Raw genomic sequence first — 57671 nt, 5'->3', positions numbered from 1 at the left:
GAAGGTGAGTTGTTTGTTCTAGAAGTAAATACACTTCCAGGTATGACAAGTAATAGCTTATTCCCAAAAAGTGCAGCACATATTGGAATTTCATATAGTGATTTAATTGAGATATTTATAGAAAAATCACTTAATTTAAGAGGAAATATAAACTAATAATTAAAGAGGCTTCGGCCTCTTTTCTTTATTATAAAGTGTTTTCATTGAGAAGTTTAGGTAAGTAACATATAATAGTGTATTAGAGTAAATACTAAGATATTATACTGTGAAAATTATTTTTAAGGAGGGATAGGTATGAATATAGAAAACAAATCACTTGCAGCGGATATATCTTTATTAGTTGTGGCTTTTCTCTGGGGTGGAGGATTTATAGCAACCAAATATGCACTAGAATCTATAACTCCAAATTATATTAACTTTATTAGGTTCCTTATGGCTTTTGTAGCAATAGCACTTATATTTCATAAGAAAATAGGATCAATTGATAAAAGTAGTTTAAAAGCTGGAGCAATTATTGGACTTTTTTTATATGTGGGATTTATACTACAAACAATTGGACTGCAATATACAACAGCAGGAAAACAGGCTTTTTTAACTGGGACTAACGTTGTTATTGTTCCATTTTTATATTGGATTGTAAGAGGAAAAAAACCTGATAGATATAATATATTTGCTGCTATAATTGCAGTCGTTGGAATTGGGTTTTTAAGTCTTAATGAGAACTTCTCAATTAATTTCGGTGATACACTAACTATTATATGTGCATTATTTTTTGCAGGACATATTGTTTCTATCGCATGCTTTGCAACTAAATATGACCCTATAGTGTTGACGATTGTTCAGTTTGGGACAGTTACTATATTATCATTAATTTCATCATTAATGTTTGAACCCGCACCTAAGTTTACATCTACTAGTACACTTGGAATATTATATCTTGGTATATTTAGTACCCTTATATGCTTTGCAATACAAAATGTCGCTCAAAAGTATACATTACCTGATCATGCAGCAATTATTTTATGTTTAGAGTCTGTATTTGGGAGCTTGTTATCTACACTAGTGTTAGGCGAAGAGTTTACATTTAAAATGATTATAGGATCTGCAGCAATATTTTTAGCTATTACTACTGCTGAAACAAAGTGGGGATTTTTGAAGAAAAAGTCATCTAAATTAATTAGAAGCAATTAAATACATATAATTAAGTATAAAAACAAGTGCTAGACTTGATCCTAGCACTTGTTTTCATTTTCTGGCTTTTCAATTTCAATTAAAAGTATACATAATAAAACAATAAAGATTCCTACACATTGAATTAATGAAATTTTTTCATTAAGGAATATAAATGATAGTATTGCTACTGCTGGAATTTCAATTGTAGTAATAATTGAGCTTAAAACAGGTCCAATTAATTTTATAGCTATATATAACAAGAACATTGGAATTATTTGACCAAGTATAGAAACTAGGGCAGAGCTAAAAAACACATGAGGACTAATATCTTTTATATTGAAAAGTATTTTATTATTTATAATTATTAAGGCTATAAAAGTAATTAAACAATTATAAAACAGGATAGTTACAGGTTCTAACTTATACTTAAGAAGCTTATCTCCATATAAATTTAAAAATGCATAGGCAAAAGCAGAAAATATTCCAATACAAAGTCCTAAGCTAGAAAACTTTTTTGCATTAAAAATATCTAAAACAAGAATGCACCCAATTAAGGTACCAAAAACAGATATAATCTTTGTAATTGAAAACCTTTTCTTAAGAACTAATATAGAATATAAGGCTATAATAATAGGGTATGTATAGATCAGCATAGTTGCAATAGATACATCTAGATATTTTAGTGAATACGAGAATGAAACTGTAACTGCTAACATACCAAATGTAGAATGAATAATCACATGTTTTAAACTTTCCTTAGGTAGTATAATAGCCTTCTTACCTTTAAATAAAGATATGTATATCGATAGAACCAAGCTTCCAACTGCATATGCAATAGTAAGTACATCTAATGGATTTACATTATCCAAATACAATGGTTTTTGTATAATACCTGTTGTGCCAAATATTATAGAAGAAATAATTGCGAATAATATACCTTTTAGTTTCATATTTAAAACCTCCCAGAAAATTATAACACAAATTATAAAAAATAAAGGGATATTTATATTTTATAATAATATGTTAAAATATAAATAAAAAAATTCACAAAATTAATTTAAGTAGGTGATTAGTTGATAATATATGCTGTATCTGATTCAATTGGTGAAACTGCTGAACAGGTTGCTAAGGCAACTGCATCACAGTTTGATAATGATGTAAAAATAAAAAGAGCGTCATATATTAATAGTAAAGTTGATGCTATTAATTTTATTAATTCTATAGAAAACAAGGATAAGTGTCTTATTCTTTCTACAATAGTAGTAGAGGAAACTAGAGAATTTCTTGTAAAGCTTGCAATAGAACGTGATATAGAAATAATAAATGTATTAGGTCCTTGTATTAATGCTGTATCTGAGATAATAAATGAAACTCCAATATATAAGCCTGGAGCTGTTAGAAGACTTGATGAAGACTATTTTAGAAAGATAGAGGCTATGGAGTTTGCTTTAAGTTTTGATGATGGAAAAAGTGAAAGAGGTCTTTTAAATGCTGACCTTGTAATAATTGGTGTTTCAAGAACATCAAAAACTCCACTTTCTATTTATATAGCTAATAAGGGGATAAAAGTTGCTAATGTTCCTCTTGTTCCGGAAACTCCAGTTCCTGAGGCATTATTTGAAATAAACAGAAGAAAAATTATAGGACTAACAATAGACCCAAGGGAACTTATGGCTATAAGACATAATAGAATCACTAGAATGGGAACAAGTCTTCACAAAATAGAATATGCAAATGCTGAAAGAATACTTGCAGAACTTGAGTATGCAGAGAAGATAATGAGAAGAATTAGATGTAAGGTTTTTGATGTAACAAGAAAAGCAATAGAAGAAACCGCATCACAGATTTTAGAATATGTAGGTTATAACGAAGATATAAAGTACTAGACTATTCGTCTAGTACTTCTATTTCTAATTTATCAAATTCAATTTCTTCAATAAAGTTATCCTGGGTAAATGATGTCTTTTTATATTTATTATATTCTTTAAGGTTACTATTTAACCAATAAGGCTTTTGAATATCCAGTTCCTTGCAAATAACTTCTATACAGTACTTTAGCTGATCTTGATACTCTAAATCATCATATGCATAATTACTTTCATGCTGAAATATTATCTTATTATTTTTAATAATTTTTCCCCAAAGCCTCATCATGTTTAATTACCTACCTTTAGTTTTTAAAACAGTATATCAAAAGTTTTAAAAAAATAAAATACTACATTGAATAAATTAGGTTAAAAAGATATACTATAAATATTAAATAACCTTATAGGAGGCAAAACAATGGAAATAAAACTGTCACAATTAGCAACAGAAAAGATAAATGAAGTAGTTAAGTCTAATGATGAAACTCCAACGCTTAGAATATATGTTACATCAGTAGGATGTAGTGGAGCAAAATTTGGTCTTGCTTTTGATGATGCAAAGGAAACAGACACTTTAACAGAGGTTAATGGAATAACTTTCATTACAGATACAGAATATGTACCAGAGTATTCAAATGGGCTTGATATAGATTTTACTGAAGGGGAAAATGAAGGATTTGTAATTAAGTCACTTATTCCTATTAAAAAGAGCTGTGGCGGAGGATGTAACTGTAACCACTAAGCCCTTGACAAATATATTATTTTTGATAATATATTTTCGTATAAAAATATATTCACTTTGAGAGGAAAGAGTAGCTGATAATATAAATTTTAGCGAGCTGATTATGGTGGGAGTTCAGTATTGTTTGTTAGTGAAGGGAGTCCTTGAGTGTATACTTTAAGTGGATTCTAATCTATTTAGAATCAAAAAGGGTGGAACCGCGGAAGATAACCTTTCGTCCCTTAGTTGGGATGAAGGGTTTTTTTGTTATTTTAAGAATTAATAGGAGGTTTTAGTATGGCAAATGACGTTACAATGGATAAGATTGTTGCCCTATGTAAGGGTAGAGGGTTCATATTTCCAGGGTCAGAGATATATGGAGGTCTTGCAAACTCATGGGATTATGGTCCACTTGGAATAGAATTTAAAAATAATGTGAAAAAAGCATGGTGGAAGAAATTTATTCAGGAGAATCCACATAATGTAGGAATTGACTGTGCTATACTAATGAATCCACAGGTTTGGGTGGCTTCAGGACATGTAGGTGGTTTTAGCGACCCTTTAATGGACTGTAAGGAATGTAAGTCAAGATTTAGAGCTGATAAAATAATTGAGGATTTCGCATTAGCTAAGGGAGAAGAGCTTGTTGGAGTTGATGGATGGTCTAAGGAAGAAATGGCGAAGTATATTAGTGACAACAATATAGTTTGTCCAGATTGTGGTAAGCATAATTATACTGATATAAGACAATTTAACCTTATGTTTAAAACATTCCAAGGTGTTACTGAGGATGCTAAAAACGAGGTTTACCTAAGACCTGAAACAGCACAGGGTATATTTGTAAACTTTAAATCTGTACAAAGATCAAGTAGAAAGAAGCTACCATTTGGAATTGGTCAAATAGGTAAATCATTTAGAAATGAAATAACACCTGGAAACTTTACATTTAGAACAAGAGAATTCGAGCAAATGGAACTAGAATTCTTCTGTAGACCAGGAGAGGACATAGAGTGGTTTAACTACTGGAAAAACTTCTGCAAAGACTTCTTATTATCACTTGGAATGAAGGAAGATAATATGAGACTTCGTGACCATAGAGAAGAAGAACTTGCACATTATAGTAATGCTACATCAGATATTGAATATAGTTTCCCATTTGGATGGGGAGAGCTTTGGGGTATATCTGATAGAACAGATTATGACCTTAAGAAGCATATGGAGCATTCAGGAGAGGACCTTGTTTACATAGACCAACAAACTAATGAAAAGATTGTTCCTTACTGTATAGAGCCATCTGTTGGGGCTGATAGAGTAGCACTTGCATTTTTAGTTGATTCATATGAAGAAGAAGAAGTTGGAGAGGGAGATACAAGAGTTGTTCTTAAAATGCATCCAGCACTTGCTCCATTTAAAGCTGCAATTCTTCCTCTTTCTAAAAAGCTTTCAGAGGAGGCTACAGAGCTTTTTACAGGTCTTTCTAAGAAGTTTAATGTTGATTTCGATGAAACAGGAAGTATAGGGAAAAGATATAGAAGACAGGATGAAATTGGGACACCTTTCTGTATAACATATGATTTTGATTCAAAGGAAGATAATTGTGTTACTGTAAGAGATAGAGATACAATGGAACAAGTTAGACTACCAATTAATGAAGTAGCTGAATATATTGAATCAAAACTTGAATTTTAAAGGAGTTGTTAAAGAATAAAATGGACGCGTCGAGTATAGTAATTATGGAAAAAGAAGATGGGATACTCTCAAAAGAGGTAGCAAGTTTTAAACTTGAAAAGGGCCTAAATCTTGTATTTAAAGTTTTTATGGAAGATGAAATTCTAAACTTATTTCTTACTATTGATAAAGAGGAAGTAAGTGATGAGGAGTTTGAGCATATTTATGAAGAATATGACTTTAAATATTTTCATGATAAAGGATATGAAATTGAAGAAGTAGATGGATATTACAATCCTATTTGGGTTATAAAAATACCTTTTTCAAATGAACATACTCTTATGGAATCCATAGTTAATGAGGTGCTAGATTACCATATTAATGAGCTTGAAAGAGTATATAATGAATTCTAAAAAAAACTACACTAGAATTATATTCTAGTGTAGTTTTTTTAATGATAACGAATAACTACCTTAAAAAGGTTTTTTGATTCAACATTATAATATCTTACCTTAAGATTTTTATTTATTAAGTCTTTAGCACGAATGTTTTTATTAAAAAATCTTCTTTTACTATCTAAAGAAAGAAGCTTTAGATATAACCACATATTTCTCTTAAGATAAGATTCAGCTGTATCCTTATATTTTTTATATCCAGGGTTAATAATTTCTATACAATTGTCTTTTATATAGACTTCTATACAATTATTAATAGCAAAATAATCTCTATGAAGAACTGAATTGCCAAGTAAGTCTTCAATTATTTCAATAGGTATTTGTTTATTTTTATACTTTTCAATTATGCTACATGATTTATTAAGCATATCTAAAATATTGCCATCACATACCATTGTGCGCTCTTTTGAGGTATTAGTAGTATTATGAATTTGTATTATACTGTATGGAAGATATTTTTGAGGGTTGTCTGAAAAAAGTAATATTCCTCCATATGTAGGAACATAATTTGATGAATCAAGATCTCTAGATACTATTCCAAGACCCTCAAGTATACTATAGTCAATATTGTCTATTACATTAAAGTTTCTTAAGTAGCTTCTAATATGCTCATTATTAAAGTCTGAAAGTGATGCTGAATATATAGGAATTGTTTCATATGGTAGTAGTCCATACTCATGTATCATCGAAGCTATTTCATCTTTTCTCATTATATCAGTAGTGCTTCCACGTCTAATGTAAAAAGCACCATTTTCCCTCATTTGATGAGGTCTTTGATTAGTATTATATATTGTAATCACTGCGACCTTCTTATCCTTATCTACATCAACTATTTCCAGTTTTATAGGAACCGGTGGGTCAATTCTTGATGCTATTATCTGTTGTAACTTTTCCTCTTTAAAGTCCTCAGGATTAATCCCAATAATTTCTCTTCTTTTATCTTCTACACCAAAAATAAGGTATCCTCTTCCTGCTCTTGTATTAGCAATGGCAACTATATCCTTTGAAAACTCTTTTTTATTACTTTCTGTATCTATGGAAAGTTTAAGTTTAAAGTCTACTTTTGAATTCTCACCTTTAGAAACAAGGTAAAGTAGTTTCTGTTTATTCATCATATTCACCTATTTTTAAAATTTTAGCCTATACTATATAATTATACAAAATCACAATAATATTTACCAATAAACTTAAATAAATTAAAATTAATTTTATAAAAGGTTCAAAAGGTTAAATAATGGTTACTTTGATTGTAAATAGGCATAAATTTTGATACAATTATTTGTAAAGATGGTTAGTGAGCATAGAAAATTTATCATAAGCCCACGAAAGAGGTAATGAGAATGTATATAAAGGATAATATCATGGTGTGTGTAACGCAACAAAAAACATGTGAAAGATTAATAAGCAATGGATCAAGACTAAAAGAAAGCTTTGGATCAGAGCTTTATGTTATACACGTTGTAAAAGATGGTGACAATTTCTTGTATGATGATAAAGAACCTGATGCCCTGCAGTATCTTTTTAATATATCAAAGGAAGCAGGAGCAGAGTTAACTGTTCTAAGGTCCGATGATGTTGTAGAAACTTTAAAGACATTTGCTAAAGAAAAGTCAATAGGGCATATAGTTTTAGGTGAACCTCCTAAGACTAGAAAAGCTTGTGTTATTGATGATTTAATAGTGAGTCTACCACAATCAAAATTTCACGTTATACCAGCAAATTAATATATTAGCATATATAAAGAGAGTCTTTGACTCTCTTTTTTATTTAAATTTTAGGCATATTATTACCATTGATGTAGTAGTATTATACAATGATTTTTATATTAGGGAGTGATTATAATGGTGAAAAGTAATTCAAACTTAGATTTTGGAAAAACAAAAAAAGTTATCGACCTAGCAAATGAGCTTTTAAAGTCTTCAAAGGGAGATATTATATATATAAGTAATTCTTTAGAGCCAAAAGAATATTTAAAAGATGCAATAAAGTTTTTAGATTTATCAGAAATTGAAATAATAAATTCAAGCATTTTAAAAGCAATAATAGAACAGCTTGTAATTGAAAATAAGGCGGTAGAGATAATATTAATAGATAATATATCTAACATAATTGGAGAAGATGAAATTAGTGATTTTCTAAAAGAAGTAGATGTTTTATCATCTAAAAATAGTGTGAAAATTTTATTTGGATTAGATAGGGAAAATAAAGATTATGTAGATAGTTTAGATATTGAAAAAATAGATTAATAGAAAAATGATGAAGCTAAAAACGGCTTCATCATTTTTTATTAGATTATATGATCAACACAAACTCTACTTTCTCTAATTTGGGCAACAAACTTACCTACTTCAACATGTTTAGGATGGTTTTGATATGTATTTAAGTCATCTAATGTTTCAAATTCAGAATAAAGAACAACATCATAGTTATCATCATTATCTGTAGAATCAATTCCAACTTCAATAGAAACAATTTCTTTAATGTCATGCTTTAAATTCTCAAGCATATTTTTAAGTTTAGTTGCATTTTCAATTTTAGATGCATCAAGTGCACTGTCCTTAAGTTTCCACATAACCGTATGTCTAATCATAATATTACCTCACTTTATTATAAGTTTTAATATTATTTTACATTAAAAAGGTAAACTTTTAAATTATTTTATACAAGGTATTTGAATAATGATTCTTTTAAATATATAATGTTTTGGTAAGTTGTTTCATATTGAAGGGAGTTTTTATTTTGAATAAAGGAATTTGCGATAAGTTAAAGTTAGTTCTTTGGGGACTTTCAGGAAGAATAGAAGAAAATATAGATTATATTAGACAGGTAAAGTTTACATTTGTAACTGGCCTTAAGAAGATAGAAGGAGAGTATCTTTTAGACAAAAAAGCAGTAATATTTAATGGCAAGGAAGAAGATATTACAATAGGAAATTTACCAGATTATATATCTAAGGAAGCATTAAACTATGATTCTTTAGAGTTCGTTTTAGAAGAGAGAGGAAGTGCAGTTGTAGTTACTGCGGATGCAAAGGAAGTAAAAACTAAAAAACTTGATAAATTAGAAAAGAAAGAAGATAAAAGTGTGTTTAATACATCTCAAGTTTTAAAAAGAAATTATCTTATAAAAATAGGAGAAGCAGATGATCTATTAAGAGAAATTGGTGTACTTACCAAAGAGGGAAAAGTAAAAAATGATATGATTAGAAAGTATAATCAGATAGATCATTTTGTTGAGCTTATTGATTCAATGATAGATGAGGTTTCAAAGGGTACAGAAACTGTTACAATACTTGATTGTGGTTGTGGAAAATCTTATCTAACATTTGTTCTTAATTATTATATTAAAGAAAAGAAAAAGAAAAATTGTTATTTTATTGGGGTTGATAGATCCGAAGAAGTCATAGAATCATCTAAGAAAATAGCAAAGAAATTAGGATATAAGAATATGGAATTTATAGCAGACGATATTAACTTTTATGAACCAAGTAGAAGAGTTGATATAGTACTTAGCCTACATGCTTGTGATACTGCAACTGATATGGCCTTAGGTTTAGGTGTAAGATTAAAGTCGAAGGCTATTATGTGTGTACCATGTTGTCATAAAGAACTTTTATCTCAATATAGATTTAAAGAATTTGATAGCATACTAAAGCACGGTATATTTAAGACTAAATTTGCAGATATATTAACAGATGGGGTTAGATCTTTATTACTTGAAAGTCAGGGGTATAAGGTTTCGGTAGTAGAGTACATATCACCACTTGAAACACCAAAAAACATTTTAATTAGAGCATATAAGGTTTCAGATAAAAATGAAAAAGCCTTAGATGAGTATATGAAGCTTAGAGAAATGTTTAGCATATATCCATCCCTTGAGACATATATAGATGTTTATGAAGATTAAATTTAAAGAACCTATAGAATTAAAATCTATAGGTTCTTTATTATAAAAGCATCTTTTAATCAAGTTGTTCAATGTCTTCACTTGTTATTAACTGTCTTTGTTCACGGGCTATTTCTTTTATTCGCGATGGAGTACTAGGATTCGTAATAAGTTTTCCAAATAGCTTCAGTGCTTCATCAGTTCTATTTGTTTTTCTTGCAAGCTCTGCTACAAGGTACACAATAGTGTTGTAATCCATACCAAGTATAGGAGCATCTTCCTTACTGAAGGCTTCACTAAAACCGTTATAAGCATTTTCAATAAAGATATCTTCGTGCTCTTTGTCCCCAAGAAGTCTATAAAGCCATGCTATTTTTATGCAAGTATATGCCTTCTCACTTGCTTTAGCCCCTTTAACCATTGAGCTTACAAGTGATAGCTTTAGTCTTTCTATCCCGGTATTCACATCATAAATATTAGGATATTCTCTTGGCTTAAATGAAGGGGTAATCTTAGTTATAATCGCCTTGACTTCATCTTTATAAAGTTTTTTTTCAAATACCTTGGCCATTGAAGCATAGCCACATTTATTACACAAAACCACATCATATAGTATTGGGTTAATTGGTTCGCAATGTTGAAAAAGGTCACTATCCTTTGATACTATACGTATTTTTCCTGTTTTTACTGTTTTACTTTTAAATGTAGTATTACAACAAGGACAAGTATAGGTTTTATCATATAAGAAATCTTCATATTTAAAATCTGTATTTAATTGCATAGTCATTTTTAAGTCACCTTCCTACAGAAATATTAATTACAATTATTTTTTATCAAGACTATATACATAGGCTATTATTTCAGCAACTATTTCATATAATTCCTTAGGAATATTGTCTCCAACTGAAACTGATGATAGGCTTGAAACAAGGTCTTCATTCTCAATAATAGGAACATCAGAATCAATTGCAGCGTTGATTATTTTCTCAGCAACATGTCCAAATCCTAAAGCTGTAACAACCGGTGCTGAAAGTCCTTTTTCATACTTAATTGCAGCTGCACTTTTTCTTTTCATACTCTCACATCCAAATCAGAATAAACTCCCTCACTAAAAAAGTCTGAAAGACCTACAAGTGTTGCAGGTGCGGAAGAAGGCTCGATAGATATGTTTACTACATTGTATCCCATATTAATAATTTTTGTTTCAAGTTTCTTTATATTTTGTTTTATTTGAGTAATATAATCCTTATTTACTTTCAAGTTCAAAATAATATCATTAAATTTTTTAGAAACATATCCTTCAATAAGACCCATGTTTTTAGTTTCAACTGAAATATATAGTTTTACATCATTTATGTCTATATACTTTGAAGAGTATTTATTTTTTATTATTATATTGTTTTTATATAGATTTTCATTTGTATAGAAATTAAAATTAAACATAGTATAATTATTGTTTAAATATTTATTAACATCAAGATTATCTCCTAAAAGATTTAATAACTGAGGAGATAGTTTTGATATAACTTCTGGACTATCCTTTATTGTTGAAAGACTAAGATTCATAGAAGATAATCTTCCACTTAATATATCCTTTGAGGAAGCTGTATCTAAGGTAAAGGATTTTAACAATAAGGATTCGAACTTATCAGCTTTTGAGTATTTTATATTTAATATTTCATCTAAACTTCCCTTTGAAAATTCTTTTAAAATTAATACCTCGGGAGAATTTTCTTTGAGTGATGGATTTTTAGTAATGTTTTGACATAATCTTAAAAAGTCCGATGATTCAGGTAGTGATGATTTTATTGAAGCCGAAAATGAAGGGTTCTCTCTAATTGCTAGAGAAACGTCCTTAATAACACTTTTATCAATATCTATGCCAATGGAATTTTTTATAGATTTTGATATGTTTTCACTTAATGAATCATCCTTTAAAGAAAGTTCGTTTAAAAGTATTAAATTTTTTAATGAATTAATAAATGGTTCAAAGGATTTAGAAAAACTTGAGTTTTCCTTTGGTATTAAGGTCTGTATATTTAATAGATCCTGTTTAGTAATATTATTTATATCTATACTATTATCCTTTAAGAACTTCAAAATATCACCTAAGTTTTCCTTAGTTACTTTTAGTTGATCACAAAGATTTTCTACTGTTGAGTCATCTAAGAAATTTATATCTAAATTACAAGTTAATTTATTAATATCTAGACTTTGAACATTTTCTATGAAATCATTTAGTAACATAGGATTTTTAAAAAAGTCATTAACTTTTAAGATGTTTTCAAGTGTTGCAGGTATTTTGTTTTGCTCTAAAAAAGTTAAGAAATCTAAATCAACATTATCTAAAAGATTTATAGCATTTTTAAGTGCTAAAAATTCTTTGCTGTTTTCATCTATGACCTTGCCAGTTAGACCATTGATCAAATTAATTAAATCAGCATTACTAAGACCACGTAATTCCTTTAAAAAGTTAAAGTTATTATGAAGGTTTAGTATATTTTCATTAGTAGCTGGAATATTATACTTAATTAGTTTAGATATGATTTCTTGACCTTCACTTTTTGAAATATTTAGTTTTTCAAGTATAATACCTATATCACTTTTTTTAGCGTTATTACTACCTTCTTTATTTAATATTTCTAGAATAATTTTATCATTAGTATATTCTTTGACTTTAAATCTATAGCTTTTATTTTCCTCAACACTGTCATCTATTAAAAAGATTGAAGGTAATATTACTCCATTTTGAAGCTGAACTACCCCTTTACCCTCTGATAATGAGAGAACTTTTGCGGATATTAAACTTCCCTTTGATAGGTTTTGTTTATCTTCACCTTTTAAATTTAAAATTTGACTAATATTTTTTATATACATAATATATCACCTATTAAATTATCGCCTAAAATATTATAAAATAAATAGAGTACATAATAGAATTAGGAAGTGATTAACTTGAAAATATATGGAATATCAGATCTACATCTTTCCTTTGATAGTAATAAACCAATGGGAGTATTTGGGGAACTATGGGAAGATCATTACATTAAAATTGAAAAAAATTGGAGGGATAAAATTACAGATAATGATTTAGTATTAATTGCAGGAGACATTTCTTGGGGAATGAAAATAGATGAAGCATTAAAGGACCTTGAATTTATTCATAGACTACCTGGCAAAAAAACAATAATAAAAGGTAATCATGATTACTGGTGGGCTTCAATTTCAAAATTAAACTCATTATATGAGGATATTTACTTTATTCAAAATACACATTATAAGTGGCAAGATTATGCTATTTGTGGAACAAGGGGGTGGATTTCACTTGATGGTGAAGAACATAATGAGGCAGTATATAAAAGGGAATTACTACGACTTGAAATGTCTCTTGAAAGTGCAGTTAAAGAAGGTATAAATAAAAAGATTGTTATGATGCATTATCCCCCTATTACTAAATATAATAAGTGTAAAGAATTCTTAGATATACTTGAAAAATATAAAGTTGAGAAGGTTATCTATGGACATATTCATAGTTCCTCTAAAAATATTTGTTTTAATGGGATTTATAATGAAATAGAGTATAAATGCACCTCTGCTGACATTATAAATTTCGATCCTATAAGGATACTATAATTAAATATGCAAAGACTATTCACTAAAGGAGTGATTAGAATGATGCAGTGTTTCTTTAATATACCATCAATGCATAGCTTATCCTCTGCTCGCAGAGTTTCTAATATTATTGAAGGTGTTAATGGTGTTAAAAATGTTAATACGGATTATGAAAAGAGTATAGTTGGAGTGTTTTGTGAAAATAAAGATAGTGTTGTAGAAAGTATTTCAAATGAAGTTAAAAAATCAGGATATGAAATTAGTTTGTTATAATATTAATTTTAAAATGTTGTTAGTTTATATTAACAGCATTTTTTTTATAATAAATTATTAGGATACTTAAGATATTTAAAGAGCTTATAAATAAAAATATAATTTTAAGCTCTTTAAATTAAAAATTAATTGACTATAGCCCCATTTCTTTCTTTATTTGAAGTAGTCCCTTTGATGTAACTTTATCTGTTGGTATGTTAAGAAGAGATACTATATTATTAAGTTCTTCTTCATCTTCAGATTCTATTTCAGCATATGGATATGGGAAAACTTCATCATCCCACTTATCAAATTCGATAAGTGAGTTATTTAGTTTATAGCTTTCCCTAGATTTATTTTCCTTAGACAAAAACTCTATGTTAAGTGCTGATAAAAAGCCGAATGCTTCATCAAAATTGTCTACTTCAAATTCTCTCTCATCCATTTTTCTCACCTTTTCTTGAGAAATAACCTTTTTTATACACAAAAGAGTTTTGTTATTGTTATGTAAGTAATCTTTAGTTACACGTATTCTAATGTATCCAGTTGAATTTAATTCACTTGGAAGTGAAAAAATATAATTTTCCTGGAATTCTTTTTTTACTAAAGTACCACCTAAAGACTTAACTTTATCCTTTAAATCATTACAATCAATTCCTATAACTTTAACTTCAATTTCACTCATAAAATTATCCTTCCTTTATTCGTAAATTAACTTAGTATAAAAGTTTCACTTTATATTATAGCCTAATATGTTAAAATATCTATATGGTTGGAAGGGAAGATAAAGATGTTTGGATATGTAGTACCATTAAAAGATGAGTTAAGAATAAGAGAGTTTGAAGTATTTAGATCATATTATTGTGGATTATGTAATGAGATTGGGAAGAAATCCTACATATCAAAGGTAACATTAACCTATGATATGACCTTTTTATCCCTTTTATTATCTTCAATATACTTAGATACTGATATTACATATAAAAAGTTTTGTCCATATAAATTTAATAGGGTTAACATTGTTAATACTAATAAGTACATTGAATATGCAGCGCATATGAATATAATACTAAGTAATAGAAAGCTTATAGATAATTTTAAAGATGATAAGAGCTATGTTTCTCTGATATTTTCTAAAATTATAAGTTCAAAAAACATAACTAGTGATATAGAGAGTAAAATAAAAACTATAGATAATTACTTACTAAATACACATAAACTAGAAAGAGAAAAATGTTCTAGCTTAGATGAAATTTCCCATGACTTTGCTAAAATTTGTGAGGAGATTTTCGATATTCATGGCAATTCGGCTCCACTTAGGGTTTTAGGATATAACATTGGTAAATGGATTTATATTTTAGACGCATTTGATGATATTGAAAAGGACGTTAAAAAAGGAAATTATAATCCACTTTTGTATAGGTTTAATTACAAAACAAGTGAGGATGTAAAATCTTTTAAAAGTAGAATAATTGATAATATTGAATTTACACTTATAAGATGTTTAAGTGAGGCGTCTAGTGCCTTTGACCTTATTGATATTAAGAAAAATAAAGATATACTTGATAACATAATTTACCTTGGACTCGACAGACAAACTACCAAGGTTTTAAGAGGAGGATGTTGTAGTGAAAAATCCGTACGAAGTATTAGGGCTTAAACAAGGTGCAAGTCAAGAAGAAATAAAAAAAGCATATAGAGATCTTGTAAAGAAATATCACCCAGATAGACATACAAATAATGAGTTAAAGGATTTAGCACAGGAAAAAATGAGAGAAATAAATGAAGCCTATGATGTGCTTACAAAGAATTCATCAAATAGCTCAGAAAGTTCCTATTCAGGATATTCTAGTTCACATAGTTCTACCTCTGAGGGGACATATGTATTTCAAAGAGTAAGACAATATATTAATACTAATAATTTATCAGCGGCTGAAAGGGAACTTGCAGGGATATCTATAAAAAATGCAGAATGGTTTTATCTGCGAGGGGTAATTAACATGAAAAAAGGTTGGTATTCACAGGCATATGAAGATATTAGTACAGCCTCAAATATGGAACCATCAAGTGCAGAATATAGGGCAGCACTTAATAACTTAAAGTATGCAAATAATCGCTATGCAAACAATCATTATAAGAGAACATCAGCATCAGGAATGGGTTGCTGTGACACATGCACGTGTTTATGCTGTGCGGATAGTTGTTGTGAATGTTGCGGAGGAGATATAATTTCCTGCTGCTAAGGAGGAAAAAAATGAGGGTAAAGTCACAAGACATAGTCTTAGGTGGGATATCTGTAGCTTTGATAGTTATATTTCTTTACTTAGGTACAATTATCATAACTAATAAAATGTTTTTTATGGCACTATCTATAATTTTAGGGTCAATTCCATATATTAAAGGAGGCATAAGGCCTGGTGTAATAGTATATCTAGCCTCAGCTACTTTGGGATTTTTAATTGTACCAAATAAATTATATATTGGAGTATATATTATCTTTGGAATTTATCCATTTGTAAAGTTAGTAGCAGAAAGGTTTAAACCTCTTATAGAGTATATAATTAAATATACAGTTTTTAATATTTTATTAATATTTGCATACTTTATCTATGCAGGTTTAGTAAATCTTGGACCACTATTTAAAAGTAGTTATTTAGCAATAGGATTATTTATATCTTTTCAGGTAATTTTATATATTTTTGACTTTGCTTTTACTAAGTTTATAATTTTTATTGAAGATAGGATACTAAAAAGATTAAAATATTAATCATTATATTTAGAGAAGTATAATTATACTTCTCTAAATTTTATACAATTTTAGGTGACAAAAGAAAATATATGTAAAATAATTCTAAATTTGTAAAATGTATTGAATGATGAAAAAATTAATTTTATAATCAATACTATAGGTTGTTTTACAATTTGATAAGGGGAAGAAATATATGAGAAACATTAGGAATATTACTGTTAATAGAGCGATAATTCATATTATAGATAATTCTATGGAGGAACCTATATTAAATCAAAGAGATTTATATCTTACTGATGAAACTTTAGATTTTATTGGAAAACATATCGCTAAGGCATCCTCAGATGAAGAAGCTAAGTATGCTAAGTTTAATGGAAGTAATAATATTGAAAATATATGTAGAAGTGCAATATATGATGAAGATAAATTTATAGAATCTTCTAATGAAATTGCGAAGGCTTTTTTTAATTTATCTAAATCCTGTGGATTAATTCCATCAGGGGATCTTCTAATTGTAAAGTTTGAAAGTGAGTACGGTAAGATGCTTGCTATAATGAAAATGATATATAACAAAACTTTTATTCACTCAATTGACTATGAAAATGAGAAGATGGTAATAGATATAAAAACCCAATATATAGGACTGCCTGATACAATGCAAAGATTACAAAAATGTGCACTTATTAACTTTGAAGATGATAATGGGGAACTCCTTGTAGTAAATAGACCTACCAAACAAGAAAAGGATGCTAAAAATCTTAATACATTTACTGATGAGATGCTAAAATGTACTTTAATTGATGATAAAAGGGACTTTACAAAGAACTTTGTTAAATCTTCTGAAAAGTGGGTTAGAGAAAATCTTAAAGAAGATGCAGGAAAAGCTGAAGAAGTTAGACGAGAAATAGGAGAAGCTCTTAGAAATGAAGATTTTATAGATATAAAAGAAATTGCAACTGGTATACTTGGTAATGATGAGATGGCAGAAAACTATATTGATACACTTAAAGAAGAAGGACTAAAAGCAGAAAAAATAGAAATTGACAAGGAATGGGTAGATAAAAAATTAAAGAGAAAGAAGCTGAAAATAGATAAGGACATGGAAATATACATTAATTCTGATGCATATAATGACATTAACAGATTTCAAATAAAAAGAAATGGTGATGGGACTATAGACATAATAATTAGGCAAATTAGAAATTATTTTGAAAAACAATAGTGCTTTAGGGTCTTGGGGGAATTTGTATGAAAGGTGCGAGGGTAATTTTAGTTGAGGATTGCAAATTACAGGGTAGAATTACTAGAGATTTACTAGTGAAAAATGGGTATGTTACAAAGTGGGTAAAAACTGCAGAGGAAGCTTTAGAAAATGAAGTTTATAAAAAATACGATATTGTTATATTGGATGTAATTTTATCAGGAATAGATGGATATGAATGCTGCAGAAAAATCAAGGAATCTACAAATACCATACCTGTAATAATGTTAACATCAATGGAGGATGAAGAGAGTGTAATAAAGGCACTTAATTCAGGGGCAGATGATTATATAAAAAAGCCACATAGCTCGCTAGAATTTATTGCAAGGTTAAATGTACAGCTTCGCAGCGCTAGGCTTCAAAAAGAACTTATTAAGAAGAATAGTGAACTTCAGGAGGCTAATAAAATAATAAAGAATATTGCAATAACAGACATGCTTACCGGGGCAAATAACAGATCATTTATAAACGAATATATTAATAATTTAATAAATGGAACAACAAAAAGGCATATTGGATTGTCAACTATAATGATTGATATAGATAATTTTAAATCTGTAAACGATACCTATGGACATTTAGTTGGAGATAAGGTGTTAAAAGAGTTAGCTAAAATATGTAAAGATATAGTTGGAAGTAGGGGAGTCGTAGTTAGATTTGGGGGCGAAGAGTTCTTAGTAGTCATAGATAAAGAATATAAAGATGCTTCAAGCATAGCTGAAAATATACGTAGGGTATGTGAGAAAAGTTGTCCATGTGGATTTATGGTAACTATAAGTGTTGGGGTGTGTATTTCAGAAATATCATTGGAAGAAATAAACTCAGAGTTTGAAAAATTTATTAAAAAAGCAGATAATATGCTATATCTATCTAAAAAAGAAGGAAAGAATAAAGTCACAGTTAGTAACACACTATAAAAAAAGAACTGGCTTTTGCCAGTTCCTTTTTTATAGTGTATTACTTGAACCAAGTACATTTTTAATTTTATGTGAAACAATACCCTTAATTGCATCTCTTGCTGGCCCTAGGTATTTTCTAGGATCAAATTCAGCAGGATTCTTTGTTAGGTATTCTCTTATAGTAGCTGTCATAGCAAGTCTTAGGTCAGTATCAATATTTATTTTACAAACTCCCATTGAAGCAGCACGTCTAAGCATATCCTCAGGAACTCCCTTAGCACCAGGAAGTTCTCCACCAAATTCATTACATTTAGCAACAAATTCAGGCATAACACTTGATGCTCCATGAAGAACAAGTGGGAATCCTTCAAGTCTACTTGAGATTTCTTGAAGTCTTTCAAAATCTAATGATGGTTCACCTTTGAACTTATATGCTCCATGACTTGTTCCAATAGCAATTGCTAGTGAATCAACACCTGTTCTTTCTACGAACTCAACTGCTTGAGCTGGATCAGTATAAGTTGCATCCTTAGCTGATACAGATACAGCATCTTCAACTCCAGCTAGCCTACCTAGTTCAGCTTCAACTACTACGCCCCTTGCATGAGCATATTCAACAACTTCCTTAGTTAGTCTAATATTTTCTTCAAATGGATGCTTAGAACCGTCTATCATAACTGATGTAAATCCATTATCTATACATGCTTTGCATATTTCGAAGTCTTCACCGTGATCAAGGTGAAGGCATATAGGAAGATCAGAGTCCTCTACAGCAGCTTCTACAAGTTTTCTAAGATAAATTGGATTAGCATATTTTCTAGCACCAGCTGAAACCTGAAGTATTAAAGGTGATTTTTCTTCCTTGGCAGCTTCAATGATACCTTGAATAATTTCCATATTATTTACGTTAAATGCTCCAACAGCATATCCACCTTTATAGGCATTTTTGAACATTTCACTTGATGTAATAAGTGGCATAATTATAGTCCTCCTTAGGAAATAGTGTAACACATATATCGATTATTTATATTTTATTTTAACATATATAATTTAAAATTCAATAGATTAGATAATTATAACTTTAAAGGATATTTCTTGAATTAGGCTTCTCCATTTCAGGAATATGTTCAATATAATGTCTTAGAGATTCTAGATTTGCCATAGAATTTGGAATATCATTAAACTTTATAAATTCGATTGTATTCTTTAAGGAGGTTGTTATATTATCAATCTCATGGTGGTTTGTTAGAAGGTTCCATTTATCTTCGAGTTCTTTCCATTCCTCGTTAAGCTCTTCTGCATTTTTTACTGCTGATTTAAGATCATTTTGCAGAAGGTTAAGCTCAATTTTTTTAACTTTTTCAAGCATAGAGCTCGAGCTTTTATTAAGATAATTTCCCATCCAAAGGGTTCCGATAAATAAAAGTAAGGTTGCAGCGAGTAAGCCTAAAATTGTTTTAATGTTTACCTTCATCTTCTTCACCCCTTTTTTGTATATATAATTTTCTAGTAGAATCAATTATGGCTACAAGTACATCATTTGGATCTTCTATTTCATTTTCTTGTAGCTTCTTATATATCCATTTTTCATCATAGCCTGCTATTTTAAGATTATGATGATTTATTTTACCATCTAAAATAATGCTTATTGGAAGAGTTGGATCATCTCCTACAAGTTTAAGGTCTTCTTTAGTAACTGGAGTTTTAGAATAAACAGGAACAATGCTAAGTTTACCGCTAGTTTCCATAATAGCATATTCTATGTCTGCAAGATCTATGTAACCCATTAAACGTAGTTCTTCCATAAGATCATCAAGATTAAATCTTTGTTTTCTAAGTTCACTCTCAATAATTTTACCCTCTTTAATAATTATACTTGGAACTCCGCACATAACTTTTCTTAGTGGTTGAAATTTTAAAGTAAGGTATGAACATAAAACCTCTAAAATAATAAGTGTTATAATAGGTATAATCCCATGAATTAAAGGTATTCCTATATCCTGCATTGGAAGTGCTGCAAGTTCTGAGAGCATTATTGCAGTTACTAATTCATAGGGTTGAAGTTCACCTATTTGACGTTTACCCATTATACGCATTGATATAATTACGAATACATATAAAATAACAGCCCTAAAAAATATAACCATAAAATCACCTCTATATTATTGTGGCTATTAGATAGAAAATTATTTAAATATAATTTAGATTATTTTATGAAATTTTATGAATATATTATAAATAACAAAATATAAACTTATACTACAGGTATTTAGTCGTAAGAGTTAGACTTTTATATGAAGGCATTATAATAAATTACAATTTAAATTAAGAAAGAAAGGGCTAAACTTTATGAATAGATTTAGATTCGAAAAGTTTGAAATGAAGTATGGATATTTTCTGCCAGATGATTTTAAGAAGTTTATGGCTAAGTTTGGAGGAGACTGCCACTTTGGAAGTTGTAACTTTGATTATGTTGATAATATAATCAATAATCTTGTAAGGGTTTATGGTAAAATGGACTTTCATCTTTTTCCCTTTGGAAGTATTGGAAACGGAGATTATTATTGTTTTTATAGATATGGGGAAAATAAAGATGATTATTTTGTAGGCATATGGTTACATGAGACTAAAAACTTCATTATACTTTGTAAAACTTTTAAAGCATTTATATATAGGTGTATTTTAGATGATTATTTTTCTACTATCGTTTCAAGTGATGAATTAGGATTTGAAGAAAGTGTTAGACTAAGTAAAGAAAGTATCGAAAGATGCAATATACTATGCAGTGAATATAACTTCGATATGGAAAAAGTAAAAACCATTAAAAATCAAATAGATTACCATAGGCTAATGATTGAATTTGACCCCAAAGCACTTCAAAGCTTGTGTTATCTTGGGAAGCATCTTATAAATTCTAATATGGAAGAGGCTAAAGAGTATTTAACTAGGGCAAAGAATATTTGTAGTTTCTATACAGCTCCATATTATATCCTAGGAAAACATTATTTAGGAAAAGGAATAAATGAGGGAAAGACTGAAATTCTTAAAGGAATAAAAACATCTTTAATTTTAACTGGGTATAGTTATTGGGAGGAAGATTACATGGATATTCCTCAAGATGTTCATAGAAATCTAGCATTTTATTTAAGTGAGAGGGATATATCCTTTGACAATTTTATTGAAAACGCATTAGTTATGGGGAGAGACCCATATAGTCTAATTCTTAGGTTAGAACTTGCAGAAAGACTTAAGAAGGAAGGCAAATATAACGAGGCTTTAAGAGAGTATGCTAATGCAATTTATTGTTGTGATGATAACATAATATGTAAAGATATTTTAAGGGAAGCTTTAAACTGTACTAAGGAAGGTGGAATTATGTATTTATCTAAGTTAATAGAACAGGACATAAAGCTTATGAAATAAAGGTTGGGACTCCTATGTAAGTAGGAGTTTTTTGTTATATATAGAATAATTATAGAATATAAATATGTACATATATAGAATTTCTGTCATATTATAATGTGTAAGGAAATTTTTAAATTACGTGGCTTAAATAAGGAGGAAATTTCATGGATTTGAAGAAAGCATATATTTCCGGTGGAGAAGTAATAGAATTTGAAGCGGGAGATAGTATTATTGATATATTAAAATGTGAAAAAGACATAAAAGAGCCCTTAATAGCAATAGTAGATGGTGAAGAGGTAGTTGACCTTTCTAAAAGAATGCATTGTGATGCAAATATAAAGCCTATAGGTATGGAAAGAAGTCTTGGGGCTAAAGCTTATCTTAGGACATTAACATTTGTACTTATAAAAGCTGTGAAAAATATATACCCAAAATCAAGAGTTATTCTAAAACACTCATTGAACAAGGGACTTTATGGAGAAATAGAAAATATAGGTGAAATTACAGATGAGAAAATAGAAGAAATAAAAAGTAAGATGTTTGAGATAATTAATCGTGATATAGAGATAGAAAAAATAAGAGTAAAAAAAGGTGAAGCTGAAAAAATATTTAAAGAATATGGAATGAAGGATAAATTAAGACTACTTAGTCATTTAGATTTATCTTATATAAGTCTTTACAAGTGTGGCAGCTTCTATGATTATTTCTATGGAACAATGTTATCTTCCACAGGATACTTAACCTTATACGACCTATTTAAATATGGTAAAGGATTTATATTAATGAGTCCAAAACAGAAGACAGACTATAAACTTCCAAAGTTTGTGGATGTTCCAAAGCTTGCAAAGGTTTTTGATGAAACACAAGCAATTGCTAATATTCTTGATGTAGCAGATGTAGGTGCATTAAATGATAAAGTTGATTCAGGAGAAATTAAGGATCTAATATTAGTTTCTGAGGCACTTCATGAAAAGAAAATTGGAAGTATCGCAGATAAAATATGTGAAAATAAGGATAAAATAAAATTAGTCGCAATTGCAGGACCATCATCATCTGGTAAAACAACATTTTCTAAGAGGCTTTCTATACAGTTAAGATTATTAGGATTTGACCCATATACTATTTCTTTAGATGACTACTTTGTTGATAGAGAACATACTCCAAGAGATGAAGATGGACAATATGACTTTGAAAGTATAGGTGCATTGGATGTTAAGTTATTTAATGAACACTTATCAATACTTTTAGATGGAGGAGAAATTAGCCTTCCGAAGTTCGATTTTTTAACAGGGAATAGAATAGATAGTGGGAAAAGATTTAGACTTAAAGAAGATACAATAATAGTAATTGAGGGAATACATGGGCTAAATGAAGTGTTAACAGAATCTGTTCCTAGAGATAATAAATTTAAAATATATATAAGTGCCCTTACTCAATTAAATATTGATGATCATAACAGAATGCCTACAACAGATGTAAGACTACTAAGAAGAATAGTAAGAGACCATGAAACAAGAGGTAGAAATGCTGAAACTACAATTTTAGGATGGTCATCAGTTAGAAGAGGGGAAGAAAAAAATATATTCCCATATCAAGAAGAAGCAGATGCTATGTTTAACTCAACGGTTATATATGAAATGAGCATTCTTAGAAAATATGTTCAGCCACTTTTAGAGGCTATACCTAAAGAAAATCCAGCTTATATAGAAGCTAAAAGACTACTAGATGTTATCTCATACTTTAAAGTAGCACCTGAAGCTAATATACCTCCTAATTCGATAATAAAGGAGTTTATAGGTGGAGGTTGCTTTGAACATTAGAAAATACGAGCTTTAATACATTTTATGTTTTAAAAATTAAACGGATAAAAGGTGGGAGTTACATGGAATTTAAAAAAGCCTGTTTACCAGGAGGAGATATAAGGGAATTTGAAGAAGGTGCAAGTATTTTTGAAATATTAGGTTGTAAAAAGGATATAGATGAACCTTTTATAGCAATACTTGATGGAGAAGAAGTAGAAGATCTTTCTAAAAAGATTCACTATGATGTAAATATCAAGCCTCTTAGAATGAAAGATGATTTAGGTGCATCAGCATATTTAAGAACCCTTATTTTTGTTTTTGTAAAAGCAGTTAAAAACTTATATCCTGATGCAAAGGTTATACTTAAAAACTCATTTAGCAGAGGTTTATATGGAGAAATAGAAAATATAGAGGGTATTTCAGAAGAAAAAGTTAAGTCAATAAAGGAAAAAATGAATGAAATCATTGAAAGTGATTTGGAAATTGAGAAAATAAAGTTTAAAAAGTCTGAAGCTGTAAAAATATTCGAAGATAATGGTATGGAAGATAAGCTACAAGGGTTAAAGTATATAGATTTACCATATATAAGTCTTTATAAATGTGGAGAGTTTTATGATTATTTTTATGGTGTAATGCTTATTTCAACAGGATACCTAAAGATATATGACTTATTTAAAAATGGAGAAGGATTCATTCTAATGAGTCCAAGAAAAGGTAGTAACTTTACACTACCAGAATTTAAAGACTCACCAAATCTTGTAAAAATATTTGAAGAAACTCAAAGAGTATCAGACATTGTTGGTGTCTCTAATATAGGAGATTTAAATGACAAAGTTATTTCTAAAGGCATAAATGATATAATTTTGGTTTCAGAATCATTACATGAAAAAAAGATAGGTTTAATTGCAGATAAAATATTCAGTTGTAAGGAAAAAATAAAACTTGTTATGGTAGCTGGACCTTCATCTTCTGGGAAAACTACATTTTCTAAAAGACTTTCTATTCAGTTAAGACTTTTAGGATTAAAACCATATATTATATCACTGGAGGATTATTCTATAGATAGAAGATATATTCCGGTAGATGAGGAAGGAAAATATAATTTTGAAGCTATAGAAGCCTATGATATAGAACTACTTAATGAGCATATAAAATCGCTTCTAGATGGGGAAGAGGTGAATATCCCAAGATTTGATTTTATAAAAGGATCAAGAGTTGAAGAAGATAGAAAATATAAAATGAAGGATAATACAATACTTATTGTTGAGGGTATGCATGCTCTCAATAAAGTATTAGTTGAGTCAGTTCAAAGAGAAAATAAATTTAAGATATACGTAAGTGCTCTTACACAGTTAAACATTGATAATCATAATATTATAGAACCTAAAGATGTTAGAAGATGTAGAAGACTGATTAAGGATAATAAAGTGAAGGGCGTAAACCCAGAGGAAGTTCTAAGTATTTGGTCAAATGTTGATAAGGTAGAAACTGAAAGCGTATTTCCATATCAAGAAGAAGCAGATGCTATGTTTAACTCAACAGTTATGTATGAAATGAGTATACTTAGAAAGTATGTTGAACCACTTTTAGAATCTGTGTCTAAGGAAAGTCCTTCATATATAGAGGCTAGAAGACTTTTGGATATAATATTATGTTTTAAAGAGGCAGAGGAAAAATTTATTCCTCAAAACTCTATTATTAAAGAATTTATAGGTAAAAGCTGTTTTGAAGATTAATAAAAAGCTATATAGGGAAGACCCTATATAGCTTTTTATATAGTTAGTGGCTCTTCAAGGAAGCCGTCTATAGAATTAATATATCTACCAAGAGCGAAAAAGTAATCTGAAAGTCGATTAACATACATATAACTATGGGGATAAGTATTTTGATTAAGTTCTCTTAAAACCGTGACAAAACATCTCTCAACGCGCCTAATAATAGTTCTTATAACATGGGAATATGTAGATTCAGTTGTGCCACTACAGTAAATAAAGGAGTTAAGTTCTGGAGATATATTAGTCATAAAGTCAATTCTATTTTCTAAAAAAGAAATATGTTCACTGTTAACAAATGTCTTTTCTAAATTAAAAGAGACTTCACTTCCAAGAAGAAATATAGTATGTTGTATTTCTTTTAATTCTTTATCTATGCTATGAAAATTATTCTTAGGATAAATAAGACTTCTTAAATATCCAATGCTAGCATTAATTTCATCTATGCCTCCTTGAAGTTCAATTAAAATACTGTCTTTAGGTATCCTTGTATTTTTAGCAGTTGAGGTTAACCCACTGTCTCCTGTTTTTGTGTAAACTTTCCACATATTATCTCCTCCAGTGAATATTTGTTAGAATTATTTTATAATATAAAGTGTTATTAGTCGATGAATACTTAACACAATTATTTGATATAATATGATAAAATAAATGTTAAATAAATTATGGAATTTAAGTTTATGATTTTAAATAAATGAAAATAATATATTAGGAAGGTTAATTTATCTATATATATAATATTAACTTAATATAGTCTTAATATTATTATTTTATTATGGAGGTGTGGTAATGATAGAAAAGGATTTAAGTCATGAAATACTAAAAGAAGCATTAAGTACAGGTGCAGACTTTGGGGAAATATACATAGAAGAAGAGAAAATAAACACAGCGGTAATAACAAATGGTAAGGTAGAGGATGTTCTATCAGGAAAAACATTTGGAGCAGGTATTAGAATTTTTTCAGGTCTAAAATCCGTTTATGTGCATACTAATAATGTTACTAGAGAAGGCTTATTAAAATGTGCAAGGGATGCTGCAAGTGCTATTAAAGGAAGTGGAGCAGATTTAAAAGACCTAGTTATAAGAAATAACAATAATATTAATCCGATAATTCATTTGCCAGAGGATATTGTAATTGGGAAGAAAGTAGACAAAATAAAAGAAGCATATAAGGCAGCAAAGGATTATTCAAGTGAAATAGTTCAAGTTACAGCTAGGTACGCTGATAATGATAAAAAAGTATATATAGCAAACTCAGAGGGATTAATAACAAATGATAGAAGATGTAGAACCAGAATAGCTATTCAATCTGTTGCATCAGATGGAGTTGAGAATCAAACAGGGTTCTTTGGACCAGGAAAGTCAATGGGCTTTGAGTTTTTTGATCATACTGATGTTGAGTGGTATGCAAAGGAAGCATCAAGAATAGCTCTTACAATGCTTCATGCTGATAAATGTCCATCAGGTAATATGGATGTAGTAATAGATAATGGTTTCGGAGGAGTTATATTCCATGAGGCATGTGGACACTCCCTAGAAGCAACATCAGTTGCAAAGGGGCACTCTGTTTTTTCAGGTAAATTAGGAGAAAAAATAGCATCACCTATTCTTACTGCGATTGATGATGGATCAATTCCAAATGAATGGGGATCAATTAGTATAGATGATGAAGGAAATAAAGGAAGAAGAAATATACTAATAGAAAATGGTGTGTTAAAGGGATATATGATAGATAAGTTAAATGGCAGAAGAATGGGTATGGAGGCTACAGGGAACTCAAGAAGACAAAGTTATAAATATGCTCCAACCTCAAGAATGACAAATACATTTATAGCTCCAGGTAAAAGCACTCAAGAGGAGATTATATCCGCAACAAATGAGGGTATATATGCAAAATACATGGGGGGAGGCTCAGTAAATCCTGTAACTGGTGAATTTAACTTTAGCGTACTTGAGGGATACCTTATAAAAGATGGAAAGATAGATAGACCTGTTAGAGGTGCAACATTAATAGGTAAGGGTTCCCAAGTACTAATGGATATAGATATGATAGGTAATAATCTTTCTATGGGACAGGGAATGTGTGGTTCTATAAGTGGAAGCATTCCTACAAATGTAGGTCAACCTACAATAAGAGTTAAGAATATAACAGTAGGTGGCGGAAAGTAGAGGTGATAGTATGAATATTAAGGATTTTTCAAATAAGTTATTTTCAAAGGGAAAAGAATTAGGATTTGAAGAAATGGAAATATACTATGTTGATAGTGATAGCTTTGAAGTAAAAGTTTATAGTGAAGAAATTGATTCATATAGTGTTAATACTTCAAGAGGACTATCATTTAGAGGTATTATTGATGGTAAAATGGGTTATTCCTTTACAGAGAAATTTGAAGAGGAAGACATTGAATATTTAGTTATTTCAGCTAAGAATAATATTGAAGAAGTTGAAATAAAAGGTGAAGAATTTATTTTTGAAGGAAGTTCAGATTATCATAAACCTTTTGAGAGTAAATACAAAGAGGTAGATACTGAGAAAAAAATTAAAAATGTTATAGATCTTGAAAAATTAGGGTCTAGCATAGACAAAAGAATTGAATCTGTTCAACACTGTATACTTCAAACAGCAAAGGGGAGTAGAAGAATAATTAATACTAAGGGACTTGACCTTGAGGATTCATCAGGAATATGTATAGCATATCTTAGTCTCGTTGCTAAAGATGGAGAAGATGTTAAAAGTGGAAGTAGCTTTAAAATGGTCGAATCCTATAATGATTTAGAGTTCGAAGAAATAGCTAAGGAAGCAACAGAGGAGACGGTGTCTAAAATAGGGGCAACAACTCCAAAAACAGGAAAGTATAAGATTATTTTAAGATATGATGCTGCAGCGGATTTCCTTAGTACATTTGCATCAGTATTCTCAGCAGATGCAGTACATAAGGGATTATCACTACTTAAGAATAAAATAGGTGAAAAAATAGCATCAGATAAAATAAATATAATAGATAATCCATTTTTAGAAGAGGGTAGCTCAAAATGTACATTTGATGATGAAGGAGTTGCAACCTATAAGAAAACATTAATTGAAAATGGAATTCTAAAAACATACTTACATAACATTAAAACATCGAAAAAGGATGGAGTAGAGTCTACTGGTAATGGATTTAAAGCATCATATAAATCACCTGTAGATATATCACCAACAAATTTATATATTGAAAAAGGGGAAAGAAGTTTAGATAATATAATTAAGGATTCTGATGAAACAATACTTATAACAGAACTTCAAGGATTACATTCAGGCGCAAATTCTGTTTCAGGGGACTTTTCATTAGCAGCCCTTGGAAAGCTAATTAAAAATGGTAAAGTTATAGGTCCTGTTGAGCAAATAACTATATCAGGAAACTTTTATAATTTATTAAAAGATGTAGAAGAAGTTGCAGCAGATTTTAAGCTAAGTGTACCATCAGGTGCAGGAGGCTATGGAAGTCCTAGTATAGTAATTAAAGAGATGAACATATCAGGAAAATAACTTTGTATATGGCAAGGGGGGAGACATATGCAGACAAAGAAAGAGTTTATACTTAGAATAATAATGATTCTAATCGGTAGTTTAATTTCAGCAATCGCAGTAAATGCATTTATAATCCCACATAAGCTTTTAAGTGGTGGTGTAACAGGGATAGCTATTATTGTAGAATATATAGCAAATATACCAACAGGTATATTAATTCTTCTGATAAATATACCGATTTTCTTATTTGGTATTAAGGAAGTTGATAAAGATTTCATAATTTATAGCTTACTTGGAATGATATCTAATTCTGTTTTCTTACTTTTAACACAGGGAATATCAGAGCATATATTTACGAAGGATATAATTTTATCTAGCGTATATGCAGGGGCCCTTTCAGGTGTAGGACTTGGGATAATTCTAAAGTATGGAGGTTCCCTTGGAGGAATAGATATTATAGCTGTAGTATTTAAAAAAAGAACCGGTATAAATGTATCAACACTATCATTTGTAATGAATCTTGTTATAGTTGGCTGTGGTGCATTTATAAGTGGAATAGATATTATTCTATATACCCTGATGGCAATGTATATTACAACACTTCTTATGGATAGAGTAATTGATGGTCTTGATAGAAAAAAACTTCTATTTATAGTTACTGAAAAGGAAACGGAAGTATCATCTGTAATAATGAGTACTTTAGGTAGAGGTGTAACATACCTTTACGGCGAAGGTGCTTATACTGGAGATAGAAAAAGAGTATTATATTGTATAGTACCACTTAAGCAGCTGATGAGAGTAAAAAGAATTGTTGAAGATGTAGACCCAACGGCATTTATAACTATTATAGATGCTTCAGAGGTTCAAGGAAGTGGCTTTAAAAAGCAATCAATATAACCTATAAAAATTAGAGGCTAAAATAAAAGGATTAAAAACCTTCTATTTTAGCCTCTTATATTGTTTAGAGCTTGCTTCTACTATATCTAAGAGTTAGAATTATTATTCTCCTAACTAGCCTTCTAGCCATAGGATATGAAATTCCCTTAGTTGCTAAAAATCTGAAAATATTAGGATCACTAAATTCTATTCTTCTAAGGATACGATTAACTTCTACTTGAAAATTATTTGGATATTGCATTTCATCTCCAAAAATTTTATCAGAGAAATCGGAATCTATATCATGATTTGGATTACCTATTTTTCTATTCATTAAATTATAGTGGAAGTCACCTTCTCTAACTTCACTATCTATAGAGAAAGGATCATTTGAATTTTCATTAAGTGTATATTCATATTCATAAAATGGGAAACTATCTTGAGAAGAATCATTATAAATAGTATGATTATCTATAGTTTCATTATATTCGTTAAGTCTTGGACAAATGAGCATTCTATTTTTTTCTGAATGAATAGAATTATTATTTTTGATATCTGACATAACTACCTCCAATTATAAAAAGCATATATGATATATAATATGCATGCTATTGGATTATTGATACAATTTTACGATATGTATAGATATAATTTTATTGAGTAAAGCAGGATATAATGGTAAAATACAAGTACAAAGTTAAAGATAATTAGGGGAATAATTAGGAGGATAAAATGAAGAACTACAGTGTTTTTGATGTTTTAGGACCAGTTATGATCGGTCCATCAAGCTCCCATACTGCAGGGGCAGCAAGACTTGGAAAAGTAGCAAGGGGAGTAGTAGGCGAAGATTTTAAAAAGGTAGAATTTTATCTACATGGATCATTTGCTGAAACATATAAGGGGCATGGAACAGATAGAGCCTTAGCAGCTGGAATACTTGGTATGGAAACTGATGATGAAAGATTAAGAACAGCTATTCAGTTAGCTGAATCTAAGGGCATAGAACTTAAATATATTCCAACTGATTTAGGTGATGAACATCCAAATACTGTTAAGATGGTATTCTATATGAATGATGGAAGTACTAAAACGATAACAGGATCATCTATTGGTGGAGGAAATATGGTAATCACCAACATAGATGGAGAAAAAATAGATAAAGATTCAGAACTAAACAAGTAAGCGAGGTGATTTTAATGTATACAACTGGTAAAGAGTTATTAGAAATGACTAAAGAAAAAAATTGTAAAATAAGTGATTTGGTTTTAGAGTATGAAGCAAAGTTACATTCTCTAACAACTGATGAAATAAACGAAAAAATGAAGAATAATCTACATATCATGGTAGAATCAGCTAATAAGGGGCTAAACGAAGCAGTTAAATCTGTAAGTGGTCTTATTGGAGGAGACGCTAAGAGAACACATGATTATGCAACTAAGAAAACACTTTGCGGTGAAACTATAAATAAAGCAATGGCAAGAGCATTGTCATGTTCAGAAGTTAATGCTGCTATGGGTAAGATAGTAGCAGCACCTACAGCTGGATCATGTGGGATACTTCCAGCAGCTGTTATTACAGCAGCTGAGGTTCTAGGGGCATCTGAAGAGGATATGGTAAGAGCTTTATTCACAGCATCAGGTATTGGTCAAATAATAGTTAGAAATGCAACTGTTGCTGGGGCTGAAGGCGGATGCCAAGCAGAGTGCGGATCAGCAGCAGCAATGTCTGCAGCTGCTATTGTTGAGATGGCAGGTGGAACACCAGAAATGTCATTTAACGCTGCTTGTATAGCCATAAAGAATGTTTTAGGACTTGTGTGTGATCCTATTGCGGGACTTGTTGAGGCACCATGTGCTAAAAGAAATTCATCAGGTGTTGTTAATGCACTAACTTCAGCTGACCTAGCACTCGCAGGTGTTAAGAGTATAGTACCTTTTGATGAGGTTGTAGAGGCTATGTATGAAGTAGGAAAAGCTCTTCCACATACACTTAGGGAAACAGCTCTAGGAGGAATGGCAGCTACTCCAACTGGTATTAAGCTAAGAAAAGAAATTTTAGGAGAATAATAAATTCCTTAGTTTATTTGAGACTATAGATTAATAACTTATTAATCTATAGTCTTTTTTTGTTAATTATTTATTAAATAAATATACATAGAAAATATCGATATTAATGGTAAAATTGATAATATATGTTAGAATATATTATATAACTACAATATATGACTAAATTTGACTTATAAATTTTGAGACAATTTAACATTGGTAATCTGATTGAACATAATTAAGGGTATACTTGATAAAATTTTTAAATGGATAATATAGGTTTAGGTTTTAGTAATTATGGAGGTGACAAAATTGGGTAAATTAAAATTAGCATCAAAGCTTAGTATAATTTCAGGAACGATATTTTTGATATCAGTATTTATAATATCTATTTTGGTATTAAATACTGTAAAACAAAGTTCTTACAAACAGTCATTAATTATTGCCAATGAAGTTTCAAGCGGATATTCTAAGGAAATAAAAGCACAAATGGAATCTTCTAATTATGTTACAAGGCAAATAAGAGATACAATTGAGTTATATCAAATCGACGGTAAGGCAACAAGAGAAAATGTAGTAGAAATAATTAAAGCAAATTTAAAAAATTCAAGTTCACTTGTAGGTGCATATGCATGCTACGAACCAAATGCATTTGATGGAAAAGATAAGGAATACATAAATAAACCAGGTTATGATAAGACAGGTAGATTAGTGCCATATGTTTCTAAAACAAAATCAGGAACTGAGGTATCTACATTAACGGATTATGAAAGTACAGATCAAAATAATTATTATCAAATAGCAAAAAGAACAAAGAAGCCTTTTATAATGGAGCCAATTCAGTATGATATCGATGGTGAGAAAACATGGATTGTTGCTATTGTTCTTCCTATTATTGATAACAATGGGGTATTTAAAGGGGTTATAGGTGCAGATATTTCACTAAGTTCAATGCAGAATGTGACTCAAAATGCAAGACCCTTTAATGGTTACACTTACACATTATCGGAAAAGGGAATTATAGCTAGTCATGGGTTTAATAAAGATTTTATTGGTAAGAATGTTACAGATGTAAATAAAGGCATAGATAGTAGTATATTCTCATTAATACATGAGGGAAAAGCTTTTAGTAAGGAAATAGATAGTAGCGTAACAAATACTAAAATGTTAAATGTATATAAGCCAATAATAATCTCAGGGATTGATACAAAATGGAGTTTTTGTGCTTCAATTCCAGTAGATAATATTTATTCAGAGTATTATTCACTACTTAAAAAAATAATAACATCAACAATAATTATAACACTACTTGTAGTATTAATTACGATGTTCTTTATGAGGAAAGCGTCAAAGCCTTTAGTTGATTTATCTTCTTATATTGAGATAATCGCTAATGCAGATTTCACACAAAAGGTAGCAGACAATATATTTTATAAAAAAGATGAAATAGGGATTATAGCAAACTCTGTTGTAAAAATGAGAGAATCTATAAGAAGCTTAATAGAGGATGTTTCTAATGAAGCGGATGCTCTAAAAAGTGTAGTAGCAGATGCTAACTACAATATGAATTTACTTCGTGATAATGTTGAAAGTGTATCATCAACTACACAGCAGTTATCAGCTACAATCGAGGAAACTGCAACATCAGCTGAGGAGATGAATAGTTCATCACTTGAAATAGAAAAATCAATAGAAGAGGTTGCAAAAAGATCAGAAGAAGGTGTTCAAGTTGCAAGAGAAATTAGTGGAAGAGCAATTGATTTAAGAGAAGACTTTAAAGTCTCTAAGGAAGAAGGAGAAAAAGTATTTATAAGTACTAAGGCAAAACTTGAGAAAGCCTTAAAGGAATCAGAGGCAGTAAATGAAATAAAGGTACTTTCTGATTCTATAATGGAAATAACCGCACAAACAAATCTTTTGGCATTAAATGCAGCAATAGAAGCTGCAAGAGCAGGGGAAGCCGGAAGAGGATTCTCAGTTGTTGCAAATGAGATAAGAAATCTTGCGGAATCATCAAAAAATACAGTTGAGGAAATACAAGTTATAACAGAAAAAGTAACTAAATCTGTGGAGCATCTTGTAGGTAGTTCGAAAACCATGTTAGATTATATGGAACAAAATGTTAGAGGCGATTACGATAAAATGCTACTTGCTACAGAAAAATATAGTAGTGATGCGACTACAGTTGAAAAAATAGTATCTGATTTTGGTTATGCTTCAGAAAATGTTTTAGATTCAATTAAAGGCATGGTTAATGTAATAGAGGGTGTAACAGCTGCAGTTAATGAAGGTGCAGCAGGAGCTACTAATATATCTGAAAGAAATTTAGATATTCTAGAAGAAAATAATCATGTAAAGGAAAGTTTTGATGAGATACTAAATCTTTCAGACACTATTAAAGATAAGATATCTAAGTTTAAGATATAGATAAGAGATAAAAATTACACACAGTAGACTTATAGGATAATAGATTTTTTAAAATCTATTATCCTATTTTTTATAATTATGAAAATGTTTCTTTAGTAAAATTTTTATTACTTGTAGAAATATGACGAATTAGTATTTAAAAAGAAGTTTTATGTAATAAAACTAGAAATATTGTAAAAAAATAATAAATAAGCATAAAATATAACTATATTTAACCTATCCATTTTGTATGAATTAAACACTAGTAATTTAATACAAATATAATTAAAATATACTTTGTAAGAAAAAAAGGGTAAATTGTTAGTAATAGTCGTAGTAAATATGGAGGTGAAAAGATTGGGGAAATTAAAATTAGCATCAAAACTTAGTATTATTTCAGGAACGATATTTTTGATATCAGTATTTATAATATCTATTCTTGTATTAAATACTGTAAAGCAAAGTTCTTATAAGCAGTCAATAAATATTGCAAATGAAGTTTCCAGTGGATATTCTAAGGAAATTAAGGCACAAATGGAAGCTTCAAATTATGTTACAAGGCAGATAAAAGATACAATAGAGTTTTATCAAGCAGATGGGAAAGCAACAAGAGAAAAGGTTGTTGAGATTCTTAAATCTAATTTGAAAAATACAAACGCAATTGTAGCTGCTTATGTGTGCTTTGAACCAAATGCATTTGATGGAAAAGATAAGGATTATATGAATAAACCAGGTTATGATAAAACAGGAAGGTTTATACCATATGTTACTAAAACAGAAGCAGGTATCAATGTATCAAAACTATCTGATTACTTAAATCCAGATCCAAATAATTATTATCAAATAGCAAAAAGAACAAATAAACCATTTATTATGGAACCAGTTCAATATGATGTAAATGGTGAAAAGACATGGATGATCGGACTTATTCTTCCTATAATTGATCAAAATGGAGTATTTAAAGGTATTATAGGTGCAGATATAACATTAAGTTCAATGCAAAATGTAATAAAAAATGCAAAGCTACTTAATGGGTATACTTATACATTATCAGAAAAAGGAATAATTGCTAGCCATGGAATGAATAAAGACTTTATTGGTAAAAAGGTTACAGATGTAAACAAGGGAATAGATAGTAGCGTAATATCATCAATACAAGAAGGAAAAGCTTTTAGTAAGGAAATTAATAGTACTGTAACAAATACTAAAATGCTAAATGTATATAAACCAATAACAATCTCAGGGATAGACACAAAGTGGAGTTTTTGTGCTTCAATTCCAGTAGATAATATATATACTGAGTATTATTCTCTGCTTAAAAAAATAATAACATCAACACTAATAATAACATTATTAGTAGTACTAATTACTATGTTTTTTATGAAGAGGGCTTCAAAGCCTTTAGTTGATTTATCCTCTTATATCGAAATCATTGCTAATGCAGATTTTACACAAAAAGTAGCAGATAATATATTTTATAAAAAAGATGAAATAGGAATAATTGCAAATTCTGTTGTAAAAATGAGAGAGTCTATAAGAAGTTTAATTGAGGATGTATCCCATGAGGCAGACTCTTTGAAAAATGTAGTAGAAGAGGCTAATCATAATATGAATTTACTTCGTGATAATGTTGAAAGTGTATCCTCAACTACACAACAATTATCAGCCACAATTGAAGAAACTGCAACCTCGGCTGAGGAAATGAATAGTTCATCAGTTGAAATAGAAAAGTCAATAGAAGAGGTTGCAAAAAGATCAGAAGAAGGTATTCAAGTTGCAAGAGAAATTAGTGGAAGAGCAAGTGATTTAAGTAAAGAGTTTAAGTTATCTCAAGAAGAAGGTGAAAAGGTATTTATAAGTACTAAGGCAAAGCTTGAGGAAGCTCTTAAGGAATCAGAGGCGGTAAATGAAATAAAGGTGCTTTCTGACTCTATAATGGAAATAACTGCGCAAACAAATCTTCTTGCTTTAAATGCGGCTATAGAAGCTGCAAGAGCAGGGGAAGCTGGAAGAGGGTTTTCAGTTGTTGCAAATGAAATAAGAAATCTTGCAGAATCATCTAAAAGCACAGTTGAAGAAATACAAGTTATAACTGAAAAAGTAATCAAATCAGTAGAGCATCTTGTAGGCAGCTCAAAAACGATGTTAGATTTCATGGAACAAAACGTTAGAAGTGACTATGATAAGATGCTACTTGCTACTGAAAAATATAGTGATGACGCAAGTACAGTTGAAAAAATAGTATCCGATTTTGGAGATGCATCAGAAAATGTGTTAGATTCTATTAAAAGTATGGTTGATGTAATAGAAGGTGTAACAGCAGCAGTAAATGAGGGTGCAGCAGGGGCTACTGATATATCTGAAAGAAATTTAGATATATTAGGGGAAAATAACAATATAAAGGATAAGTTTACTGATATCCTAAATCTATCTGATACTATAAAGGAGAAAATATCTAAGTTTAAAATATAACTTTAAAATGAAAAGTGTACACTATAGGTTAAATAAAAAAGATTTACCATAGTGTACACTTTTTCATTAAAATAAAAGTTTTTTACATGAAGTAATAGCCAAGAGCCAATATAACATATGCAGCTATCATAATACTCCCCTCAAGCCAATAGGTCTTTCCATCTTGAAATACGAAAAAAGATAGGAGAAGAGCTATAATAAGACAAAGTATATGATAGGCGGCAAAAACTAAGCTTAGGGGGTTTCCTACAAACATACTTACGATAACAAGTATTGGAGCAGATAAAAGTGCTATTTGTATACTTGAGCCAACTGAAATTTCTATACAAAGATTAATTTTATTTTTAAGAGCCATAACTATTGCTGTTGCATATTCACCTATATTACCAATTAAAGGTACTACAATAATCCCAAGAAAGTGTTGAGATATAGAGAATGTAGTAGAAATGTACTCTAGAGTATTTACAAGAATGTGGCTTTGTAGAACCATTATTAAAGCGATAACCGTAAAAACAAAAATGCATTTTTTCATGTTTACGTTTTTAGGGGATTCCTCAGATGGAGTATCGTGTAAAAAGAGTTTTTTATGTGTTACTAATGAAAAGATGAGCCCCAAAACATAAATTATAATTAATATTATGGAAACACCTATGCTTAGAGAATTAATGTTTTCGGAAACATTTAGCGCAAGGCTGCAAATAGAAACAACTAATATACCTATTATGCAAATAAAAAGAAGTGCGAAATTTGTTCTAGCAATGTTTCTATTAAATGTTTGTTCTTTATATTTTATTCCCCCAGCAAAAATACTGATGCCTTGTACAAGTAGCATATTACCTATTATAGAACCTATAATACCTGCACGAACTAAGTCAAACATTCCAGAGTTAATTGCAAAAATACAAATTAAAAGTTCTGGAAGGTTACCAGTGGTTGCATTTATTATTCCACCTACTTTATCACCTAGCTTTGAGGAAACTTTATCAGTATAATCGCAAAGAATTATAGCAAGTGGGATAATGCTTAAGAAAGTAGCTATGAAGCAGGGGATATAAAATTCATAATAGTATAAAGCAATACTAATTGGAATGAATATGCAAAGGTACTTTGATTTCATGATAAACACCACCTACTTTAAAAGACCTGCAAATAGGGCAGGTCTTTTAAACATAAAGATAAAATTTAGGATAAAGGTTATTTATAATTTTCGCATAAAATTTCAAAGTATCCTTGAGGAAATTTACATAAAGGACATGGGCTTGGAGCTTCTTTACCTTCATGGATATATCCACAGTTCATACAGTGCCACTTAACAGGTATATCACGTCTAAACATTTTACCTGCTTTAAGATTTTTAAGTACACTTAAAAATCTTTCTTTATGCTCTTCCTCAACTTCTCTAAGTTCTTTATAAAAGTCAGCAACCTCTATAAAACCTTCTTTTCTTGCTGTTTCTTCAAATTCTTTATATAACTTTTCAGTTTCAAAGGCTTCTCCCATAGCTGCATCCATTAAATTTTCCTCTGTTGACTTATTAAGCTTTAAAAAGTCATTAAAGGTTCTTCTAGCATGGGCAAGTTCATTCATTGCAGTTTCAATAAATACTGAAGCTATATATTGATACCCCTGTTGTCTTGCCTTTTCAGAGTATAAGGTATACTTATTTCTTGCTCTAGATTCACCAGCAAATGTTTTATATAGGTTCTGTTCAGTTTTAGTACCTTTTAAGTTTAAATCCATTTGTGCCTCCTTGAAAATAACAATCACAATACATATTATGAAGTTTCGATAAAAAGTGACACAAAAAATGTTCTAGAAATAATTCTAGAACATTTAAAAAATAAGTTAACGTTTTTTAATTTGTATTTTACTAACCATAAGGTAAGAGAATAACACAAGTAAAATAGCAGAAATAATACCATGTTTAATTACATAAATATAAATAATTGAGTCTATTGCCATTAAGAATCCTGCAATAGTAATGGGTACACCCATAAACACGTTGTTAAACTCTGATACATTATATCTAGCAAGCCTAAAAGATCCACAGATAGGGAATAGACAAACAATAATATATCCTATGATTCCATATTCATTAAGATATAAAGCCCATCCTAAAATAGATGGAGCCACTCCAAATGATACTAAGTCTGCTAAGGAATCTAGCTGGGTTCCAAGTTTACTAGAAGCGTTAAATGCTCTTGCAATTCTTCCATCATATCTATCAAGTATTGCAGCAGCAACTATTGCAAATGCTGCAATATTAAAATCACCCTTCATAGTGAAAATTATAGAAAGTATTCCAAATGCCAAATTTCCAAATGTAAATGAATTTGGAATATAGCTTTTATTCATCATCAATCACCCCTAAAATGGTTATACCGCCCCTGACTACATCACCTTTTTTGACAAGTATCTTAACATTATCAGGAACTATAAGCTCAGTACATGAGCCGAACTTAATAAGTCCAAATTTCTCACCTTGTTCAACGGTGTCACCTTCTTTATTCCAACAAACTATTCTTCTTGCAATAAGTCCAGTTATTTGGTGAACTAGGGCTTTAGTAAATTTGTTTTCAATTCCTATAGTATTTCTCTCATTTTCTTCAGATGCATGAGGTTTAAATGCAGGAAGATATTTACCTGGTCTGTATGAAGAATAAGTTACTTCACCAGCAATTGGACATCTATTAATATGAACGTTGAAAACAGAAAGAAAAATAGTGACTTTCTTAGCATTTCCCTTGATAAAGTCTTCTTCATATATGTCCCTAATATCCATTACTGTTCCATCAGCAGGAGAAATAAAAGTTTTTTCATTAAAGTCTACTTCTCTATAAGGATCTCTAAAGAAATATAATATAAACAGTATTAAGATAATAGGTATAATAATAAATATAGGTGTAGGTAATAGAAAATATAGTCCTAAAGCAATCAATGCTAAAATTAATATGTAAGGTATACTTTCTTTCCTTATCGAGAATTTTGTCATAAACATACTCCTCCAATTTTTTAATACATACAAGTTATTATATACAATAATAAATGCTTTTACAAGAAGATAAGAATAGTTAACACGAATCAAGTTAATAATAACTTAAATATATATGAAGCTTAGTATACTTCATATTGACATTTATTAGTGATATAATGTTAAGGTTAATAAATTTAAGTAAGTAATTTATAAAGGTGGTTTATTTTGAAAAGCAAATTTAAAGTAAAGATACTATGGTTAGCATTTTTTATCATTTTAGCATTTGTGTTACTTACATATTTTGAGAAAGTAATAGGGGTAAATGTAATACATTTAAATGTTAATGAGGTTGAAGTAATTCTCCAAGAGAACAAAAAAACTTCTATTTTAATGTATATGATTTTAAACCTAATTAGACCAATATTTATTATAATTCCTGCGTGGATATTTGCTGTAGTATCAGGGGTTATTTATGGGCCACTGATGGGGACTTTTTATTCGCTTATAGGAATATTTTTATCTGCAACAGTATCTTTTTATCTAGCAAGATTCTTAGGGAGGGATTTTTTAGTTCATTTCCTTGGAAAAAAGTTTCATAAAATGGATGAAAAATTAAAAGATAATGGATTTAAAGTATTATTTATTATGAGGGTAACAGTAGTTTTTCCATTTGATCCCTTAAGTTTTATGGCGGGAATATCAAATATAAACTATAAAACATATATTTTAGCAACGATGCTTGGCGTTATACCTGAGATTTTAGCTTTTAATTATTTAGGAGTGGGACTAAAAAGTATACTATCACTAAAGTTGCTAATAATATCATCAATAATAGCATTGATTATAATTTGTTTAGTTTATTTAAACAAAAGAATAGTAAGATAAATATATATTGAGGACACTAGGGGGAGATAAATTTGAAAAGGGCTAAATTGATATATAACCCTTACTCAGGAGATAAATCATTTAAGAATAATTTAGATTCTGTTATTAATATTCTTCAAACAGGAGGATATAGAGTTACAATATGTAGAACATTATCAATTGAAGATATTTATGAAGAAGTTAAGAATTCAAAGGATTCTCATTGCATTATAGCCTCAGGTGGAGATGGAACAATAAGTCATATTGTTAACGCGATGGTTAATGAAAACTTAGATATTCCATTAGGTGTAATACCCTCTGGAACTGCTAATGACTTTGCAAACCACATAGGATTGCATAAGAATATAGATTTTTGTACCAAGGTAATAGCAGATGGAAATATAAAAGAGATAGACCTTGGAACTATTAACGATAGATATTTTATAAATGTTGCAGCAGCAGGCCTATTAACTGATGTTTCACAAAAGATTGATACTCATCTTAAAAATACCCTTGGAAAACTTGCTTATTATATTAAGGGTATAGAGCAGCTACCTAACTTTAGGCCTATACCAGTTAGAATCACTTGTGATGGTAAGATTTATGAAGAAAATATTTATTTATTTGTTATATTAAATGGTTCAACAGCAGGGGGATTTAAGTTAGCTCCTGGAGCCGTTGAAAATGATGGGAAACTGAATTTATTAGCACTTAGGGATTGTAATATAGTTGAACTATTTAATGTTTTTATTCAAATTCTAAGGGGAGATCACACTAGTAGTAATCGTGTTCTCTATCTAGAGGGAAAAGAATTTTTAATTGAATGCAATGATCAGTTAGAAGCAGATGTAGATGGAGAAGTAGGACCTTCTTTTCCACTTAAGGTTGGAGTACTTCATAAAAAGATAAAAGTATTTTCTCCATAAAGAATTAACTACAATAAACAATAATATAATGTACTGTAGATTAATATTTTAGGAGTGTTGTATGGACAATTATGTTATTGTGGTTTTTGCATGTTTAGTCTTAAGTTTTATATTACTTTTACCTATGATGAGTTTAGAGGATAAATTTATTAATATTACTTTTAAAGCATTTATACTCTTTGGAATAATTAGATACATATCTCTTTTTATATTTTATAGTGCTGACTCACCAAAGTATATATATAATATGAGGTATTTCCCTAATATATCTCTTATAACAATACTAGCAATAGGATATATTATGATTTTCTATATAGTTAAAAGAAGCTTTAAAATTGCTGACTTTTTTATTTTAGCCTCAATAGTTTTTTTAGGGGCTTATATAGTATATAATTTACCTATAGGAATAAGTAATTCAGATTTAGGATACATACTTATAGAAAACAAGCAGTGGATATACATTGAATCGATATTTACAATGGTAGTGAGTGTTATCTTAATAGCTATTTCTCTTAAAATGTTTGCTAATATTAAGGAGATAAAGAGTAAAATATCTCTTTTAATGATATCAATATCTTTTCTAGTAGTAGTTGCTGAAAGGGGACTTGATATTATGAATAAAGAATTATTTCATTTTAATGTGCTTTCTGATTTAACATCACTTATTGCATTTACATTAATTATTATAATGAATTTAATAGGTAAAAATAAACAGAATTCTTAGAAGGTGTTATTGAAAGTCTTAAGAGGATAAGATATAGAATAAATTAAAAAGGACAGATTTTAAATCTGTCCTTTTATTCGTTATCTAAATTAGGTTCTTTTACTGAGATTTCTTCTTGTTTCTTTTTTCTTAAATAAATTATGAATATTATTAAAGCTAAAAGTAAAGCAAGAAGAATAAAAAACTTATTAAACTTAATTAAAATTTCTCGAATTAGAGGCATATTGTATCCAACTGTATATCCAAGAGCCATAAGTAAGCAATTGTGAACTATACCTGCAATTGTTAATGAAGCAATTGCTTTAATTCGATTAAGTTTAAAAATACCAGCGGCAATAACTGTAATCATAGCACATCCTGGAACAAATCTATTAAAAAGTATTAATCCTACTCCATACTTATTGAATACCTTGTGAAGATTATCAATCTTATTAACATCGAAAAATCTTCTAAAAAACCTGTGGCTTGTTATATTATCACCATACTTATAAGAGATAACAAACAAAAATATACCACTTAGCACAGTTCCCAGTAAGGTTGTTAATACAATCAGAAAGTTACTAAAAACACCTAGGGTACCAATATATCCTTGAAATACAATTATAGTATCTCCAGGATATGGTGGGAACAGTGCCTGTAGCGATGCATTTATAAAGAAAAATACATATGCTAAAAAAGAATTATTATGAGCAAAGTATTCAGCATAAGCATAAATAGTTTGTTCCAATAGGATCACCTCTTCATACAAGTTATAATTTAAATCAATTATATATAGTAAATCATATAATTAGTATAAATTACTAGAGTATTTTGCAATATTCTAAAAAAATTCTCTACTTTTTAAATTTTTTTCTATTAATCTTACCATTTGAGGAATTTTTTTCTCTTAAATTTCCTTTGGAAGGTTTATTGCTTTTGCTGCTTTTTAAGTTTTTCTTATTATCATGTTTAGAGTCCGGTTTATTCTTAGAATTCCCAGAAGCAGAATTTTTAACTCCACTTACAGGAGTAAATAAGGATTTTTTTCCACTTAATAGATCTTCTCTATGGGCGATTCTAAGAGCTTTTTCAACAGTTCTACGATTTTTAGGGTCTCTAAACTGAAGTAGTGCTCTTTGCATAGCTTTTTCGTCTGTTGTTTTTGGAACATATACTTTCTCACCTGTAAGAGGATTAACACCTGTATAATACATTGTAGTTGATAAGCTTCCAGGTGTTGGATAAAAGTCTTGTACTTGCTCTGGGTTATATCCCATATCACGTATGAACTCTGCAAGTTCAATAGCGCAGTCTAAATCACTTCCAGGATGACTGGACATAAGATAAGGAACAAGAAATTGCTTTAATCCTAATTTATCATTTACCTTGTAGTAGTTTTCAGTAAATTTATTATATACTTTTCTTGTAGGTTTACCCATATAGTTTAGAACCCTATCTGAAACGTGTTCAGGAGCTACTTTTAACTGACCACTTATATGATACTTTACAAGGTCATTGAAAAAACTTGGGTTTTTATCACATAAAAGATAATCATATCTTATGCCTGAACGAACAAATACCTTCTTTATCTTTGGAAGGTCTCTTACCTTTCTTAAAAGTGAAAGATAGTCACTATGATCTGCTTCTAAGTTTTTACAAGGTGATGGGTGCATACACTGTCTTGTTTTACACACACCATGTTTTAGTTGTTTTTTGCATGATGGTTTCCTAAAGTTTGCTGTAGGTCCACCTATATCATGTATATATCCCTTAAAGTTAGGAAGGGAAGTAAGTTTTTTAGCTTCATTAATAATAGACTCATGACTTCTACTTTGAATAACTCTTCCTTGGTGAAATGTAAGTGCACAAAATGAGCATCCTCCAAAACAGCCTCTATGAGATGTTATACTAAATTCAATTTCATTAAGCGCAGGAATTCCTCCAAGAGGTTTATATATAGGATGGTATGTTCTCACATAAGGTAAGTTATATGTCGTATCCATATCTTCCTCATCAAGAGGGAAAGCAGGAGGATTTTGAAGTACATATTTCTTACCATGTTTTTGAATAAGTGATTTACCTGTTATAGCATCCTGTTCCTCAAATTGGGTTTTAAAACTTTTTGCATATTCTTTTTTATTTGTAGAAACTTCTTCATATGAAGGAAGTATTATACTGTCATTAACAGATGAAGGGTCATCCTCAATATGGCAAGTACCTCTAATATATTTTATATCTTTAATGTTCTTTCCATAACTTAAAAGATTAGAAATTTCTATAAATGGTCTTTCTCCCATACCATATATAAGAAGGTCAGCACTACTATCTATAAGAATAGAGTTACGTACTCTGTCATCCCAATAGTCGTAATGTGCAAACCTTCTAAGACTTGCCTCTATTCCTCCTATTATAATAGGAATATCACCATATGCTTCTCGGATTCTATTACAATAAACAATGACAGCCCTGTCAGGTCTATATCCTGATTTTCCACCAGGAGAGTATAGGTCATCGTGTCTTCTCTTTTTAGCACTTGTAAAGTGATTTACCATAGAATCTATATTCCCAGAGGAAACTAGAAAGCCTAGTTTAGGTTTTCCAAGCTTCATAAAATCATCTTTACTTTTCCAGTTAGGCTGAGCTATAATTCCTACTTTATAGCCAAGACTTTCAAGTAGCCTAGTTATAATTGCATGACCGAAGGAAGGATGATCTACATATGCATCACCGGATACATACACAAAATCAAGCTGATCCCAGTCTCTTTTTTTCATATCTTGTATTGAAATAGGCAAAAATTCTGCCATGGATATCAACTCCTTAATTAACATATATAAGGTGCAAATAGTATTTTTTAATTACAAAATGCATAGAATAATTATAACACATAAATATTTTAAAATTAGTATTGCTTTTTTTTTCCTCACATATTACAATTGGCTTATAAACTTTAGTGTTTTGATAGGAATTAAACACTATGAATAGGGAAAGTAGGCTAGATGTAGTATACAGAGAGTAACCTCGAGGCTGGAAAGGTTATATACGATTATTTGGTTGAAGTGCCCCTAGGAGTGTTAAGCTGAATTAAGTAGGTGGTACGGATACCTCCCGTTACAGAGGTTTAACATGTTAGTGTTTGTTGAGATATATGTTTTTCATATAACCAGAGTGGGACCGTGGAATGTAACTTCTGCCTCTGAATTTTTCAGAGGTAGAAGTTTTTGTATTATAAGGAATACTTTTAAGATGAAAGGAGAACTAAAAATGATATATGATAATATTTATGGATTAATAGGAAATACACCTTTGGTTAGACTAAATAATATTACAGATGAAGATATGGCGGATATACTTGTAAAGGTAGAGTTTTTCAATCCAGGGGGTAGTGTCAAAGATAGAATAGCTTTAGCAATGATAGAAGAAGCAGAAAAAAGTGGACTTCTAAAAAAAGGTCAGACTATTGTAGAACCAACAAGTGGTAATACAGGAATCGGACTTGCAATGGTTGGAGCTGCAAAGGGATATAGAGTGATATTTACTATGCCTGAAACAATGAGTATGGAAAGAAGAAGACTTATGAAAGCCTTTGGTGCTGAGATTGTTTTAACTGAAGGGTCAAAGGGTATGAAGGGTGCTATTGAAATGGCTGAAAAGCTTACTAAAGAAAATGGATACTATATGCCTCAGCAATTTGAAAATCCAGCTAATCCTAAGGCGCATATAGAAAATACTAGCCTTGAAATCCTAAAAGATACCGATGGTAAAGTTGATATGTTCATTGCAGGTGTTGGAACTGGAGGTACGGTAACAGGTGTAGGTAAGGTTCTAAAGGAAAATATTAAGGACGTAAAGATAGTCGCAGTTGAACCTTATGATTCAAGCGTACTTTCAGGAAATCAACCAGGTCCACATAAATTACAAGGAATAGGTGCGGGATTTGTTCCGAAGATACTTGACAGAAATGTTATAGATGAGATTGAGTGCGTAAAGACATTAGAAGCCTTTGAAGCAGCAAGAAAAGTTGCATCTAAGGAAGGTTTATTAGTAGGTATATCCTCAGGTGCAGCCCTACATGTAGCTCTTGAAAAAGCAAAAGAGCTTGGAAAGGGAAAAACAATAGTAGTTTTAGCTCCAGACACTGGTGAGAGATATCTTTCAACTGAACTTTTTAGCTTTGAATAGATTATAATTGTTGGAGTGTGGTAAGTATGTTTAAAACATTTAGAGAAGAGGCCAGAAACGTTTTAGAAAAAGATCCAGCAGCGAAAAATATGTTAGAGGTTGTTCTTTGCTATCCAGGTCTTCATGCTGTTCTATTTTATAGATTTACTCATAAACTATATAAAAGAAAATGGTTCGTTCTTGCAAGGGTAATATCTCAGATAGTTAGAAATTTTACAGGTATTGAGATACATCCAGGTGCACAAATCGGAAAGGGCCTTTTTATAGATCATGGTATGGGAATTGTTATAGGAGAAACAGCAGAGGTTGGAGACAATGTAACTATTTATCATGGAGTTACACTTGGGGGAACAGGAAAAGATAAAGGAAAGAGACATCCAACTGTAGGAGACAATGTATTAATAGGTGCAGGGGCAAAGGTTTTAGGGCCTATTAAAATAGGATCAGACTCAAAAATAGGTGCAAACTCGGTTGTGCTAAAGGAAGTACCTGAAGGGTCCACAGTAGTTGGGGTTCCAGGTAGAGTAGTCACCCCCAGTGCACAAAAGGTAACCTATATCTATAATGATGAGGATACAAAAAAAGCATAGTATAATAGAGGCCAATTGGCCTCTTTTTTATTTTTCAGGTTCTAGCTTTATTTGTAAAAAACATAATAATATATTATGATTTTAATATATGAATTAATTAAAGGTGATTAAATTGAATATTAAAAATAATATAATAGATTATGCAAATAAAATAGGTGTTCCTTACATAGGATTTACTGATACAACATTCTCAAAGAAGTTTATAAACAACCTTAAAAATAGAAGAAATGAAAATAAACTTTCAGGTTTTGAAGAGGAAGATGAACTTAAAAGAGTAGATATAGAATCACTGCTTAATGGAGCAAAAACAATAGTCTCAATTGCACTTCCATATAAATATAAAGATCAAAACTATATAGAGCCATATTTTTCAAAATATACTATGGGAGAGGATTATCATAGGATATTAACTTCAAAGCTTAATTTGATAAAGTCCTACATAGAAGATAACTTTAATGAAAAATGTATATTTTTTTGTGATACAGGTGTTGTTTCTGATAAAGAGATTGCAAGAAAGTCAGGGCTAGGCTTTGTTGGAAAGAATACAAATATTATTACAAAAAATCATGGGTCATATGTATTTTTAGGTGAAATTATAACTACCCTAGAGATTGAACCATGTAATGCAAAGGAATCATTATGTGGGAGCTGTGATAAATGTATTAAGGCATGTCCTGCAAAGGCCATTGACGAAACAGGGATAGATGGTAAAAGGTGTCTATCATATATCACTCAAAAAAAAGATGACTTAACATTAGAAGAAATGGAGAGATTAGGGAATCGTATTTTTGGTTGTGATACATGCCAAGATGTATGTCCACATAATAAGGAAGTAAGTACATCTAATATAGATGAATTTAAACCCTTAGAACATTCTATGAATATTAATTTAGAAGAGTTACTATTTATGTCTAATAAGGAATTTAAGATAAAGTATGGTAGGCAAGCCTTAGCATGGAGAGGGAAATTTATAGTACAAAGAAATGCTATAATTGCTGCAGGGAATAGTAGGAATAAAAAATACATTGAAGTCTTAAAAAAGAAAAAAGATGATATAAGACTACAAAATTATATTGATATAGCTATAGAAAAAATAAACCAATGCTAGAAAGGAATGATCAAAATGTTAAAAGGAATTATTAAAGTGTTATCGAAAGCACCAACTTTTGTAGTAAAACCTGCATTAAAGGGAGTGGTTCATAGTATCCTTAACAAATATGCCAATATAAAGATACATAATCCAGAGAACCTTAATAAAATAAATGCTCCTGTTATATTTATATGTAATCACTTAAGTAATGCAGATGGATTAGTTCTAAACAAAATATTAAAAAAGTATAATCCTTATTTTGTTGCAGGTGTAAAACTTAACGAAACATCAATGAGTAAATTAGGACTTGAAATTGTAAATATTATTCCAATTAAAGCTAATAGTGCAGATGTTGAAGCACTTAAAAAATGTATAGAAGCTATTAAGGAAGAGAAGAATATACTTATATTCCCTGAGGGAACAAGGTCAAGAACTGGGGCTATGATAGAAGGTAAGAAGGGAATAGTTTTAATTGCAAGAAAAGCAAATGTTCCTATAGTTCCAATTGCTATGTGGGGAACAGAAAAACTAATGCCTATAAATGATAACAATATGGGAGAAGAAGTTTTTCAGCATGCTGATGTTAATATATCTATTGGAGAACCATTTACACTTCCAAAGTTTAATAAAGAAGTTAGCAAAGAGGAATTTTCACAAAATTGCCTTGATATTATAATGAACTCAATAGCAAGTCAGCTTCCTGATGAATATAAAGGTGTACATAAGTAGAAATTAATTAAAAAGAGGTATATTATGACTATTGGAGTTACTATTATTGAAATAAGGATATATGAATCTTTTTCCTTAAAGGACAAAAGACAAGTACTTAAAAGTATAGTTCAAAGAATTAAAAATAAGTTTAATGTATCTATATGTGAAAGTAATTACCAGGATAAGTGGCAATTAGCAGAAATAACATTTGTAGAGGTTTCAACCTCATCAAAAGTTATTGATTCTACTAGTAGTAAAATCATAAGTTTTTTAGAAAATAATCCTGAAATAGAGATAATAAAAATTGCTAAAGAATTATTGTGATTGTAATTGATTTGTAATTGAATTAAACTTTGTCATGATGTATCATAAAATTGTACTTTACATGGTAAAATGCGCATAGTTGTAGAAACCTGTATTAGTTGGAAGGAGATTGTAATGAACGTAGATGAGGTTATTAAAAGGTTAGAAGATGAATACAAAGGAATGGGCTGTGGACTTAAATTTACATCGCCATTTGAACTTCTAATATCAACTATGTTATCGGCTCAAACAACTGATGTAAATGTTAATAAAGCTACAGAAGTACTTTATAAAGTTTATAATACCCCTTCCCAATTTGCGAGTTTAACCACTGAGGAACTAGAACCTTATATTAGGTCTCTTGGTTTTTATAAAAATAAAACAAAAAACATAATTAACACAAGTAAAAAAATAATGTCTGACTTTAATGGACATGTGCCAAGTACTATGGAGGAATTAACATCACTACCAGGTGTAGGAAGAAAGACTGCTAACGTAGTTTTAGCTAATGCATTTGGACAGGATACCATAGCAGTTGATACACATGTTTTTAGAGTATCAAATAGAATTGGTCTTGCAAATGCAGATAATGTGGACTTAACAGAAAAACAGTTAATGGACGTATTACCAAAGGAATGTTGGTCTAATATGCATCATTATATTATTTGGCATGGAAGAAAAGTTTGTATTGCAAGAAAACCTAAATGTGATCAGTGTGTTATTAAGGATTATTGTAAATATTACATAAATAATCATTCATAGCAAGGAGGGGTAAAGTTGAGCAAAAATATCAAGATTTTAATTGCTGTTTTAGTTGCAGCAGTTTTAAGTATTCCTATAGGGATACTTGTAGTAGATAAGTCAACTCCGAAGGATAAAATATATGAAGGAGTTACTGTAAATGGATTAGAACTTGGAAATTTAACGAAGAAGCAAGCAATAGAGCAATTAGAAAAAAACTACAATAATCAAGTAAAAAACAAAAATATTAAAGTAGTTTATAAGGACTTTTCATATAATATAGATTATAAATCTCTAAATGCTCACTATGACATAGAATCAGCTGCTAAAGTGGCCTTAGACTATGGCAAAAATGGAAATGCTTTTACAAGATTTTTCACAAGATTTACATTGAAAAATAAACCTACTACGATTAACCTGAAGTTTTTAGCTGATGATAGTAGAATTAAAGAAGATGTAAAAACGATAGCTAAAAAGATAGACAAAAAGCCAAGTAATGCTAAAATATCATACAATGGGACATTTAATATAACAGATGAAAAGACAGGTTTAAAGGTAGATCAAAAGAAGTTAGAATCTGATCTTAAAAAGGCTATAAATCCTTCGAAAAAGGAAGAAGTAGTTAATGTTCCAGTAAATGAGGACAAGCCGAAAGTCACAGCGGATATGTTGAAAAGCATAGACACTAAGATTCATGGGTTTGAAACTAAATTTGATCCTAATAATACAAATAGAGCAGGTAACATAAGACTTGCAGCTGAATCAATTAGCGGAAGTGTAGTGCTTCCAGGTGAAGTATTCTCAACGAATAGTGCTATGGGACCTAGAGTAAAGTCTAATGGCTATAAAGAAGCCCCAACAATTGTTGATGGCACACTTACACCAGGGCTTGGAGGCGGAATATGTCAAGTTTCTACTACTCTTTATAATGCGGCACTTTTATCGGATCTTGAAATAGTAGAGAGAAGACCACACAGCTTAAAGGTAGGTTATGTTCCTGCAAGTAGAGATGCAGTTATATCAGAGGATTATATTGATCTTAAATTTAGAAATAATACTGGTTATCCAATATACATACAAGGTTCAGTATATGGATCCTATGTTAGCATGTCTATATATGGATCAAGTAAAGCACCAAAGAAAAGTGTTAAGATAACAGAGGAAGTTTATAAAACAATACCATCTAAAAGTGGTAAAAAGCCTCAAATAAAGTCAAGGGCTTATAGAAAAGTCTATGATGTAAATGGAAATTTAATAAGAGAAGAAAAACTATCTAGTGACCATTATAAAGGATAGTCAAAAAGGTGTGGAATACTTTAAGGTATTTCATACCTTTTTTATATTTATTTAGAGGTAATTCTATTTTATAGTAAAAAGCAGTATAATAAATGATTCATTTGGTAAGAATTATAGAAAAATAGAAGAGAGGATCATATGAAAGTTAACCTTGGATATGTTGCAATATCACTTAAACTTAAAGATTCATCACCAAATAGAACAACGACATTTAAAAATCTTTCAAAGTTAGACCCTAGTATATGGAAGAAAAAGCTAAGTGATTTGGCTATTATGAACATTGAAAATACCGAAAGAATTATAAGATACAATAACGCCTACGGAATAAAACTATATAGAATGACATCAAAAATAATACCACTTGCAACCCATGATGCGTTAAAAGGTTGGGAATGGGAAGATGAACTTAAAGGTAGTTTTGAGTTACTTGGCACTACTATAAAGAAGTTAGGCATACGGGTAAGTGCTCATCCAGATCATTTTGTATTACTAAATAGTCCGAGAGAGGATGTCTTAGCCTCATCTATTAAAGACCTTGAGTATCATGTGAAGATGTTTAAATTAATGGGTCTTTCAAATGAGAGTAAATTAGTTATGCATATTGGAGGAGTATACGGTAATAAAAAAGAAGCTATTGAAAGGTTTTATAAAGGATTTGATTCTTTAAATGAAGATATAAAAGAAAGAATTATACTTGAAAATGACGATAAGATATACACAGCAGAGGATGTATTAAGTATCAGTAGCAATATTTCAGTACCAATGGTTCTAGACGTTCATCATGATAGATGTAATAAAGGTGAGAATAATCTTGAGGACATACTTTCATCTATATATGATACATGGAAAGGGAGAGATTATCCTCCGAAAATTCATTTCTCAAGCCCGAAAAGTGAAAGTGACTTTAGAGCACATAGTGAATACATAGATAAAGATAGTTTTATTGACTTTATAGAACTTTCAAAAAGGGTTGATGGAAGAGATTTAGATGTTATGATTGAGGCCAAAAAGAAGGATTTAAGTTTATTTAAGCTAATAGATGATATTAAGAAAAGTAAAAATGAGAAAATAAGTGTAACATCAGATGCAAGTTTTGATGTAAAATAAAGGTATAAAATTAATAATTATGGAAAATATTAAAAATAGAAGGGGGAGATATGATGAATCTAAATCTAGTAGAACATTCTCATGAAATACATGAAGGTCATCTACATACAGAGGGAGTATCTATATTTTCGGTTATTGAACATGCTTTTATAGACACTCTTCCTATGATTCCAATACTTATTATAACTTTTATTATGATTGAGTATATGGAACATAGATTTTCAGCAGGACTTCAGGAGAAAATAAGAAATGCAGGGGTTCTAGGACCGATTGTTGGAGCACTTATTGGAATTATACCACAATGTGGATTCTCTGTTATGGCGGTAGCACTTTATTCAAGAAAGATAGTAAGTCTTGGAACGCTGATATCTATTTTTATAGCCACATCAGATGAGGCGCTACCTGTTTTCCTATCTATGCCTAGTGCATATGGAAGCATAATGCCTTTTCTAATAACAAAGATTGCAATAGCTATAGTTGCAGGATACTTCATTGATGTTGTTACTATTAGAAGAAGTCAAAGATGTGAAATTGCTGCAAGTAAGGAAGTAGATGATCAGGCTTTAAAATGTGTAGATGTGGATACGATAAAATTCTCAAAAGTACTTATTCATTCCTTAGAGAGAACTTTAAAGGTGACAATATATATATACATAGTGACAGTTATTATAACTTTTATTATTGAATATTTTGGTGTTGAAACACTTGCAGGAACACTTTTTAGTGAGGGGTATGGTCAAGTGTTTATTGCTTCACTAATTGGTCTAATTCCTAACTGTGCAATATCAGTAGGACTTGTTAAGTTATTTACTATGAATGTAATAGGGTTTTCAAGTGTAATAGCTGGACTATCAGCTAATGCAGGCCTTGCACTTATATTCCTATTTAAAGAAAATAAGAAAAAGGCTGTATATATAACACTTATTTTATTCGGAATAAGTTTCCTATCAGGAGTAGTTATTAAAGTGATGGGTATTTATAGCTAAAAAAGATATATATAAGCAGTATAGATTAACAATTATTAAAATATACATAATAAAATTATTAACAGAAGCCATGCATATAAAGATTTGTTCTTATATGCATGGCTTTTAATTTCATGAAGAGGCTTAAGATTTGTAATAATTAAATTATATTAAGTTATAAAGCTTTGCAAGCTTTGTAAATGCATCTAATGATTTTTCTATTTTTTCGTATGAAGTACAGTATGAAATTCTAATATGCCCAGGACATCCGAATGCTGAACCAGGTACTAATAGTAAATTAAACTTCTTAGCATCCTCGCAGAATTTCTTATCATCTTCTATAGGTGATTTAGGGAATAGATAAAACGCACCTTGTGGCTTTATACAAGTAAAACCAACCTTTATTAGGTGATTATATAGTAGGTCTCTATTTCTCTTGTATACGTTTACATCAACCTCAGCATCTAAACATCTTCCTATTACCCTTTGGAATAGAGAAGGAGCGTTAACGAATCCTAGGATTCTATTAGCTGTATTAAGTGAATCTACTACATCATTAAAGTCATCCATATCATTATTTATAACTACATATCCGATTCTTTCACCAGGTAGTGATAAAGATTTACTATATGAGTACCCGATAAATGAGTTTTTGTAATACTTTAATACACATGGAACCTCACAGTTATCATAAACAATTTCTCTATATGGTTCATCTGATATTAGGTATATACTAGTGTTAAATTCCTCTTGCTTCTTAGAAAGTAGATCACAAAGCTTCTTTAGAGTTTCCTCTGAGTATATAACCCCTGTTGGATTGTTTGGAGAGTTTATTATAACTGCCTTAGTATTTGATGAAATTTTCTCGCTTAATACTTCAATATTAGGTTCAAATGTTTCAGTATCAGCAGGAATAACTGTAAGAACTCCATCAAAGTTATTTACATAATTATTGTATTCACCGAAAAATGGTGCAAATGCGATTACTTCATCTCCTGGATTAAGTAGAGTCTTTAATGTAATATTTAAGCCTCCAGCTGCACCACATGTCATAACTATATTTTCCTTAGAAAGATTTAGTTCGTTTTTCTTGTTTATATGTAGGGCGATAGTTTCTCTTACATCATCATAGCCAGAATTGTTCATGTAACCATGAACATAGGTTGATTTTTCCTCATCTAATATTTCTTTAATTGCAAGCTTTATATTTTCAGGAGGTTCGACATTAGGGTTTCCTATACTATAATCAAATACATTTTCTTCTCCATGTATAGCTGCAAGTTTCTTTCCTTCTTCAAACATAGCTCTTATAGTAGAACTACTAGCTACTAGGGATTGCATCTTTTTAGATATCATACTTCAAAAACTCCTTTTACATAATATATTAATATCATTTTAGCATATCTATTTTTAATTATAAATTATTAAGTGTTAGAGTAGTGTGATAATTGTATATTTTCCATATTATTAAGCATAATAAAAAAGAATGAAAAATTATAAAAAAAGTTTATATAAGGTATTGACACTTAAAAAGTATCGTGTTATTATAAATGAGTAGTTAACGATGGCCCCTTGGTCAAGCGGTTAAGACACCACCCTTTCACGGTGGTAACAGGGGTTCGATTCCCCTAGGGGTCACCATTTATGGAGAGATGGTCGAGTTGGTTTAAGGCACCGGTCTTGAAAACCGGCGTAGGGGTGACTCTACCGTGGGTTCGAATCCCACTTTCTCCGCCAGATAAAAAAGAGATTGTTCATATGAACAATCTCTTTTTTCATATCTACTTTTAATGCTCCGTGTAAATATACTTACATGGAGTATTGCTTTATTATGATATATAGATTTTAAGTAAAGTATTCAATTGTGGAACTTGGAAAGTACTTTTTTATCTTCTCTTCAAAGAATTCTTTAAGTAATTTAGACTCATCCTTTTGGTATACATATTTATAAACACCATATGGTCCCCATTTTTTAAAGCGAGTCTCTTCATTTAGGTCAAGTTTCGTTAAAGGGAATCTCTCATTTATAACTTTTTTAGATTTGGCGGTAAATCTATACTGTATAAGTTCAAAAGTAATAGGTGCTGTATCAGGACTTTCTATTTTAGATCTAAGGGATTCTAGCATAGAGGTATATTCCTCCTTATATCCTTCATAAATCATAATAGGGGCTATAATAAACCCAAGTGGATAGCCAGCTGAGTATATTTTAGATGCAGCATCTAATCTATTCTCAAGTGAATCCGTATTAAATTCAAAGTTATTTATAACGTATGGAGAGTTAATAGTGTATCTAACCTTAGTCTTGCCATTATGATTTAGATCAAGTAGGGAATCCACATATGAGAATTTAGTTACAAGTCTTAATCTTCCATGTTCAGAGGTTGAGAAAAACTCTATAGCAGACTTAACGGAACCTGTAAGATGTTCAACAGATAAAGGGTCACCTGTGCTAGCTAGTTCGAATGTAGTAATATTAGGTAGTGCAGAGTCTATGTATTTTTGTATATTATTAAAAATCTCATCTCGATTTACATAAACCCTTGTAAATGGTTTAAGTGACTGGTTTGTTTGAAGGTAGCAGTATTGACAGCTACCAGGACATCCTGTTACAAGTGAAAACTGATAGTCAGCAGAAGGCTTGCATGGAACAAGCTTCATACTTCTTTTGATTCCAACAACTATGCTATCCTTTGCAAAGGCATAAAATTCTGATGGACTAGAACTTTCTCTATCTAGTTTGTTATATGAACTTAGTTTTTGTATAGGTATATTAAGCTTTTGAAATTTATTATATAATTCTTCTCCAAGAGGATATTCAGTAGCCTTTGGTTCGAAGAATACTTGCTTTGGCATAAAAACCAATGTAATCACTCCTTTAGACTTAGTTTTGCAATATTAAGTCTTAAATATGTATGATGAAAACTTAGAAAGATTACACTAACATGAGAATATGGTAAAATGATATTTGTAATTATAAAAATTTATATAGGCCATTAAAGGCATAGGATAAGAGGATTTCGGAGGAAAAAAATGAGTTTAAATATTGTACTTTATCAGCCAGAGATACCACATAATACAGGAAGTATAGGAAGGACTTGTGTACTTACAGATACTAAGCTTCACCTTATAAAACCTTTAGGTTTTTCTGTAGATGATAAGATGTTAAAAAGAGCGGGACTTGATTATTGGAAGGATATTGATATAACATATTATGAAAGTTTTGATGAGTTTTATGAAGCTCATAGGGATAAGAGAATATTCTTATCAACAACAAAGGCAACAAAATTTCATAGTGATGTAGAATATAAAGATGGTGATTTTATAATGTTTGGAAGAGAGTCTTCAGGAGTAACTGAGGAAATAAATAATTTATTTAAGGAAACTCAAATAAGAGTACCTATGATAAATTCAACAACTAGATCACTTAACCTTGCAAATACTGCTTCTTTAGTAGTTTATGAAGCATTAAGACAAATCGGCTATCCGAATATGAAATAAGCATTTATGGAGGTAATTATGGAAAAGGTATATATAGTTACAGATAGTACCGCAGGTGTTCCAAGGAATATAGTGGAGAACAAAAATGTAAAGGTTCTTCCACTGACAATTGAATTTGAGGGCAAAGTGTATAAGGATGGAGTAGAAATAGACGAGCCTACTCTTTTATCTATGCTTGATAAGGGGGAGAAGCTTCCTAAGACATCCCAGGTTAACCCGAATGCATTTTATGAGGAATATGAATCTATAATTAAAGAAGGATATAAGATAATTTCAATTCATATATCATCAAAAGTGAGTGGAACATATCAATCAGCTTGTATTGCAAGGGATATGATTGAAAATAATGAGAATATACATGTAATTGACTCTAAGGGAGTTAGCTTTGCTACAGGTGCTTTAGTACAGGAAACTATAAAAATGCTAGAGTTAGGTGAGAGTGTAGAGAGTACAGTTGAGAAGATAAATCTTCTTACAGATAAGGTTAAAGTTGCATTTGCAGTGGACAACTTAGAGTACATAAGAAAAGGTGGGAGAATATCATCTATTCATGCAGCTGTAGGCACACTCCTTAATATAAAGCCTATTCTTTGTGTAGAAGATGGAAAGATAGATGTTTTTGATAAAGTTCGCGGAAGGAAAAAAGCATTAAAAAGACTTCTGGATTATGTTAAAGAGCAAAATCCAGATACTGATATTACATTTGCAGTAGGGAATGTAGCTGCTGAAGATGATGTGGAAGAATTTAAAAAAATGCTTAAAGAAGAGAATATTATAGATGACGCACAATCTGTAAAGGTTGGAAGTGTTATTGCGACTTACGCAGGGCCGGGAACTATTGGAGTATTCTTCTTTAAGAAATAATATGACATATAATTATCAATAAAAA

General features: G+C 30.1%; 60 protein-coding genes, 2 tRNA genes, 1 pseudogene and 1 other annotated feature (1 of these 64 only partly in view). Of the genes and pseudogenes, 42 read left to right on the top strand and 21 right to left on the bottom strand.

Going from position 1 to position 57671, the window contains the following annotated elements; all coding sequences use genetic code 11:
* Positions 1–156, top strand: the final stretch of a protein-coding gene (locus CLCY_RS11405) for a D-alanine--D-alanine ligase (protein WP_048571276.1). It extends 759 nt beyond the left edge of the window; 156 of the gene's 915 nt are visible here — the last part of the coding sequence; its start codon lies off the left edge, out of view; the stop codon is at positions 154–156.
* 138 nt (positions 157–294) lie between these two features.
* The gene (locus CLCY_RS11400; RefSeq protein ID WP_048571275.1) at positions 295–1191 is read left to right on the top strand and encodes a DMT family transporter; all 897 of its coding nucleotides are present in this window, start codon (positions 295–297) and stop codon (positions 1189–1191) included.
* Between the two features lie 41 nt (positions 1192–1232).
* Here CLCY_RS11400 and CLCY_RS11395 read toward each other — a convergent pair whose 3' ends face one another.
* A complete protein-coding gene (locus CLCY_RS11395; protein ID WP_048571274.1) occupies positions 1233–2123 on the bottom strand; it encodes a DMT family transporter in 891 nt (296 codons plus the stop codon).
* A gap of 123 nt (positions 2124–2246) precedes the next feature.
* Between CLCY_RS11395 and CLCY_RS11390 the strand changes: the two genes are divergently transcribed.
* Positions 2247–3059: a pyruvate, water dikinase regulatory protein gene (locus CLCY_RS11390; RefSeq protein WP_048571273.1), complete on the top strand. Its 813-nt coding sequence runs from the start codon at positions 2247–2249 to the stop codon at positions 3057–3059.
* A 1-nt stretch (position 3060) separates the two neighbouring features.
* Here CLCY_RS11390 and CLCY_RS11385 read toward each other — a convergent pair whose 3' ends face one another.
* Positions 3061–3327, bottom strand: coding sequence for a hypothetical protein (locus CLCY_RS11385; RefSeq protein WP_048571272.1), 267 nt, complete (start codon positions 3325–3327; stop codon positions 3061–3063).
* A gap of 129 nt (positions 3328–3456) precedes the next feature.
* Here CLCY_RS11385 and CLCY_RS11380 point away from each other — a divergent pair, with 129 nt between their 5' ends.
* From CLCY_RS11380 to CLCY_RS11370, 3 genes are all read left to right on the top strand, one after another.
* Positions 3457–3780, top strand: coding sequence for an iron-sulfur cluster biosynthesis family protein (locus tag CLCY_RS11380; RefSeq protein ID WP_048571271.1), 324 nt, complete (start codon positions 3457–3459; stop codon positions 3778–3780).
* Positions 3781–3828: 48 nt separating this feature from the next.
* Positions 3829–4005 (top strand) — a binding site (T-box leader).
* A 51-nt stretch (positions 4006–4056) separates the two neighbouring features.
* Positions 4057–5448 (top strand): glycine--tRNA ligase, encoded by a 1392-nt coding sequence (locus CLCY_RS11375; RefSeq protein WP_048571270.1) that lies wholly within the window; start codon positions 4057–4059, stop codon positions 5446–5448.
* Positions 5449–5468: 20 nt separating this feature from the next.
* A complete protein-coding gene (locus CLCY_RS11370; protein WP_048571269.1) occupies positions 5469–5840 on the top strand; it encodes a DUF6762 family protein in 372 nt (123 codons plus the stop codon).
* Between the two features lie 38 nt (positions 5841–5878).
* Here CLCY_RS11370 and CLCY_RS11365 read toward each other — a convergent pair whose 3' ends face one another.
* A complete protein-coding gene (locus tag CLCY_RS11365; RefSeq protein WP_048571268.1) occupies positions 5879–6994 on the bottom strand; it encodes an AlbA family DNA-binding domain-containing protein in 1116 nt (371 codons plus the stop codon).
* A 228-nt stretch (positions 6995–7222) separates the two neighbouring features.
* Here CLCY_RS11365 and CLCY_RS11360 point away from each other — a divergent pair, with 228 nt between their 5' ends.
* Together CLCY_RS11360 and CLCY_RS11355 are read left to right on the top strand one after the other, a co-directional pair.
* A complete protein-coding gene (locus CLCY_RS11360; protein WP_048571267.1) occupies positions 7223–7606 on the top strand; it encodes an adenine nucleotide alpha hydrolase family protein in 384 nt (127 codons plus the stop codon).
* A gap of 117 nt (positions 7607–7723) precedes the next feature.
* Positions 7724–8128, top strand: coding sequence for a hypothetical protein (locus CLCY_RS11355; RefSeq protein WP_048571266.1), 405 nt, complete (start codon positions 7724–7726; stop codon positions 8126–8128).
* A gap of 41 nt (positions 8129–8169) precedes the next feature.
* Here CLCY_RS11355 and CLCY_RS11350 read toward each other — a convergent pair whose 3' ends face one another.
* A complete protein-coding gene (locus CLCY_RS11350) occupies positions 8170–8472 on the bottom strand; it encodes a Dabb family protein (protein WP_048571265.1) in 303 nt (100 codons plus the stop codon).
* 149 nt (positions 8473–8621) lie between these two features.
* Between CLCY_RS11350 and CLCY_RS11345 the strand changes: the two genes are divergently transcribed.
* Positions 8622–9788 (top strand): class I SAM-dependent methyltransferase, encoded by a 1167-nt coding sequence (locus CLCY_RS11345; RefSeq protein ID WP_048571264.1) that lies wholly within the window; start codon positions 8622–8624, stop codon positions 9786–9788.
* A 55-nt stretch (positions 9789–9843) separates the two neighbouring features.
* Here the strand turns inward: CLCY_RS11345 and CLCY_RS11340 are convergent, their stop codons facing one another.
* From CLCY_RS11340 to CLCY_RS11330, 3 genes are read right to left on the bottom strand one after another with little or no spacing between them, the layout of a single operon-like run.
* On the bottom strand, positions 9844–10554 hold the full coding sequence (locus tag CLCY_RS11340) for a DUF2225 domain-containing protein (RefSeq protein ID WP_048571263.1): 711 nt from the start codon (positions 10552–10554) through the stop codon (positions 9844–9846).
* Between the two features lie 36 nt (positions 10555–10590).
* The gene (locus CLCY_RS11335; protein WP_048571262.1) at positions 10591–10842 is read right to left on the bottom strand and encodes an EscU/YscU/HrcU family type III secretion system export apparatus switch protein; all 252 of its coding nucleotides are present in this window, start codon (positions 10840–10842) and stop codon (positions 10591–10593) included.
* Positions 10839–12644: a hypothetical protein gene (locus CLCY_RS11330; RefSeq protein WP_048571261.1), complete on the bottom strand. Its 1806-nt coding sequence runs from the start codon at positions 12642–12644 to the stop codon at positions 10839–10841. The genes CLCY_RS11335 and CLCY_RS11330 overlap by 4 nt, the downstream gene beginning before the upstream one ends.
* 78 nt (positions 12645–12722) lie before the next feature.
* On the opposite strand from CLCY_RS11330, the gene CLCY_RS11325 reads away from it, so the two are divergent.
* Both CLCY_RS11325 and CLCY_RS11320 read left to right on the top strand, forming a co-directional pair.
* Positions 12723–13400, top strand: a complete 678-nt coding sequence (locus tag CLCY_RS11325; RefSeq protein WP_048571260.1) for a metallophosphoesterase — start codon at positions 12723–12725, stop codon at positions 13398–13400.
* 39 nt (positions 13401–13439) lie between these two features.
* Positions 13440–13652, top strand: coding sequence for a heavy-metal-associated domain-containing protein (locus CLCY_RS11320; RefSeq protein ID WP_048571259.1), 213 nt, complete (start codon positions 13440–13442; stop codon positions 13650–13652).
* Positions 13653–13785: 133 nt separating this feature from the next.
* Here CLCY_RS11320 and CLCY_RS11315 read toward each other — a convergent pair whose 3' ends face one another.
* The gene (locus CLCY_RS11315; protein WP_048571258.1) at positions 13786–14316 is read right to left on the bottom strand and encodes a class IV adenylate cyclase; all 531 of its coding nucleotides are present in this window, start codon (positions 14314–14316) and stop codon (positions 13786–13788) included.
* Between the two features lie 105 nt (positions 14317–14421).
* Between CLCY_RS11315 and CLCY_RS11310 the strand changes: the two genes are divergently transcribed.
* The 5 genes from CLCY_RS11310 to CLCY_RS11290 all read left to right on the top strand — a co-directional run bounded on the left by CLCY_RS11310 (position 14422) and on the right by CLCY_RS11290 (position 18558).
* A complete protein-coding gene (locus CLCY_RS11310; protein ID WP_048571257.1) occupies positions 14422–15291 on the top strand; it encodes a DUF5685 family protein in 870 nt (289 codons plus the stop codon).
* Positions 15260–15874, top strand: coding sequence for a DnaJ domain-containing protein (locus tag CLCY_RS11305; protein WP_048571256.1), 615 nt, complete (start codon positions 15260–15262; stop codon positions 15872–15874). The genes CLCY_RS11310 and CLCY_RS11305 overlap by 32 nt, the downstream gene beginning before the upstream one ends.
* An 11-nt stretch (positions 15875–15885) precedes the next feature.
* A complete protein-coding gene (locus CLCY_RS11300) occupies positions 15886–16398 on the top strand; it encodes a hypothetical protein (RefSeq protein ID WP_048571255.1) in 513 nt (170 codons plus the stop codon).
* A gap of 175 nt (positions 16399–16573) precedes the next feature.
* Positions 16574–17602: a nucleoid-associated protein gene (locus CLCY_RS11295; RefSeq protein ID WP_048571254.1), complete on the top strand. Its 1029-nt coding sequence runs from the start codon at positions 16574–16576 to the stop codon at positions 17600–17602.
* A gap of 26 nt (positions 17603–17628) precedes the next feature.
* A complete protein-coding gene (locus CLCY_RS11290) occupies positions 17629–18558 on the top strand; it encodes a diguanylate cyclase (protein WP_048571253.1) in 930 nt (309 codons plus the stop codon).
* 30 nt (positions 18559–18588) lie between these two features.
* Here CLCY_RS11290 and fba read toward each other — a convergent pair whose 3' ends face one another.
* The 3 genes from fba to CLCY_RS11275 all read right to left on the bottom strand — a co-directional run bounded on the left by fba (position 18589) and on the right by CLCY_RS11275 (position 20687).
* Positions 18589–19518 carry a class II fructose-1,6-bisphosphate aldolase gene (fba, locus tag CLCY_RS11285; RefSeq protein WP_048571252.1) on the bottom strand — a complete coding sequence of 310 codons (930 nt, stop codon included), beginning with the start codon at positions 19516–19518 and terminating at the stop codon, positions 18589–18591.
* Positions 19519–19621: 103 nt separating this feature from the next.
* Positions 19622–20014 (bottom strand): DUF4363 family protein, encoded by a 393-nt coding sequence (locus tag CLCY_RS11280; RefSeq protein ID WP_048571251.1) that lies wholly within the window; start codon positions 20012–20014, stop codon positions 19622–19624.
* Entirely contained in the window at positions 19998–20687 is a 690-nt protein-coding gene (locus CLCY_RS11275; RefSeq protein WP_048571250.1) for a DUF421 domain-containing protein, read from the bottom strand. Before CLCY_RS11275 ends, CLCY_RS11280 begins: the two co-directional genes overlap by 17 nt.
* 202 nt (positions 20688–20889) lie before the next feature.
* Between CLCY_RS11275 and CLCY_RS11270 the strand changes: the two genes are divergently transcribed.
* The 3 genes from CLCY_RS11270 to CLCY_RS11260 all read left to right on the top strand — a co-directional run bounded on the left by CLCY_RS11270 (position 20890) and on the right by CLCY_RS11260 (position 25483).
* A complete protein-coding gene (locus CLCY_RS11270; protein ID WP_048571249.1) occupies positions 20890–21963 on the top strand; it encodes an SMI1/KNR4 family protein in 1074 nt (357 codons plus the stop codon).
* A gap of 146 nt (positions 21964–22109) precedes the next feature.
* Positions 22110–23765 carry a nucleoside kinase gene (locus CLCY_RS11265; RefSeq protein ID WP_048571248.1) on the top strand — a complete coding sequence of 552 codons (1656 nt, stop codon included), beginning with the start codon at positions 22110–22112 and terminating at the stop codon, positions 23763–23765.
* A gap of 62 nt (positions 23766–23827) precedes the next feature.
* On the top strand, positions 23828–25483 hold the full coding sequence (locus tag CLCY_RS11260) for a nucleoside kinase (protein ID WP_048571247.1): 1656 nt from the start codon (positions 23828–23830) through the stop codon (positions 25481–25483).
* Between the two features lie 35 nt (positions 25484–25518).
* Here the strand turns inward: CLCY_RS11260 and CLCY_RS11255 are convergent, their stop codons facing one another.
* Positions 25519–26067, bottom strand: coding sequence for a cob(I)yrinic acid a,c-diamide adenosyltransferase (locus CLCY_RS11255; protein WP_048571246.1), 549 nt, complete (start codon positions 26065–26067; stop codon positions 25519–25521).
* Between the two features lie 241 nt (positions 26068–26308).
* Between CLCY_RS11255 and CLCY_RS11250 the strand changes: the two genes are divergently transcribed.
* The 3 genes from CLCY_RS11250 to CLCY_RS11240 are packed head-to-tail and all read left to right on the top strand — an operon-like array spanning position 26309 to position 29927.
* The gene (locus tag CLCY_RS11250) at positions 26309–27688 is read left to right on the top strand and encodes a TldD/PmbA family protein (RefSeq protein WP_048571245.1); all 1380 of its coding nucleotides are present in this window, start codon (positions 26309–26311) and stop codon (positions 27686–27688) included.
* Between the two features lie 10 nt (positions 27689–27698).
* The gene (locus tag CLCY_RS11245; protein WP_048571244.1) at positions 27699–29048 is read left to right on the top strand and encodes a TldD/PmbA family protein; all 1350 of its coding nucleotides are present in this window, start codon (positions 27699–27701) and stop codon (positions 29046–29048) included.
* Between the two features lie 27 nt (positions 29049–29075).
* Positions 29076–29927, top strand: coding sequence for a YitT family protein (locus CLCY_RS11240; protein WP_048571243.1), 852 nt, complete (start codon positions 29076–29078; stop codon positions 29925–29927).
* A 64-nt stretch (positions 29928–29991) separates the two neighbouring features.
* Here CLCY_RS11240 and CLCY_RS11235 read toward each other — a convergent pair whose 3' ends face one another.
* A complete protein-coding gene (locus CLCY_RS11235; protein ID WP_048571242.1) occupies positions 29992–30468 on the bottom strand; it encodes a hypothetical protein in 477 nt (158 codons plus the stop codon).
* A 170-nt stretch (positions 30469–30638) separates the two neighbouring features.
* On the opposite strand from CLCY_RS11235, the pseudogene sdaAB reads away from it, so the two are divergent.
* The 4 genes and pseudogenes from sdaAB to CLCY_RS11215 form a co-directional block, all read left to right on the top strand.
* A pseudogene (sdaAB, locus tag CLCY_RS11230) lies at positions 30639–31064 on the top strand (L-serine ammonia-lyase, iron-sulfur-dependent subunit beta); the annotation flags it as partial.
* Between the two features lie 38 nt (positions 31065–31102).
* Positions 31103–31972, top strand: coding sequence for an L-serine ammonia-lyase, iron-sulfur-dependent, subunit alpha (sdaAA, locus tag CLCY_RS11225; protein WP_048571240.1), 870 nt, complete (start codon positions 31103–31105; stop codon positions 31970–31972).
* A gap of 291 nt (positions 31973–32263) precedes the next feature.
* Positions 32264–34378: a methyl-accepting chemotaxis protein gene (locus tag CLCY_RS11220; RefSeq protein ID WP_048571239.1), complete on the top strand. Its 2115-nt coding sequence runs from the start codon at positions 32264–32266 to the stop codon at positions 34376–34378.
* Positions 34379–34714: 336 nt separating this feature from the next.
* Complete coding sequence (locus CLCY_RS11215) at positions 34715–36829, top strand: methyl-accepting chemotaxis protein (RefSeq protein ID WP_048571238.1); 2115 nt, start codon at positions 34715–34717, stop codon at positions 36827–36829.
* A gap of 82 nt (positions 36830–36911) precedes the next feature.
* Here CLCY_RS11215 and cax read toward each other — a convergent pair whose 3' ends face one another.
* The 4 genes from cax to CLCY_RS11195 form a co-directional block, all read right to left on the bottom strand.
* A complete protein-coding gene (gene cax, locus CLCY_RS11210) occupies positions 36912–37946 on the bottom strand; it encodes a calcium/proton exchanger (RefSeq protein WP_048571237.1) in 1035 nt (344 codons plus the stop codon).
* Between the two features lie 77 nt (positions 37947–38023).
* Complete coding sequence (rbr, locus tag CLCY_RS11205; RefSeq protein WP_048571236.1) at positions 38024–38569, bottom strand: rubrerythrin; 546 nt, start codon at positions 38567–38569, stop codon at positions 38024–38026.
* Between the two features lie 105 nt (positions 38570–38674).
* Positions 38675–39184 carry a CDP-diacylglycerol--serine O-phosphatidyltransferase gene (pssA, locus tag CLCY_RS11200; RefSeq protein WP_048571235.1) on the bottom strand — a complete coding sequence of 170 codons (510 nt, stop codon included), beginning with the start codon at positions 39182–39184 and terminating at the stop codon, positions 38675–38677.
* Entirely contained in the window at positions 39177–39821 is a 645-nt protein-coding gene (locus tag CLCY_RS11195) for a phosphatidylserine decarboxylase family protein (protein ID WP_048571234.1), read from the bottom strand. Before CLCY_RS11195 ends, pssA begins: the two co-directional genes overlap by 8 nt.
* A gap of 207 nt (positions 39822–40028) precedes the next feature.
* Between CLCY_RS11195 and CLCY_RS11190 the strand changes: the two genes are divergently transcribed.
* The 3 genes from CLCY_RS11190 to CLCY_RS11180 all read left to right on the top strand — a co-directional run bounded on the left by CLCY_RS11190 (position 40029) and on the right by CLCY_RS11180 (position 42317).
* The gene (locus CLCY_RS11190) at positions 40029–40688 is read left to right on the top strand and encodes a TVP38/TMEM64 family protein (protein WP_048571233.1); all 660 of its coding nucleotides are present in this window, start codon (positions 40029–40031) and stop codon (positions 40686–40688) included.
* A gap of 32 nt (positions 40689–40720) precedes the next feature.
* Positions 40721–41593 (top strand): YegS/Rv2252/BmrU family lipid kinase, encoded by an 873-nt coding sequence (locus CLCY_RS11185; RefSeq protein ID WP_048571232.1) that lies wholly within the window; start codon positions 40721–40723, stop codon positions 41591–41593.
* Between the two features lie 61 nt (positions 41594–41654).
* A complete protein-coding gene (locus CLCY_RS11180; RefSeq protein WP_048571231.1) occupies positions 41655–42317 on the top strand; it encodes a hypothetical protein in 663 nt (220 codons plus the stop codon).
* Between the two features lie 73 nt (positions 42318–42390).
* Here the strand turns inward: CLCY_RS11180 and CLCY_RS11175 are convergent, their stop codons facing one another.
* Positions 42391–43044, bottom strand: coding sequence for a DedA family protein (locus CLCY_RS11175; RefSeq protein WP_048571230.1), 654 nt, complete (start codon positions 43042–43044; stop codon positions 42391–42393).
* 106 nt (positions 43045–43150) lie between these two features.
* Positions 43151–45103 (bottom strand): YgiQ family radical SAM protein, encoded by a 1953-nt coding sequence (locus CLCY_RS11170; RefSeq protein WP_048571229.1) that lies wholly within the window; start codon positions 45101–45103, stop codon positions 43151–43153.
* Between the two features lie 457 nt (positions 45104–45560).
* Between CLCY_RS11170 and cysK the strand changes: the two genes are divergently transcribed.
* The 9 genes from cysK to CLCY_RS11125 all read left to right on the top strand — a co-directional run bounded on the left by cysK (position 45561) and on the right by CLCY_RS11125 (position 53302).
* Positions 45561–46478 carry a cysteine synthase A gene (gene cysK, locus CLCY_RS11165; RefSeq protein WP_048571228.1) on the top strand — a complete coding sequence of 306 codons (918 nt, stop codon included), beginning with the start codon at positions 45561–45563 and terminating at the stop codon, positions 46476–46478.
* Between the two features lie 17 nt (positions 46479–46495).
* The gene (epsC, locus tag CLCY_RS11160) at positions 46496–47068 is read left to right on the top strand and encodes a serine O-acetyltransferase EpsC (protein ID WP_423230497.1); all 573 of its coding nucleotides are present in this window, start codon (positions 46496–46498) and stop codon (positions 47066–47068) included.
* Positions 47069–47180: 112 nt separating this feature from the next.
* Positions 47181–48176 carry a tRNA epoxyqueuosine(34) reductase QueG gene (queG, locus tag CLCY_RS11155; protein WP_048571226.1) on the top strand — a complete coding sequence of 332 codons (996 nt, stop codon included), beginning with the start codon at positions 47181–47183 and terminating at the stop codon, positions 48174–48176.
* Positions 48177–48191: 15 nt separating this feature from the next.
* Positions 48192–48887 (top strand): lysophospholipid acyltransferase family protein, encoded by a 696-nt coding sequence (locus CLCY_RS11150; RefSeq protein WP_048571225.1) that lies wholly within the window; start codon positions 48192–48194, stop codon positions 48885–48887.
* A gap of 24 nt (positions 48888–48911) precedes the next feature.
* On the top strand, positions 48912–49193 hold the full coding sequence (locus CLCY_RS11145; RefSeq protein ID WP_048571224.1) for a DUF503 domain-containing protein: 282 nt from the start codon (positions 48912–48914) through the stop codon (positions 49191–49193).
* A 114-nt stretch (positions 49194–49307) separates the two neighbouring features.
* On the top strand, positions 49308–49934 hold the full coding sequence (nth, locus tag CLCY_RS11140; RefSeq protein WP_048571223.1) for an endonuclease III: 627 nt from the start codon (positions 49308–49310) through the stop codon (positions 49932–49934).
* 15 nt (positions 49935–49949) lie between these two features.
* Positions 49950–51209, top strand: a complete 1260-nt coding sequence (locus CLCY_RS11135; RefSeq protein WP_048571222.1) for a VanW family protein — start codon at positions 49950–49952, stop codon at positions 51207–51209.
* Between the two features lie 138 nt (positions 51210–51347).
* Positions 51348–52316 carry a UV DNA damage repair endonuclease UvsE gene (gene uvsE / locus CLCY_RS11130; RefSeq protein ID WP_048571221.1) on the top strand — a complete coding sequence of 323 codons (969 nt, stop codon included), beginning with the start codon at positions 51348–51350 and terminating at the stop codon, positions 52314–52316.
* 53 nt (positions 52317–52369) lie between these two features.
* Positions 52370–53302: a putative manganese transporter gene (locus CLCY_RS11125; protein WP_048571220.1), complete on the top strand. Its 933-nt coding sequence runs from the start codon at positions 52370–52372 to the stop codon at positions 53300–53302.
* A 144-nt stretch (positions 53303–53446) separates the two neighbouring features.
* Here the strand turns inward: CLCY_RS11125 and CLCY_RS11120 are convergent, their stop codons facing one another.
* Positions 53447–54637: a pyridoxal phosphate-dependent aminotransferase gene (locus CLCY_RS11120; protein ID WP_048571219.1), complete on the bottom strand. Its 1191-nt coding sequence runs from the start codon at positions 54635–54637 to the stop codon at positions 53447–53449.
* A gap of 210 nt (positions 54638–54847) precedes the next feature.
* Between CLCY_RS11120 and CLCY_RS11115 the strand changes: the two genes are divergently transcribed.
* Together CLCY_RS11115 and CLCY_RS11110 are read left to right on the top strand one after the other, a co-directional pair.
* Positions 54848–54922 (top strand) — tRNA-Glu (locus tag CLCY_RS11115).
* 5 nt (positions 54923–54927) lie between these two features.
* Positions 54928–55018 (top strand) — tRNA-Ser (locus tag CLCY_RS11110).
* Between the two features lie 108 nt (positions 55019–55126).
* Here CLCY_RS11110 and splB read toward each other — a convergent pair.
* Positions 55127–56137, bottom strand: a complete 1011-nt coding sequence (gene splB, locus CLCY_RS11105; RefSeq protein ID WP_048571616.1) for a spore photoproduct lyase — start codon at positions 56135–56137, stop codon at positions 55127–55129.
* 177 nt (positions 56138–56314) lie between these two features.
* On the opposite strand from splB, the gene trmL reads away from it, so the two are divergent.
* Together trmL and CLCY_RS11095 are read left to right on the top strand one after the other, a co-directional pair.
* Complete coding sequence (trmL, locus tag CLCY_RS11100; protein WP_048571218.1) at positions 56315–56782, top strand: tRNA (uridine(34)/cytosine(34)/5-carboxymethylaminomethyluridine(34)-2'-O)-methyltransferase TrmL; 468 nt, start codon at positions 56315–56317, stop codon at positions 56780–56782.
* 18 nt (positions 56783–56800) lie between these two features.
* Positions 56801–57646 (top strand): DegV family protein, encoded by an 846-nt coding sequence (locus CLCY_RS11095; protein ID WP_048571217.1) that lies wholly within the window; start codon positions 56801–56803, stop codon positions 57644–57646.
* Positions 57647–57671 lie beyond the last annotated feature (25 nt).

Source organism: Clostridium cylindrosporum DSM 605, assembly GCF_001047375.1.
GTDB classification, from domain to species: domain Bacteria; phylum Bacillota; class Clostridia; order Clostridiales; family Caloramatoraceae; genus Clostridium_AB; species Clostridium_AB cylindrosporum.
Note: the sequence above shows the minus strand (reverse complement) of the source record. Positions and strands in the feature narration are given on the sequence as shown.

Excerpts from the sequence above, each read along its gene's own strand:
- CLCY_RS11400 (WP_048571275.1), top strand. The coding sequence starts at position 295 with ATGAATATAGAAAACAAATCACTTGCAGCGGATATATCTTTATTAGTT.
- CLCY_RS11395 (WP_048571274.1), bottom strand. The coding sequence starts at position 2,123 with ATGAAACTAAAAGGTATATTATTCGCAATTATTTCTTCTATAATATTT.
- CLCY_RS11385 (WP_048571272.1), bottom strand. The coding sequence starts at position 3,327 with ATGATGAGGCTTTGGGGAAAAATTATTAAAAATAATAAGATAATATTT.
- CLCY_RS11380 (WP_048571271.1), top strand. The coding sequence starts at position 3,457 with ATGGAAATAAAACTGTCACAATTAGCAACAGAAAAGATAAATGAAGTA.
- CLCY_RS11375 (WP_048571270.1), top strand. The coding sequence starts at position 4,057 with ATGGCAAATGACGTTACAATGGATAAGATTGTTGCCCTATGTAAGGGT.
- CLCY_RS11370 (WP_048571269.1), top strand. The coding sequence starts at position 5,469 with ATGGACGCGTCGAGTATAGTAATTATGGAAAAAGAAGATGGGATACTC.
- CLCY_RS11365 (WP_048571268.1), bottom strand. The coding sequence starts at position 6,994 with ATGAATAAACAGAAACTACTTTACCTTGTTTCTAAAGGTGAGAATTCA.
- CLCY_RS11360 (WP_048571267.1), top strand. The coding sequence starts at position 7,223 with ATGTATATAAAGGATAATATCATGGTGTGTGTAACGCAACAAAAAACA.
- CLCY_RS11355 (WP_048571266.1), top strand. The coding sequence starts at position 7,724 with ATGGTGAAAAGTAATTCAAACTTAGATTTTGGAAAAACAAAAAAAGTT.
- CLCY_RS11350 (WP_048571265.1), bottom strand. The coding sequence starts at position 8,472 with ATGATTAGACATACGGTTATGTGGAAACTTAAGGACAGTGCACTTGAT.
- CLCY_RS11340 (WP_048571263.1), bottom strand. The coding sequence starts at position 10,554 with ATGACTATGCAATTAAATACAGATTTTAAATATGAAGATTTCTTATAT.
- CLCY_RS11335 (WP_048571262.1), bottom strand. The coding sequence starts at position 10,842 with ATGAAAAGAAAAAGTGCAGCTGCAATTAAGTATGAAAAAGGACTTTCA.
- CLCY_RS11330 (WP_048571261.1), bottom strand. The coding sequence starts at position 12,644 with ATGTATATAAAAAATATTAGTCAAATTTTAAATTTAAAAGGTGAAGAT.
- CLCY_RS11320 (WP_048571259.1), top strand. The coding sequence starts at position 13,440 with ATGATGCAGTGTTTCTTTAATATACCATCAATGCATAGCTTATCCTCT.
- CLCY_RS11315 (WP_048571258.1), bottom strand. The coding sequence starts at position 14,316 with ATGAGTGAAATTGAAGTTAAAGTTATAGGAATTGATTGTAATGATTTA.
- CLCY_RS11310 (WP_048571257.1), top strand. The coding sequence starts at position 14,422 with ATGTTTGGATATGTAGTACCATTAAAAGATGAGTTAAGAATAAGAGAG.
- CLCY_RS11300 (WP_048571255.1), top strand. The coding sequence starts at position 15,886 with ATGAGGGTAAAGTCACAAGACATAGTCTTAGGTGGGATATCTGTAGCT.
- CLCY_RS11295 (WP_048571254.1), top strand. The coding sequence starts at position 16,574 with ATGAGAAACATTAGGAATATTACTGTTAATAGAGCGATAATTCATATT.
- CLCY_RS11290 (WP_048571253.1), top strand. The coding sequence starts at position 17,629 with ATGAAAGGTGCGAGGGTAATTTTAGTTGAGGATTGCAAATTACAGGGT.
- fba (WP_048571252.1), bottom strand. The coding sequence starts at position 19,518 with ATGCCACTTATTACATCAAGTGAAATGTTCAAAAATGCCTATAAAGGT.
- CLCY_RS11280 (WP_048571251.1), bottom strand. The coding sequence starts at position 20,014 with ATGAAGGTAAACATTAAAACAATTTTAGGCTTACTCGCTGCAACCTTA.
- CLCY_RS11275 (WP_048571250.1), bottom strand. The coding sequence starts at position 20,687 with ATGGTTATATTTTTTAGGGCTGTTATTTTATATGTATTCGTAATTATA.
- CLCY_RS11270 (WP_048571249.1), top strand. The coding sequence starts at position 20,890 with ATGAATAGATTTAGATTCGAAAAGTTTGAAATGAAGTATGGATATTTT.
- CLCY_RS11265 (WP_048571248.1), top strand. The coding sequence starts at position 22,110 with ATGGATTTGAAGAAAGCATATATTTCCGGTGGAGAAGTAATAGAATTT.
- CLCY_RS11260 (WP_048571247.1), top strand. The coding sequence starts at position 23,828 with ATGGAATTTAAAAAAGCCTGTTTACCAGGAGGAGATATAAGGGAATTT.
- CLCY_RS11255 (WP_048571246.1), bottom strand. The coding sequence starts at position 26,067 with ATGTGGAAAGTTTACACAAAAACAGGAGACAGTGGGTTAACCTCAACT.
- CLCY_RS11250 (WP_048571245.1), top strand. The coding sequence starts at position 26,309 with ATGATAGAAAAGGATTTAAGTCATGAAATACTAAAAGAAGCATTAAGT.
- CLCY_RS11245 (WP_048571244.1), top strand. The coding sequence starts at position 27,699 with ATGAATATTAAGGATTTTTCAAATAAGTTATTTTCAAAGGGAAAAGAA.
- CLCY_RS11240 (WP_048571243.1), top strand. The coding sequence starts at position 29,076 with ATGCAGACAAAGAAAGAGTTTATACTTAGAATAATAATGATTCTAATC.
- CLCY_RS11235 (WP_048571242.1), bottom strand. The coding sequence starts at position 30,468 with ATGTCAGATATCAAAAATAATAATTCTATTCATTCAGAAAAAAATAGA.
- sdaAA (WP_048571240.1), top strand. The coding sequence starts at position 31,103 with ATGTATACAACTGGTAAAGAGTTATTAGAAATGACTAAAGAAAAAAAT.
- cax (WP_048571237.1), bottom strand. The coding sequence starts at position 37,946 with ATGAAATCAAAGTACCTTTGCATATTCATTCCAATTAGTATTGCTTTA.
- rbr (WP_048571236.1), bottom strand. The coding sequence starts at position 38,569 with ATGGATTTAAACTTAAAAGGTACTAAAACTGAACAGAACCTATATAAA.
- pssA (WP_048571235.1), bottom strand. The coding sequence starts at position 39,184 with ATGAATAAAAGCTATATTCCAAATTCATTTACATTTGGAAATTTGGCA.
- CLCY_RS11195 (WP_048571234.1), bottom strand. The coding sequence starts at position 39,821 with ATGACAAAATTCTCGATAAGGAAAGAAAGTATACCTTACATATTAATT.
- CLCY_RS11180 (WP_048571231.1), top strand. The coding sequence starts at position 41,655 with ATGGACAATTATGTTATTGTGGTTTTTGCATGTTTAGTCTTAAGTTTT.
- CLCY_RS11170 (WP_048571229.1), bottom strand. The coding sequence starts at position 45,103 with ATGGCAGAATTTTTGCCTATTTCAATACAAGATATGAAAAAAAGAGAC.
- cysK (WP_048571228.1), top strand. The coding sequence starts at position 45,561 with ATGATATATGATAATATTTATGGATTAATAGGAAATACACCTTTGGTT.
- CLCY_RS11150 (WP_048571225.1), top strand. The coding sequence starts at position 48,192 with ATGTTAAAAGGAATTATTAAAGTGTTATCGAAAGCACCAACTTTTGTA.
- CLCY_RS11145 (WP_048571224.1), top strand. The coding sequence starts at position 48,912 with ATGACTATTGGAGTTACTATTATTGAAATAAGGATATATGAATCTTTT.
- nth (WP_048571223.1), top strand. The coding sequence starts at position 49,308 with ATGAACGTAGATGAGGTTATTAAAAGGTTAGAAGATGAATACAAAGGA.
- uvsE (WP_048571221.1), top strand. The coding sequence starts at position 51,348 with ATGAAAGTTAACCTTGGATATGTTGCAATATCACTTAAACTTAAAGAT.
- CLCY_RS11125 (WP_048571220.1), top strand. The coding sequence starts at position 52,370 with ATGAATCTAAATCTAGTAGAACATTCTCATGAAATACATGAAGGTCAT.
- CLCY_RS11120 (WP_048571219.1), bottom strand. The coding sequence starts at position 54,637 with ATGATATCTAAAAAGATGCAATCCCTAGTAGCTAGTAGTTCTACTATA.
- splB (WP_048571616.1), bottom strand. The coding sequence starts at position 56,137 with ATGCCAAAGCAAGTATTCTTCGAACCAAAGGCTACTGAATATCCTCTT.
- trmL (WP_048571218.1), top strand. The coding sequence starts at position 56,315 with ATGAGTTTAAATATTGTACTTTATCAGCCAGAGATACCACATAATACA.
- CLCY_RS11095 (WP_048571217.1), top strand. The coding sequence starts at position 56,801 with ATGGAAAAGGTATATATAGTTACAGATAGTACCGCAGGTGTTCCAAGG.